Source organism: Diplocloster agilis (assembly GCF_019042275.1).
Classification (GTDB): Bacteria; Bacillota; Clostridia; order Lachnospirales; family Lachnospiraceae; genus Diplocloster; species Diplocloster agilis.
Genome location: NZ_JAHQCW010000019.1, coordinates 57,672 through 104,281, shown reverse-complemented (window position 1 = coordinate 104,281; position 46,610 = coordinate 57,672). Strand labels below are relative to the sequence as shown.

Below are 46,610 nucleotides of genomic sequence, written 5' to 3'. Positions count from 1 at the left end.
ACCAGGAACACGTGATGTGTTCCCGGTTCAGAGGCTCTTGCCCGTCGGACGTGAAGTCCGCCGTGCATCCTGAACCCGGCTTTTCGATTCCACTAAGCGTATGCACAGCCGCCCTATGCGCTCCCGGGGAGACGCCAAAGAACCCGGCCGCCGAAAGCATCCCCGCAGACCCGGACACCGGCAATCTCCCCGTCCTGAAACAGCGGGCATACCCAAACCCGAGGAAGAACCTGTTCTGGCTTCCTGGGAATATTATTCAATCCATTAGTTTGTGTCCCGAGGAATGAATTATAAATTTACATATACTCTTTTATGGATCCGTATAGTTAAGATCAAGCATAATCTATATAATTATTTCGCCTCGTTCTCCTCGTATTGCCGGATGTGTTCTTTTTCAAGGGCCATCATCCGCTCTACTTTTGGAGCGGAGCCGCCCCCCTGGAAATCGCAGTTCAGCCAGATATCCGTCAAATATTTCGCCAGTTCCTCTCCGATGACACGCTGGCCCATGCAGAGGATCTGCGCGTTGTTGCTTTTGCGGGCTCTCTCTGCTGAAAAAGGATCGTGGCATACCGCCGCCCGGATTCCCGGGACTTTGTTGGCGCATATGGCCATGCCGATTCCGGTTCCGCAGAGGAGGATTCCCCTCTCATATCGGCCGGCTGCAACCGCGTCGGCTACCGTATAGGCGATATCCGGGTAGAGAACATTTTGTCCCGGATCTGCTCCGAAATCTTCCGCTTCTATCCCCCGGGCCAGCAGATGTTGGATCAGAACGGTCTTTAATTGATATGCTGCTTCATCACAGCCAATGGCTAGTTTCATGTCTTCCCCTCCTTAGGAAATAAGATCCAGTATTCCATCCGCCATTGACGTAAGCAACAGGCAGCAGGAGACCGCGCCTGCGTCGGGCACGCCTCTGGAGCGCTCTCCCAGCCGGCTGGAGCGTCCGTATCTGGCTATCATCCCTACTGTGGAATCCCGTCCTTGTTCTGCCGCCTCTTTCATAAGCAGAAGCGCTTCCCGGAACGGCCGTTTTTCTGCGACGGAGGACCGGAGGCTTTCCACTGCCGGATACAGGGTATCCACCAAGGTCTTATCCCCTGCTCTGGCATCAATGATGTCAAACAGTTCTTCCATTCCATGGGAGAGCATCCGGCAGAATACCTCCAGGTTAATCTTTATATCACCTGCAGACATATTCGCTGTATTCCCATTTTCAGTCCCGGATATATCCTCCATTACAGTGCCTCCTACATCTTCTGTCCCACTGCCGGCGGTGTTTACTGTTTCTGTCATGGAGCTTAACAATGTTCCGTAAATGGGTCCCATGGAGCCTCCGATCTCGTTAAATAGTATTCCTCCGAGATATTCAAGCCCTTCTGTAAAGAAATAATTCTGATGCTGGTACCGCTGTTGGAATAATGTGAATCCTTTATTCATGTTCATACCGTGATCGCCATCCCCGATCAGGCCGTCCACTTCGCCCAGATAATCTTTGTTCTCCTGAATGGCCCTCACCATTTTGTCCAGAATCACTTTCCCGTCACGGTTGTAAAATTTATCCATGTCCTCACTCCCGTCCTATCTGTGTCAATCCCATACTGTATGCCGGATAATCGATCAATTCCTTTAATTCCGGGTCAAGCTTTGTCACGGTTAAAGTAGCGCCCATCATGTCCAGGGAGGTAAAATAATTGCCCACATACGCCCTGTGTATCCGGTAATCCGCTGCCTTTAACCGCGACTCGATCTCAGCATACAGCACGTATAGTTCCATAACCGGTGTGGCCCCAAGCCCGGAAACCAGTACCGCCAATTCGTCTCCCGGTTCAAAAGGTCCGTCCGGAAGGACGACATCCAGCATGCGCTGCGCCATCCGGTCCGCGCTCTCCAACGGGCACACTTCGATACCGGGCTCTCCGTGATGTCCGATGCCTACCTCCATCGTTCCTTCCCGGATCTCAAAATTAGGATGGCCCACAGCCGGAAGCGTACAGGGGGTCAGTCCGATCCCTATGCTTCTGGTCTGGTCGATGGCCTTTTGTGCCGCGTTTACCACCTCGTCAAGGCTGCCGCCCATTGCCGCCTTCGCGCCTCCGGCTTTCCACATCAGCACTTCTCCGGCCACGCCTCTTCGTTTCTCCCGCTGATCCAAAGGGGCGGAAGCCGCGTCGTCATTGGCCACCACGGTTTTTACCTCAATCCCCTCCCTGCGTGCCATCTTCACGGCCATTTTCACGTTCATGTTGTCTCCGGAATAATTTCCATACAGGCAGGCAACCCCCTTGCCCTGATCCGCTGCCCGGAATGCGTCCAGGAACGCTGCCGCCGTGGGAGAGGTACAGATCTCCCCCACCGCTGCGGCATCACACAGGTTCCGGCCTACATAACCGATAAACGCGGGCTTATGGCCCGATCCTCCTCCGGTCACTACGCCCACCTTGCCCGGCTGTATATTTCTGGCTTTGACTACCCGGGGATTCGGAGTTTTTTCTACCAGGTCACTGTGCGCTTTTAGGAACCCTCTCAGCATATCGTCCACGATTTCATCGGGATTTTTCATGATTCTCTGCATCCGCTCACACCGCCCTTTCTTCCTCACCCAAAAGTTCCACATCCACATTCATCATCCGGCAGATCATCTTCAGTTCTTCCACATGGTCCCCATAGACTGCATGGCAATGGTTCGCATCGAATTTTTCCAGGAAAATACTATGGTCAAAGGGCAGTTTTGCGAATACATGCGGCCATTCTTTTGTGGTTTCCGCCATTTTTTCCTCCGGCAGCTCCACAAAATCCGCCGTCATTAGGGACATCCGGTAGCGCCCCTGTGTCCGGTTCAGCCGGGCCAGTGTCGCTTTCCCCGCTTTGGTCATACAATTAACATGGCAGCCGCCGCCCGCATAGATGGGGAGGCAGGGATATAATGTGACCTGGCTCAGGTTCTCGGCCGGGTCATCCGAAGCCCCGGCATACCAGGTAGACTGGGAACCGCAGTTGCAGAACACCATCACGTCATGTTCTTTGTCATAGTGCCGGACGTCCATGAAGATTACCGGGGAACCGGTGAGCATCTTCAGGATCTGCATGGTGAGGGCGGCATCGGAATCCGCCTCGCAGGCGTAGACCACCGGCTCCTTTTCTCCGTCCCAGTCATAGGGATCATTCATAAACGCCGCGCTTATACACTCTGTACAGTAATGTCGGCTCATTTCATAATGGCATTTCACACCGATAAAATCATACGCTTCCTTCTCAACGATCCGCTTTAAAGCTTCATAGTGCCGGATCTGTGTTTTAAGCTTCTCCGGCGTCAGCCTGTCGCCATCATATTCGATGGATTTTACTTGCCTGCTCAGCCAATCGAACGCCTTCTCCACCTGCTCTTCCGGTACTTCCTGTGCCAGGCGCAGGATCTCCGACTGATCCAGGTGATCCACGTCCACGCCGAACTGTCTCTGCCAGTCCTGCATGCTTACGGTGGCGCTGTACATCCCCAGGCTTCTGCCCCCGATCAGTCCGTATTTCTGCCCATTTAAGCGGGTGACCACCTTCGCGCATCTGGCAAATGTCAGAAATTTCTTAAGAACCTCCGGCTCCTGCACATCTCCCGCCACCCGGAAATGATCTATTCCCAGGTGATGCAGGGCGCCGCCGCTGGCCAGCATGGCTACCATTCCCGGCCAGTCCGGGTTTAGATTCGCCGCCAGCAGATATGGTCCTCTGCCATTTCTGGCCGCAATCACGGAAAAATTCGGGAAGCTGAAAACTCCGTAGGAAAAGATGGTTCCATCCACTCCCTGCTGCGCAAGCTGTTCTGCTTCCTCTTTGGCTGTACTAACCGAATTGACCAGCCTCTTTGCCCGAATCACTTCCACCTCGCCGGTTTCTTCAAGCGCGTCTGCGATGGCATCCATCTGGGCCTTTACGATCTCCTTTAGCTCTTCATGTACCTCGGGCTCTCCATCAGAGAATCCAAGGATACCGATTCTGGGTTTTGTATTCAAACTTGCATCTCCCTTCTGCTCTTTTCATTGTTCCTCTCTCGTTCCTTCTCTTTAGATGGTCTCTCTTTTGATCGTTTTTTTAGTTCAATTCTCTGTAAATTGTTCCTCTTTCGTTCATTCCTTTTTGTACGTTCCCATTAGTTCCTTCTTCTTTTGTTTCTTCTACTTTCGTTCCTTCCTCTTTCGTTCCTTCCCCTCATTTAAAAAAACTATACACGGATATCTGTAACAAATATCCGTTGTTTTTCCCGGACACCACACTCCTTTTCTTTTTCACTATAATTTGGTTTCAGTTTTTGTTTTTTATTTCATATATGAAACATATAACTCCATATATGATATTATACTCCGGTTTTTTCGTACGGTCAATATTTCATATATAATATTTTATATTTCATATATGATATACCAAGTAAGTTTATCATGGATTAATCGGGATTCCGTTGGGAAGCTCACACATACATTCAAATACTCAACCACCTATAAGTTCAACTTGCCACATTTGGTGGTTATGATATAATGTCGATAGACATTCTATATGCGCCGGCGTGCTCCGGCGCATTCTCCTCTGCGTACAGTGTGCAGCTTTCCCGCCGGAGGAATGATTGTGGGCAATTCTGATAACTGAACTTATAAAATATTGAGGAAATATTTAAGGAGACCACCAAATGACTGATACAAATATTTATCCGCCGGCCGTAGACAGAGCCGTACAGATTCTGGATTATATGGCGCAGAATCACGAACCACAGACAATCAAAAATCTTTCCTCGACACTTGGCATACCGAACGCCTCTCTTTTCCGTATCGTAAAGTGTCTGACAGATCATAATTACCTGCGCCTGGAATCCGAGCAGCCGGACCGTTATGTACTGGGCTACAAGCTTTACTGCCTGGCTCAGACCGCTTATGACAGTTCACCTTTGGGGCGGATCGCTTCTTTGCACATGAAAAAACTGGCCGACTTAACGCAGCAAGCCGTCCAGCTATGTGTCTTACAGAATGGAACCATTATCACTATTGAGCAGGCGCTTCCAACCAACACGCCCATTACCATCATTGCAAAATTGGGCGAAAAAATACCGCTGAATTTAAGCGCCAGCGGTAAAATCCTATTTTCCCTGTTGCCAGAGGCAAAGCAGCTGTCACTGATCCCGGTTGTGGAGAAATCTCTCAAAAAGAATACGGCAAAGAGTATCGGTGAGATCGAACCATTGATGGAAGAAATCAAAGCCACCCGCAAAAGGGGCTATGGCACAGATATTGAATGTTACGCCGCCGGAATCGGCTGTATCGCTGTCCCGCTGTTTGATTATACCAGTCAACCGGTTGCAGCATTAAACCTGACGGGGCCCATCGACCGCTATACCGACTCCGGGAGTGCGGATACATTACTTTCCCAGCTGGTTTTTTCCTGCCAAAAAATCTCGGCGGCCCTGGGATATCCGTTAACAGGAGATCATTACTATCAAACTCTGCAAGAAAGATAAAATTTGTTTCACTCTTTCGATTCAGCCGGAAAATCAATCCTTTTCACCTGATACCGATCCTCTGTGATCTCAAGGACCGCCATAGTCACAGGAAGATCGAATCTTCGCCTGCCGCAGCTTCCGGGGTTGAGCCAGAGAACGCCGTCTTTTCTTTCTTCCAGATACCTGTGGGAATGTCCGAAGATGACCGCATGCGGCAGCTCTTCTCCAAGCTTTGCATCCTTTTTGTTGTGAACCAGATAAAACCGCATCCATCCCAAAGAAAACCGAAGCTCTTGGGGCAGATCTCCTGCCCATTCTTTGTCATTATTTCCGCGCACCGCATAGACCGGAGCGATCCTATTAAGCTGCTCCAATATTGCCGGTTTGCTCAGATCTCCGGCGTGTATGATACAGTCGCATTCCTTCAGGATCTCCGTGACATCCGGCCTTAATACGTTATGTGTATCCGACATTACTGCCGCCTTTATCATTTTCTCATCCCCTGCTTACTTCATAACCACGTTTGCGATGCTGACAAATCCTGAGATGGTGACGATAAGCACCAGAATCGGAGTGATAAAGCGGATACAGAAGATCCACAGCTTCTTCAGGCGGAACCGCACTCCCTCCTGCTCGATCTCATCCACCAGATACTGCGGTTTCCATTTCCATCCGATGTAATAGCACATCAGAATTCCACCAACCGGCAGCAGGATATTGTCTGTCAGCATACCCACAAAATCAAAGAAATTATAGTTCAATATTTTAAAATCCGAGAGAACTCCATAGGACAGTGAGCTTGGAATACCCAGCAGGAACAGCAGGACAGCCACGATCAGGACAGCGCGTCCTCTCTTCCATTTCCATTTGTCTATTAAAAATGATACGGTAACCTCCAGCAATGCCACCGCGCTGGTCACCGCCGCAAAAAAGACCAGCAGGAAAAACAGCAGGGCAAAGATGGAGCCGCCTTTGATGGCGCCAAACACCTTCGGCAGTGTGCCGAAGATCAGGCTCGGCCCCTGGCCGGGCTCCAGCTGGAAGGAAAATACAGCCGGGAAAATCGCGACTCCGGCCAGTACCGCCATACAGGTATCCAGCAGCGCCACACTAATGCAGCTCTTTGGAATACTCTCTTTTTTGCTCAGATAACTTCCGTAAGTGATCGTAATGCCCATGCAAAGGCTTAGCGAATAGAACACCTGTCCCAGCGCCGCGTTGACGGAACCGATACTGAATTTTGAATCCCTGACGGAAAACATAAACGCCAGTCCTTTGGAAGCTCCCGGCAAAGTGACGCTTCTCACCACGATAATCAAAAGAATCACGAATAAGGCAGGCATCATAAATTTACTGGCTTTTTCGATTCCCCGGACCCCGAAAAAGCAGATCAGCGCCGTCATCAGCATAAACAGAAAATGCCAGAATACCGGCTCTCCTGCGTTTCCGATAAAGGCTTCAAAATCTGCCGGCGCCTGTAACGTGGTGGCGTAGCTGAAAAAATATTTTAAGATCCAGCCGCCGATCACGCTGTAATAAGACAGAATGATAAAAGCCGCCAGTACTCCGAACACCCCGACGACCTTCGCGTGAGGGTGGACATCCCCATAGGCCTGAACCGGATCATGCCTGGTCTTTCTTCCCAATGACATCTCCGTGATCATAACCGGGAGTCCCAGCACGCATATAAAAAACAGGTATGCCGCCAAAAACGAGAATCCCCCGTTTTTTCCCATGAGATATGGGAATTTCCATAGATTTCCCAGTCCGATGGCCGCCCCTGTCGTTGCCAGAATAAAGCCCAGTTTGCTGGCCCACCGATTTTTGTTGCCTGTTCCGTTTTGTTTTTCCCCCGTTGCCCTGCTCATGTGTAACCTCCTGCGTGTTTTTCATATGTAGTATGTATTTGCCTGAATACAGACGGATGTTCTGATGGTACCACAGTTCCTATAGTATAACACACAATCTCTTCACGCAAAACCACTAATCTGGACATAATACGGACATAATTAGGACATGTCCCAATTTCATGCGGACATGTCCCTAATTGATCTCATTCATAATCCGGACGCGGTTATCGAAACAGGCGATTTGGACATGTCCCTAATTGTAAAAAAAGGTGTTTTGGACATGTCCCTAAATGCAATAATTTAGACGGCAGCTTTACTGAGCTCTGAATTCCTTAAAAAATGCCTCAAAAAGCTGATATTCCGGTATGATATGATCTTCTGTGTAAGTCAGCCAGATATTCGTTGTCTTGATTTTTCTTGCATTCTGCTCCATGTAAAAATGCCTGACGGCAAGCCCGGTTTCCCGATCCGAAGCCTGATCCGGGGGCGCGAGGTAATCCGGCATAGCAATCGGTTTGATATCCACGATATCCTTATAAAAAATACTGTCTTTGTATAGAAAATCAAACCGCCAGTGAATCCGCTTATTGGTAAATATCAAGCCGTACTCGATCAGATCCCCTCTCTGGGCGCCCTTCCGGTTCAAATAGAGGATCGGGACCTCATCTGTCTGTAGCTGGAGCTTTAATTTTTGTGACCAACTGCTCAATTGCTTATAATGGATTTCATAATATTTCCACAGAAGGCCGGGATTGTTGTTCCACCGGTTTACTTTCCGTTCCACCTCTGCCGGAAGCCAGCTCAACATATCATTTACCGTATAGGACAGACCACTGGACGGTATCACCCGGCCGGCCGCTTTGTTGGCGGTGTATGACATGCGGGTGTCTTCCGTGCTTCCCGCGTTTAATCCGGCTGCCTGAGCCGGCATATCTTTTCTCAGCTGCTCTGCCTTTTCCCGGGCGGCCGTATTACCATTGGCCGCAGCCCGGTCGAACCATCGCAGGGCTTCCCGGGTATCTTTTACCACTGGGTCAAGCCCCATCTCATAATAGGTGCCCATCCGATACTGGGCCTGCGGACTGCCCATTTCCGCAGCCTGCCGGAAATACTGCAGCTTCTGCTTACGGTCCGCTTCATTTTTTGCTTTCTCATACAGCGCTTCCGCTGTAGTTAATGACTTTCCGTTCACCGAAGCCGGAAGCCCCATTGTCTTTCTCAGCTGCTCTACCTTTTCCAGGGCAATCACATTTCCTCTGTCGGCAGCCAGCTGATACCACTGTAAGGCTTCTCCATAATCCTGTGCCACGGAATCCAGCCCCAGCTGATAGTAATTCCCCATCCGGTACATCGCATGAGATTCGCCTTTTTCGGCCGCCTCACGGAAAAGTCTGAGCTTACGCTTCCGGTCGGGCTCTTTCAACGCTAATTGATACAGTTCCCGCCCGGACATCTCCGTGATGATCTCCTCCCGGCTTTTCTTAGGTTTCTCTAATAGATCCCTTTGGGCTGCCGTTATATTTCCATTCTGCCCGCTTTTCACACCCGGCCCGTCTTTCACACCCGATATGTTTTGCACACCCGGTATGTTTTGCCGATTCGGTATGCTCTGAGCGATTACCCGCAGCGGCTCATATGCCATTCCCACCGCCACCGTCTCCTGGGGTTTGCCGTTGACGAAGATCCTGGCGGGGTTGGCACGGATCTTGGGGAGATCCAGGCTGCCAAACTCCGGTCTTTTTCCCTCCAACATTTCTGTTATAAAATACCACTGGCTGTGCCCCCCGGTCAGGATCACCAGGTCGATGGCCTGGCCCCCCGGGAACTCCGGCACTATGGATTGCGTATGGGCGAGGCTTCCATTGACCAGAACCGCGAAGTTTTTCAGATACTCCGTACAGGCCCGCTCGAATTCCTCCCTGTCAATGGCCGGTGAAAAATCCGGCAGAGACGGATAGGGATTCTTCACGGTCTGGAAGTAGGGGATACTTTTTCCCCTCTTCAGTGTCCGGGATACCGTAGTCTCTTTCCAGGTCTTTATATTGTCGATATATTTATCGGAAAAACTGTCGATGAAATATTCCGGAACGATATCCCGGTGTTCCCTCAGATACCGCTCAATGTAACCGGTCAATATGTGGTCCACATCTTTTCCGCCGAAATAGATATCCGTGTCCTGATCCGGCCAGGTGGATATGATCCGGGTTTCATCCTTTTCATACCGGCAGACGGCGATGTCCGTAGTCCCGGCTCCCATGTCCAGAAATAACAGGTAGGAACAGCCGCCTCCCAGCAGGCCCAGCGTTCTCATCTCTTTTTCTTCCTGCACCATGACTGCCCGTACCGCGGCTTCCGGCTCTGTGATACCCTTTACATTCTTAAATCCTGCCCGGGCTGCCGCCTCTATCATAAACTGCCGGTTTTCTTCCTTGTATTTCGCAGGATAACTGACGTAGGTGATTTCCTCATCGGCATTATCGCCCAGCTGATTCTTCTGCTGCTGATAGACCTCGTACAGATATTGGAAAAAACGGCCGGTCAGCCATTTGGCCCGCATCCGTATATCCGGCCGGGCGCTTTCCAGCTCCACTTTAAAGTTCCGGCAGATCGTCATGCCCGGCTGCTCCGCCGCCGCGTAGTATCCGAATTCGCACTCGTCATCCGGTAACTGAAGCTCCTGCGTAATCTCAACATCATCCGGCAGCTGGACCAGAGTCGGCACGCTGTCCCTTCCGTCGAACAATACATTGTTGACAAACAGCCGGTCACCCACCGGCACCCGGTCCTCACCATATCTTTTTACCCTTATGACGGATGTGCTGGTTCCAAAATCAATCCCTATGATTCTCTTCGTCGCCATATAATCACCAACTTTACTATTTTCCCTGCTCCCTTTCCTGCTCCCGGGAGCTTTTTCGGCCTAAATCACTTTATCCGGTTATGCAGTTGTACATCTGCCAATAATCGGATTCCTATTCCGTATTCTCTGGCATACTGTTCCGCGTATGAACCGCTCCGGCAGCAGATCGTCATCATGCTCCCTCTGTCAAAAGCGGATGGATGGATATTCTGCACGCCATCTTCTATTACTACTAACTTCAGTTTCGGACAATGTTTAAATGCAGCCTCATTCACGAATTTGACACTGCCCGGTATAACAACCGAAGTCAGGGAAGTGCATTTGTGAAAAGACTGATACCAGATTTTCTCCACGCCATCCTTTAGAATAACGGTCTCCAGAGCAGAACACCCCTGGAAAGCCAGGCCCGGTATAACCTTAACACTCCCTGGTATTACGATTGATTTCAATGACTCACAAAATCTAAATGCAGAACCTCCAATCTTCATTAAACCATCCGGCAGATTGATACTTTTCAATTTAAAACAGCCTAAAAAACTACTCTCTTCAATTTGCCGCAGGCCTTCCGGCAGCTGAACGTTCTCGATTTTCCACGCCGTTTTTGAAAATAATTCCCGCAATAACACCTCACTAAAGGCATCTTTCGCGATCTTGGTATAGCCTTCGGGCACGATAATATCTTTCTTTCCGGTAAATTGCCTTTTTACTTCTTCCCGGGTTAATATCTTTTCGGGTAGATCACAGGCCGGAACCGGGGCTTTCACAGCTTCCACACGTTCCGGAAGATTGTCTTCCTGCGCTATGCCGGTCACATTTTGGTTTAACAGGTCATAAGCCATCCCGACAGCCACCATCTCCTGGGGCTTCCCGCTCAGCCTCACCCTGTCAGGGTCGGCCTGGATTTTCGGCAGCGTCACGCTGCCATAGGCCTGGTTTTTTCCCGTCAGAATCTCCGGGATAAAGTACCATTGGCTGTGTCCGCCCGTCAGAAGCACCAGATCGATCCCCTCCTGACCCGGGAAATCAGGATCTGCCTTTTTCGTGTGCGCAAGACAGCCGTTCACTAATTCGGGAAAGCTTCTCAGATATTCCCCGCAGGTCTTCTCAAATTCTTCCCGATCGATCGCCGGCGAGAAATCCGGCAGATTCGGATAAGGATTCTTTACCGCGGTAAAATACGGCACGCTTTTCTTACGTTTCAGCGTTCTGGAAACTGTCACCTCTTTCCAGGCTTTGACCGAGTCGATGTATTTTTCCCCGAAATGCTCGATAAAGCCGGCCGGGACCACTTGGCTGTTGCTGCGCAGATAAGCTTCCACGTATCCGCTCAGAACCTGATCGATATCTTTTCCGCCAAAATAGATATCGGTCCGTTCATCCGGCCAGGTGGCAATAATCTGCGCGCTGCCGTTTTCATATTTACACACTGCCAGGTCCGTCGTCCCCGCTCCCATATCCAGAAACAGCAGATACACGGCCCGGTCCGTACACAGCAGGCCTTTTTCCCGCAGCTCCGTTTCGCCCTGCACCAGGAAGGCCTTAACCGCAGCCTCCGGTTCCGTGATACCCCGGACATTGGAAAAGCCTGCGTCTTTTGCTGCCCCGATCATAAATTGCCTGTTTTCATCCGAATATTTTGCCGGATAACTGACATAGACCAGTTCTTCATCGGTTCCCTCTCCCAGATGAATGGCCTGGGCCTGGTACTGCCGGTAGATATACTCCAGGAACCGGCGCGTCAGCCAGCGCGCCCTCATACGGGTTTCCGGGTCTTTGCTCTCCAGGTCCGTCTTAAAGTCCCGCCAGGTCTTCATCCCCGGCTGCTCCTCAGCCGCGGCCCGGCCGAACTCACAGTCCTCTTCCTGAAGCTCAAGCTCCGGCGTGATCTGCACATCCTCGGGAATCTGTACCAAAGTCGGCACGCTGTCATTGCCGTCAAAGAGTACGTTCGATACGAACAGCCGGTCACCGACCGGCCCGCCGTCTTCCCCGTACCGTTTCACCCTGACCACCGAATTGCTGGTTCCAAAATCTATTCCTATCACACGTTTTGCGCTCATCCTATCCTCCACACAGTCACTTTACTGATCGCCCAGTAACCTTCCGATCACCCCTTCATAATACGGCTTGCTGATCTGCAATTCCTCGCCGCTGTTGAGCAGGAGGCTTTTCCTGCTTTTATCCACCCGCTCCACATAGGACAGATTTACCAGATAGCTCTGGTGTACTCTCAGAAAGACCGATGCCGGAACCTGCCGGCTGATCTCGTCCAGCCGCCCACGGAATGTATAGCTGCGGCCCTGGCTGGTATAGAGGGTTACATTTTTATAATTGCTCTCGAAATACCGGATGTTCCGGTACCGGACCAGTATGGTGCTGCTTTTGGCGTTTCGGATAAACAGGTTTTTATCCTGGAGGATCATGGTACACAGCGCCAGTACCTTGCCGATAAATAAGGCATGATCCGTCAAGTCCGCGTGAAAGGCGATCGGCCGGGCCATAAGATAGGGCTCCAGATCCAGTTTTTCCTGAGCATAATACATCACATAGCAGCGGCTCTTCTGGTACAACTCTTTTGCCAGCGTTCCGGCGATCCGCCCCAGGCCCAGATTGATCAATACCAGCTGCAGTGTGTCGGACGCCTCAAAGAGCCGGCCGGTCTTTCGCAGATCCGTGATCCAGTCCACCTGCATATCCACATCATACCTCACCGCCGTATCTGTCAGCAGTTTTCTGATACATCCGATATTTTTCCGGTCCGTATCGATTACTGCCAGCTGCACAACAGGCTTCATCCGCCTCACTCCTCCAACAGTTTTCTGTAATATTCCGTGTAAAATGGTTCTATGATCTGAAACAGCTCCTCCTGCATCAGTCCGATCTGCTCCGCTGATATCTCTGCTTGGTCCGACCGCTGCTTAAGCAGCGCTCCGACACGGTCCAGGTACCGCTCCACCGCCTCGCGGTAAGCCGCCGCATGTTCTCCCGTTCCCCGGCTGAAGACACCCGGATATGCCGAAAAATCGACCTCCTGATACCTGCTGTTGTATTTCATATCTTCCACCCGCACCAGGCGGCCGGACGGATAAGTCACCACAGCCTGGAATCTGGGTATACTCATGTGTATCTGACTGCCTTCCACCTTCGTGCGGTAGTAGGGAAATATCGCCAGAAGTTCCTGGCCCTTTTGATTCAGTACCGGGAATCCCATCTGGAAATTCATGGGGATCATACTCCGCACCGCTTGTTTTTCCTGTACTTGTTTTATATATTCTTTCATTCCGGGATCTCCTCCTCTCATTTATCAGACCGATAGGCGCTTACCATAAAGCCGCCGCTTGTGTTCCATGCCGTTTGGAATTCCTCCAGGTCATAGGTGATCCCCCGGCCGCCCGGAAGCCCCGGATCGTTCAGGATAACCTTCACATTCGACGGGTCCGTTCTATCGATGCCGATCACTTCCACCGCATGATTCGCAGTAAGGGACGGATAAAAGATACTTTCCATGGAATCAGGAGTCAGAAGGGATATATTATTCACACCCGCAATGACCTTGCCGCCTTCTTCCAGGGTTCTTTCGATATCCTCTATACTTCCGTGCTCGTTTTGCGCTACCTCCAGGCCCAGATATTCCAGAATATTTCCGGTATCCTCAAGGGTAGTGCCCGTTTCCGGATCAAACCACCCTTTCGAGACGGCGAATTCCACCAGATCCTGTTCATTCAGTTCGGTATCCAAAAGCTCCTCCGCCACGAATTCCTGGCAGACCACCGCACAAGACATATCTCCTTCCTGCATATGCCAGTGCTCCATATCCTCCAGCGGCTCCCCTGAGATCAGCTCATTTTCCAGGCTGTCCATCTCCGCCGGCATCCCGAAACTGCCGATGGTATCCCGGTAAATCCCCTCCTCCAGCCTCTCCGTCCGGCGTATATGGGTTTCATCCAAATTTTCCAGGCCCTGGCTGTTTTCCAGAGAATGTTCAAATTCCGAAATGTCTTCCAGCCGGTCCTGGATTTCCAGTTCTTCAAAATCTCCCATTTCTTCTATTCCCATTTGGAACCTCCTTGCTTTATTCTTTACTGCTGTCCGTATCGTTACTGTCCTGCTGCGGGAAGCGTAGAATTCCTTTTTCCAAAATCAGGGCCCCATCACTCCAGCAAGGCCGGTAGATCTTATAGAGCTGTCCGGGAACAACAGCCGTATCATCCAGAGTTACATAAGAAAATACCGTCCGTTTGTCCGCCTGCAGGCTTTGGGCCTCCTCCCGCTTGATTCCGCTTTCGAAGATACCCTGAATAATCAGTTTCGCATTTTGTATCTGTTCTTTCGCTTCACCTGATTCCATACCGGAGAACCTGCCGGAAAACAGCCTGGAAAACGCAGAGTCTTCCTCGAAATTTTCCACTCTCAGGCACCATTCCCCAAATGTGCCGGAGGCGTTCCTGGTATTTCCCCGGCTGATCTGGTACATCAGTTCATATAGGCCTGTGAATTCAGTCTTATGATGGCTGATTCCTTCGGCCAGTACGCGGATGATCTCTTCGTCCTCCGGTGTTAGGTTCTGGTCCGGCGTTAGGTTCTGGTCTGACGTCAAATCCTGAGCTGGTATTCGGTTCTGGTCCGGCGTCAAATCCTGTTCTGATGTAAAGTCCTGCTCCGGTATCCGGCCGTTCTTCTTTTTCTTTATGAAATAGTAAATGATCAGCAGAACCATAACCACGAAAACAGCTATCACAAAATACATCCATGGTTTCACATGATTTCCCCCTTTCCCTACTTGCTGCTTCTCACCCCTTAGGTTTATTCATCTTCACCCAAACCGCCGCATCGTCGTTATCGCCGTAGACAATGGCGTTCCCGATCTCCAGCGCCGGAATCATGGATTTTTGATCCTCCCGCAGCGCCAGGGAGGCGGCCATCACCTCACAGTCATCCGGCGCGGTCAGGCGGTGCACAAATTTATAATTGGTATTCTTAATCACATCCGGAATCAGCCGTGTAGGAACCTGGTCGACAATGGTGATGCCTTCCCCGTAGCCCCGGATCTCAGAGAGCATATTACTGAACAGGTCCGCGACCACCTGCTGGGGGTTACCGGAATCGTTGGTCACTGCGGAAGGATTCATCAGTAGGTTATGGGCCTCCTCGATCATGGTCAGGTGCAGCAGCTCATTTTGCTGTGCCCTCTTCCGGTAGTCCGCTTGGTAGGAGTAAGCCGATATCCGGTATTCGTAGAGGCTTAACATCAGCAGCGCCATGATAAGCGCCTTATCCCGGCTCCCGGCGATCCGGCTCAGATTGATGACGGTTGGCTGGCCGAACAGCGCATCATAGTCGGTGGATTTCGTCACATTCAGCAGGCGGCCCCGGTTTCCGCGGGTCAGATATTTTAACCGGGTGATCAAGGATTTTCGGATCGTCTTATAATTTCTTGGATCGTATCCTTCCACCAGATCGTCCACCATGGGAATCAGGTCTTCCATTTTCGGATATAAGAATGGCTTCACCGCCTCGCCGGAGTGGAAATCCTCCTGGAAGAAATCCTCCGCCTTTGCATAGACTAACTCGTCGATCAGCACCGGCAGGACGTCCTCGATGCTTGGGATGCTGGCCACCAGAAGGGAGACCAGATTCTCACATCGGGCCATCAGGTCAACCTTGGCCCCTTTGACCGCCGCCGGTTCGAAAGGATTCACCGCCAGTTCTTCCAGAGGCTGCCCGTTAAAAGAGGACGCGCCCGGCATATAAATGTGAAAAGGGATTCCCTTCTTTTCTTTTAATTCCATAGCCCACCGCACATAATCGTCCTTAGCCGGTTCGATAATCAGAACCGGAATCCCCCGGGATACGACTTCGTTCAGAATCGCCTTGCAGGTGGTGGATTTCCCGGAACCGGTGCCCCCGGTAACCAGGGCATGACGGACCAGGGAATTGGGATCGATCCGGTATTCGTTGTTCTGCACCACTCCCATATCCACCACTTTACCTATGGAAATGGAATCCTCATTGAGCACCGGAGGATTGTTGGCAAACCGGACGGCCGTCTTGACAAACCGCAGGCCCGGAACATCTCTGCGGGGAAGGGAGGTGGTCAGCCCCAGTTCCTTTGTGTTCATGGGCGTACTTAAGTATTGATACCGGCGTCCGAACACATGCCAGATATGATCCTGTTCGTATTTCTTTTTATATTCATTGTCGATCATCTTATCGATATTTTCATTTTCCAGGGAAATGAGCTGGAAGCCTTTGACGATTTCCGCGGCATTGCTGTCTTCCCGCAGGACGTGAAGGCGGATTGGCTCCAGATAAGTCTCGTCGCCGGAATAGATGGAGCGCAGCATACCGGTCACGGTGGCGATATCCATCTTGGTCCTTCCAAGCACATAAGTGCCCACATTCCAGTAGCCCAGGTTCCGGCCTTCTTTCAGGCGGGCGATATGTTTTTCCATAATTTCTTCGGCATACTGGGCAAATTTGTCCAGATATTCTGTTGTCACCGAACGGGAAAAATTAATGGATACGGATTTGGTCTTGTTCATACCGACTGCTCCGCCCACTGCCCCACCGATCCCGCGGCCCAGATTACTTCCCAGGTAAGGAGCGCCAAGCCAGCTGCCGATCAAAGCCCCGGCCACGGTGCCCAGGCCGGACAGGATTCCGCCAACCGCTCCGCCCATTCCTACATCCTTCTGGCTGCTGGTGCCTTGATTTTCCGTTACGCTTCGGGACACATATTTGTGAATCTCACTGCCCAGCTCCCGCATCCGGTTAATGATGCTGCTGATCTCATTGTCAGGGATCGGGTCTGCGATCACCAGAAGGGAGTAATCCCGCTCCCGGCCATTGATCTTACGCACCCCAAAAGCCAGCTGATCCAGCGTCTGCAGTACACTTCTGCTCTCGTCACTGATAAAGGAAGGGATTCCGGTCACCGCGCCGATGGCATGATAATGGTTCAGCACATCGTAGATCTTCTCATGACGGTCGTCCTTCGTCTGGTCATGTCTTACCCATTCCATTGCCACGCCCGGCATGTTGGCCGCCGTCGCTTCCATCATCTGATCCAGCGCGTCCTTGGAACCCACGCCCTGGGTGGCGGTCGTGACCCCCAGGTACAGGCTGGTCCGGCCGCCGGTCCTCTGGAGTAAAAATACCGTCCGGTATCCCCAGATATGCAGTGTGGACAGCACGCCCTGCCACCGGTTGATCAGGTCATAGTCTTCTATGTTGTCCGGATGCACCGGAAGCCGGATGATCTGAAGCCATTCCACCTCACCGTGGCGCTCCGTCTCATCAGGCACGAAATAATCAAACTGGCTGACCCCGTTCAGATAACTTCGCTCCATCGTGCCTTCCAACAGGCGTTTGAACACCTCATCCGGTATTTTAATCTCATTCGGCGTTTCGATCTCCGCCATATCAAGGCCCCGGAACAGATCCCGGAAACCCACGTCTCGGATTCTGTCAGACATAAGCGCTTCCCCCTTTTTCTTATCCGTTCGTCTCTTAATCTTCGGCCCGGCTCAGTTCCCGCTCCAGCTCGGCTATTTTAGATTTGCAATAATCCATCTCGGCTTTTCTTTTACTAATATTTGGCTCCACACCGATCCATCCTTTGGACGCATCCTCTTTCAGCTGCTCATAACTGGACAGGGCGTTGCTGTATTCGGATCTGACATCCCTTAAGTTACGCTCTATGGATTCCTTACTGCGGGCGCCGAAGCTGATCTCCCTGGTCCCGCCAAGTTCGCTTTCCTCTGCTTGCGCATCTCCCAGCTCGGCCAGATCCCCATCCACTTCTATTGTTTCTGTTTTCGCCAATCCCTCACTGTTTTCTAATTCTTCTAATTCCTCGTCTTCATAATCTTCAAGATCTTCGTATCCCATGTGAACCCTCCATTTCTGCTGCCCGGTTTTTCATACTTCCGCATGAGCGGTTATGGCCCGGCGCTCGTTGTTTTCTCTTCGTGTTTTTATCTTAGCATTTAAAATCAAGTTCAAATAGCAGGCGGCCTTTTTTGTACTTCAAACGGCAGAATCTTCCGGCCGGAGTTGTCCCTGTAGTATTTCTTCTATTATACTCTGTCATGTTTTTAATTACCACCGTCAACTGTTCATTTTTGGGTTTCCGGCCTGTATTATGGAGTGGTGTGCAGGGCACGGGTTATTCAGTTTTATTTGTGGAATCCGGTTCTAATTTTATTGGGGATTTTTATTAGGGATTTTTATTAGAGATAAAGCATATTAGAAAAATAGCGCGTTGACAGAGCGCGTGCGCTAATCTACACTTTAAAATAAGAACGATTCGGTAAATTAGGAAGTTAAAGGAGATATCAAATGATACTATTAATTGCGGGAGCTTCGCATACCGGGAAGACTGTGCTGGCACAAAAACTAATGGAGAAATACAGATATCCCTATTTCTCCATTGATTTATTAAAAATGGGGTTGATAAGAAGCGGAAAAACGAAACTGACCCCGGAAGATGGTGCCAAACTGACAGATTATCTCTGGCCAATTGTCAGTGAAATCATAAAGACCGCTCTTGAGAATCATCAGAATCTTATTGTGGAGGGGATCTATATTCCTTTTGACTGGCAAGAGGATTTTGGCAGCAAATACTTGAATGAAATCAGGTTTTATTGCCTTGTAATGACAGAATCCTATATTGAAAACCATTTTGCTGATATAAAAAAATATGCGAATGTCATCGAAAAGCGGCTGGACGATACCTGTTGTACGAAAGATTCTGTACTTAGGGAAAATTCCTTCTATTTGGAGATGTGTAAAAAGTACAATTGTAATTGTATTCTGATTGATGACCGGTATCATGTAGATATTCAGTTGTAATGCTGTGCGATTGGTCTGTCTGCTTTGGCCTGATCATCTGGCCCAGAGTTAATCTTTACCAGGATCAGCCGTGGCAAAGATTCGGATGCGGCAAGCTGTGTAAGAAATCCCCCATAGGCAGAGGCCCAATACGACCAATATCGTTTTGTTCACGCGCCAAATCGGATCATCGCCTCCTGCATAGCGGATGAAAAGATAGAAGTACGATACCGGTTTGTACCTTATCATACTGACTGCCATAAGGGAGAACAGCCAGACGATCCCCGTCACCATAACAGCCATATGGGGAGTGCTGGTGCATATGGATACCGCCACACACAGGCTGGACAGAAAAAAAGCGGTCGTCATGTATGTGAGCAGCAGATCCATCACATCCATCCCCGGTTTGAGCGCCGAGACACCTTCTATACCGGCAATGGAAAATATAAGAATACCGGCCAGCAGCAGGATATACCTGCGCACGATCCATGTAAACAGGGATTCTGCCTGCGCCGCGATGGTTTCAAACATCGGGTCGGTTCTGACCCTGCACCATTCCCCCACGATAATCGCGGTATAAAAGGGAAAGATGATTTCAAACCCTACATAGCCCCAATGGATATTATCCCCGCCGCCGGAACAGACGGCCAGAAAGACACCGGTAAGCAGTCCTGTGATCCACACCGGATTTATCCCGACAATTTTGCATTCATGTTTTATCATTCATCCGCCCTCCAAAATGATCGTTTCGCGGCTACCAGGGTAACCGCCAAAATACCGGTTCCCAGCAGAAAAGCAAGGTTTAACCATGCACTCCCGGGATAGATCTGCGGCCACTTCGGATGCCGCCAGATGTATTTTGTCAGATCTCCCTGCGTAAATATATAAAACGGCATTTTTTCTGCCGAATTTACCGAAAACGCGTTTACCATAAACAGGATGGAATACAAAAGGTAGAAAAATCGGATATCCAGTATTTCAGGAAGCATAACACAGCTGGCCGTTACAAAAAAGGACGCGGGCAAAATCAGATATAACGCGACGGAATAACCGACATGCAGAAAGCTTCCGATCCCTTCCGTTCCCCGGCGGCACAGAAGATATCCACAGATGGAAATCCCCAGCAGGGAAAACATCATGGTGAGTGTATAACACAGATTTCCCAGCAGTTTCCCCCCAACATAATCCTTCTTATGCACCGGGGCCGCCATCAATAAATCTTTTACTCCTGTTTTCCGGTCGCCAACCAGACGGCCGGCCATCAAAAACATCAGGCCAAACAGAAGAATCAGGCCGTCAAATGCGAAGACCCGCCTCACATAGTAGTGGATTTCCCCCAGGAATTCCACCCGGGCCATATTGGCCGCTGTTGGGAGGCAGTCCAGAAATGCCGTAACCGTGGAGAATAGAAGGACTCCCCATCCGGCAGGACGGCTGATTTGCATTTTATATTCGTATTTGGCAACCGCGGCCAGTTTACTCATAGTTTTTCCCTCCCATACAATACACATAGGCATCTTCCAGCGTTTCCGCCACCGGCGGAACCGGGAACTCGCCCCGCTCATCCAGAATCCGGGCCAGAATGCCGGAGTGTTCATAAGTGACGGACAGTACGACGGCTTTTTTCTGCAGCGCCGCCAGGTCCTTCTCTTTTTCTATTTCCACGATCTTGACCTTACCGGCTGCTTTGGATAAAAGCTCTTCGGCGCTCCCGCTGAAAAACAGCGCCCCCTTACGCAGTACGGCAAGCTTTTCACAGAGCTGATACACATCCTCGACGATGTGGGTGGACAACAGAACACATTTATCGTCTTTCGCAAATCGGGAAAGAACACTGCGGAAGCGGACACGTTCCTCCGGGTCCAGACCGGCCGTCGGCTCATCCACAATTAAAATCCGCGGATCCCCCGCCAGCGCCTGGGCGATTCCTACCCGGCGTTTCATTCCGCCGGATAATTGCCCGATCCTTCGGCCCGCATATTGCCCCATATCCACCTGTTCTAATACATCCATCACTTTCTTACGGTCTTTCACCCCTTTTAAGGCAGCCATATAACAGACGAAATCGAATACGGTCAGAGTCGGGTACATGGAAAGCTCCTGGGGCAAATATCCGATCAGACGGCGTGCCTCCTCACCCTGTGTATTTATGTCGTAGCCCCCGATCCGTACCGACCCGGACGTCGGCCGCATAATCGTTGCTAGGATTTTCATCAGTGTTGTTTTTCCGGAGCCGTTATGGCCCAGCAGCCCGAATACACCGCTTTCCACTTGGAAGCTGATATCCGTTAAAGCAGTCACTTGATTCTTGTATTGCTTTGTCAAGTTATTTATTTCGATCTGATTCATCTTTTCTCCTTTCATCTACATATGTAGTTTATTTGGGTAGGATAACCGGTATTGATGCTGATATTTATACTGATATTTATACTGGTATTTATACTGGTATTTATACTGATATTCATATGCGCTGCTATGAAGGCCTGTTTTTGAATCGGTGACAGGGCTTTACCATCAGAATCGTTGTGCATCAGGATCACTGTATTCCGCAGGGCCCATCAGGGCCGGATATGGATAAAAATATGTCCGGCTGGCAGACATGGACAGCAGAACCGCAGCGGCGACTAGCCCTCCTAAAATGGCCAGAGTGATGATCCTCCATATGTGTTTTGGATAAGCCAATATCGCAGCAAACCGCTGCTTCGCCATCAGAAATCCCAGCGCTGCTATTCTTCCACCAGTGTTTTTTCCGGTACCGGACGACATCTCCAGCAGATGAAGCATCGTTCTTGTATAATCACCGGGAGCCAGTTCTGTGCAGCTTTTCAGTACCTTTCTGTCACAATCCATTTCGCATATCAGTTCAAAATCATTTTTGGATATCCATACAAAAGGATTGCACCAGTGGAGGACCGACGCCAGGTCGTAGAACCGTTGGAGCAAATGATGTTTTCTCTTAATATGCAGAATTTCGTGCCGTAGGATAATCGCCAATTCCGGATCGGTGAGTTCCGGTAAGATCCTTTTGTTCAAAAGTATGTACGGGCGCAGGATCGTCACAACACAGACCGGGTCTTTGAATTCTCCGAACAGGACACGCGGAATTTTCTGAAGCCGCTCACCAGTGCAGATTTCGGTTAATATCTTTAAAACACGCGCATCCCCGCAGATTGTACATTTTCTCATAGCCCGGGCGGCAAACAGGGTACGCGCCAGATAGCAGAGAGCAAACAAAAACGCACCGGTAATCCAAATAATGGCCGCGATCCGGAAGCCGTAACGCCATGTCTGTCTCTCGCCGGGAATCAGACGCACCTGGGGAACAATAACCGGAACCAAATAGAACAGCAAACCGGCTGCGCCAAACCACAGCGGCTGTACAAGATGCAGAACCTTTTTGGAAAATAAGGCGGCAAAGGAAACGATACTTCCGATAAACGATAAATACAGGATGACACTGAATATATTTCCAAGTATCTGCATTACTTTTCCTCCTGCTCTTCAATCAATGCTTTCAGAGCATCCAGTTCTTCCCTGGACAGGCTTTTGCTTTTCACAAAACCGGACACCATACTGGATAGAGAGCCATCGTATACACGGCGCAGAAAGTTCTGGCTTTCCGCAAGCTGGCATTCGCTTTCCGAGATGGCCGGATAGTAGAGATATCCTTTTCCCTGCCGTTTCGTAGACAATGCGCCTTTTTTTACCAGGCGGGCAATATAAGTCTGGATCGTGGTTTTGCTCCAGTCCGTGTGTTTTAGTTTTTCCAGAATTTCCTGAAGGGTCTGGGGCGGGTCGTTCCAGATGATTTTCATTACCTGCCATTCTGATTCGGAGATGGATATTCGATTTGACATTGGGATCTCCTTTCTTTAATTGACTGTTTGTAGTTCTATTATAGTCATAAAACTACATACTGTCAATCATTTTGATGAGGGAAGTTTTGCAAATTATTTTAAAAAAAGACATGTTAAAAAGGCTGCATATTTTCTATTATTTTGATGCAGATTATGGATAAAAATAAATATGGAAGATGCCTGTTATTGCCTGATATTCTAATTTTGGTGTGGATTTTTCGGGTTTCTTATTATATGATATTAAAGGTTGTTACCTGTATGTGCAAAAAGCATGCACTCTTGGAGGAACGGTTGAACTTAAAAATGTTCACCCATACCTGTATGTGCAAAAAGCATGCACTCTTGGAGGAACGGTTGAACTTAAAGATGTTCACCCATACCTGTATGTGCAAAAAGCATGCACTCTTGGAGGAAATTATGAAACACAATGGAATTGCGTTTAAAAATGGATTAAAGGACGGTATTCCCATCGGACTGGGTTATCTGGCTGTCTCTTTTACGTTTGGAATCATGGCCGCAGGGGCCGGACTGTCTCCCTGGCAGTCGGTGCTGATGTCCTTTACAAATCTGACTTCGGCAGGACAGTTTGCCGCTCTTGGTATTATACAGGCAGGATCTTCGTATATGGAAATGGCGGTCACACAATTTATCATCAATCTCCGCTACTGCCTGATGTCCTGTTCCCTTTCCCAGAAATTAGAGGAGCAGACACCATTTCACCACCGGCTGTTTGTGGGGTATGGAGTCACCGATGAGATCTTCGGCGTATCCGTGTGTAAGCCGGGCAAGCTGAATCCTTTTTACAGTTACGGCCTGATCAGCGTGGCAGTACCGGGCTGGACTTTGGGAACTCTGCTGGGCGCGGTATCAGGCAGCCTGCTTCCGGGCCGGGTGCTCAGCGCGCTGAACGTCGCGCTTTACGGTATGTTCCTGGCAGTCATTATTCCTCCGGCCAGAAAAAGCAAGGTATTAGCCGGTGTCATACTGGTATCCATGGCCTGCAGCCTGCTTATCACTTTCATTCCGGTGCTGAATACGATTTCTTCCGGCTTTAAAATCATCCTGTTAACGATCCTGATCGCCGGTGCGGCGGCTTATTTCTTCCCGGTCAGGGACTCCGAGGAGGTGCCCAATGAGTAAAAACGCATTTATATACATAATTGTAATGGCGGCAGTGACCTATCTGATCCGGGTGCTTCCGCTGACGTTGATCCGAAAAGAGATTAAAAATCCCTTTATCCGGTCCTTCCTGTTTTATGTGCCTTATGTTACCCTGTCGGTCATGACCTTCCCTGCTATCTTAAGCGCTACCGCCAGTGTATGGTCAGCGGCGGCCGCGCTCGTAGTTGCAGTGTTCCTGGCCTACCGCGGAAAAAGTCTGTTCCAGGTCTCTCTGGCTGCCTGCGCGGTTGTGTTTCTGACAGAACTTGTTTTACCGCTGGCATAGCTCATTATCGAATCAGGACATGTCCCAAACTGAAATGGACATGTCCCAAACTGGAATGGACATGTCCCAAATCGTTCAATATTCTTATATAAGATGCTGGAGCCGGGCAGTTTCTTTCACCAGTTCTTTCTCATTCTCCGTTAAGGGAAGGAACGGTCTTCTGCAATCCCCGCAGTCAAATCCCTGCAGCTTCAGTATTTCCTTGATCCCTTTAAACACCCCAACCTTACACAGAACCTCTACCACCGCATTCACCTCGCCCTGAACCTTCAGCGCTTCTTCCAGTTTCTTCTCCGCGAATAGCTGATTCAGCCTTTGAAATTTCCCGGCCATAATGTTAAAGGTACTTCCGATCCCGGCCTGCACCCCGACGGCCAGTGCGCTCAGATACAGTTCGTCGTGCCCAATGAACACGCTTTTATCCGGATGCTCCTCAATAATCTGCTGAAGCTGAAACAGATCATAGCTGGTATGCTTTATCCCGATTATTTTCTCATTGGAGAGCAGCCTTTCCAGGTCACTCTTGGAAAAATGAATCCCCGACATAGCGGGAATATTATAGATCAGTACGGGAACGTCCACCGCGTCCGCCAGATCTTCGTAATACCGGATGTATTCTTCCATGTTAAAGCTGAAATAAAAGGGCGGCACGGAGGAGATAGCCGCCACTCCGGTCTTCTGCGCATGTTTCGCCAGCTCGATACCGTGTTCCGTGGCAAATACCCCGATATTGGCGATCACTTCCGCCTTTCCGTCCGCAGCCTCGACCACCGCTTCCAGCATCTGTTTACGCTCCTGCATGGACAGCAGATAGGATTCCCCCGTGCTGCCTCCTATATAAAAACCATCCACGCCGCAGTCCAGCAAATGTTCCACCAGCTTCTGCGCTTTCTTATCATCTACCTTCCCATTCCGGTCGTACGGAGTCACCAGAGCAGGATATAATCCTTTGAATTTTTTCATCGTTTCCTCCAAACAAGCGGTTTTTCCGCTTTCTTCATCCATCTTCTACGCTTTAGAAGCCCGTCAGTCTTCCGCCTTCTGCTCATAAGCATGGAATTTTTTCATCGCATACCGGAAAATAATGGATTTCTCCTGGGTCACTTCTTCTAACACGCTGGAAATACATTCCCGGCTGTTTCCACTCATTTTCTTGCCGCCTCCAAAAGGCAGTTCCTGCGCCCGGAAGCCGCCGGAGCCATTGACCGCTACCATACCGGACCTCAGCGCGCCCGCCACGGTCATCGCATCCTGAAAATTCTCGGTAATCACTCCCGCACTTAAGCCATAGTGGGAACGCTCCGCGATATCGATGGCTTCTTCCAGCGTGTCGAACCCGATAATCGGATAGACCGGCCCGAACACCTCCATATCTTTTGCAATGTCCATATCAGGAGTTACATTCATCAGCACGGTAGGTTCATAAAACGCTCCCTTCCGATGTCCTCCGTAGACCAGCCTCGCTCCCTGTTCTACGGTAAGGGCGACCTGTTTTTCCACTTCTTTGGCTGCTTCTTCGCTGATCAGAACGCCAAAATCCGTGTTTATATCCAGAAGATCCCCGGTTTTCACAGTCTTCAGCCGTTCTTCGATCAGACGGGTAACGAATTCTTCTTTGATCGAGTTATGTACGATAAACCGTTTGGCCCCGGAACAGCACTGGCCTGCGTTTCTGGTCTTATCTCCGGCCTCGTTCACCGCCAGATCCATATCACAGTCTTTGCAGATAATCAGAGGATCATTGCCGCCCAGCTCGAATTTGTAGGAGGTCAGATGTTCCGCCGCCTGCTTCGCAATTTCGATCCCCGCCCGGACACCTCCGGTCACATTCACCTGCGCCAGCGCGGGATTTTTGCAGATCCAGTTTCCTACCTTGCTGCCCTGTCCTGTGATACATTGTACCGCTTCCGGAGTCACCCCGGCTTCCACCAGCAGTCCCATGAGCTTTAGCACAGTCAACGGATTGGACGTGGCCGGTTTGACTACGATCGCATTCCCCGCCATAAGCGCCGGGCCTGCTTTAAATGCCCACAGCGCCGCCGGAAAGTTAAACGGGACTATGCAGGCAATAACACCCAAAGGCTCGTGTACCGTAATCTGCAGATCATCGTCATATCCCCCTTCGATCCCCATCGGCATTGTCTTCCCATAATGGTGCTTTACGATTTCGATCGAGCTTTCAAAGGTCATAGAAACCGAATCGATCTCTCCATAGGAATCAAAAATGGGTTTCCCGGTTTCCAGTGTCAATAATCTGGCCAGTCCGTCCCGCTCTCTCTTTAACAGCTCCAGATATGCCCTCAATATTTCTGCCCGGTCCCTAATTTTCAGCCGGTTCCATTTTTTCTGCCCTTTTACCGCGCTTTCGATAGCCCGGTCTACATCCTCTCTGGCAGCCGCCGGCACCTGATCCAGAACTTCTCCCGTATAGGGATTCAGGACCGGAATTGTCTCATGGCTGGAAGAATCCACCCATTCACCATCTATCAACATCTTCATTTTCCTAACCCTCCAGTCGTATTCATTCGCGTTTTATATGTTTTTTTCGTGCATGATCCGCGCTTTATTCGCGTTTCATTTCTCCTAGTCCGAATAATCCTTACAGGCCGCGCCCGCTCTCATGACTGCCTTATATTTTTCATATCCCTCATCCCACAGGTCCATGTCGGCCGGTTCATACGTCTCGACAGGAAAAGAATCCGCCGCAGCTTCCCTGAGCTGGCCAAAGGAGCCGATCTCTCCATTCTCCATGGCCTGCACCAGGATATTACCCACGCAGGCGCATTCCACGGGCCCTGCATACACAGGCCGTTTCAGGGCATTGGCCGCAAACTGATTCAGCATCTTATTCCGGCAGCCGCCTCCCACGATCCGCAGTGCCTCCAGCCGGTAACCAAGAATATGCTCCAGCGTTTCAAAGGTTTTCCGATACTGCATGGCCAGGCTTTCATAGACACATCTGGACAGTTCTCCCACGCTCACCGGAACCGGCTGATTCGTCTTTCTGCAGTATTCCTGGACTCTTTGAATCATATGTCCCGCCTGGTAAAACACGGGATCCTCCACAGCGATAAAAGAGCGGAACGCTTCTATCCGGGAAGCCTGACCGACCACTTCATCCCAGGAAAGCGCCTGGCCTTCCTGTTCCCACTCCTTCATGAACTGCTGCACAATCCACATGCCCATGATATTCTTCAACAGCCGGATACCGCCGTCCACAGTTCCCTCGTTGGAAAAATTTGCTTCATATACTTCCCTTGTAAGGACCGGCTGCTTCGTCTCCACACCCAGCAGGGACCAGGTCCCGCTTGAACAGAATGCTTCCCGCTGCCGCAAAGGGACCGCCGCCACCGCGGATGCCGTATCATGGGTGCCCACCGGAACATATCTAAGCTCCCTCGCATCGCACTCCTTAAGTATCTGCGGAAGAAGGGGAAAGCTCGTCTGCGCCGGCATCAGGATATCCGAGAAAATATGATCCGGCAGCTTAAGCTTCCTTAACAGCTCCCGGTCCCAGTCTCTTTGCAGCGGATGATACATCATGGAAGTAGTGGCCATCGTGTATTCGTGGTGTTTCTCACCGGTGAGGAAATAGGCCAGAAGGTCCGGCAGCATCAGCAGATGCTTCGCCTCCCGGATAGCCGGGTCCTGGCAATGCACCCGCTCATAGATCTGAAACAGCGTATTTCCGTAGATCGTCTGTATGCCCGTGCGCTCAAATAAATATTCCGGTGAAGCTTCCCGGTTCACCATTTCCACATAGGTTCCATCCGCCCCCCGCATACACCGGCAGTTTCCCAGCAGCTGGCCGTTCTCATCCAGAAGGCCGTAATCGGTACCCCAGGTATCGATACCGATGCTGTATAATCCGGCAGTCCCCTCCGCATGACCGGCCTTTGTGACCGCAAGCAGAATCTCATGAAACAGGCGGAACGCATCCCAGTAATAATTTCCTCCGACCGGTACGAAATAATTTTGGAACCGGTGTACTTCTCTAAGCGTAAGTCTTTTTCCGTCAAAGCTTCCCACAATTCCCCGGCCGGTACTGGCTCCGAAATCCATTGCCAAATAGTTTTTACCTGTCATTTTTCCTCCCGCTGTTTCCCGCTATTCGCCGGCCTTCATGGCTTTTTCGAATTCTTCCACCTGTTTTAAACCATAGATGTTTGTATCATAATAATCCGACGTCAGCCAGACCCGTACCATCTGAACCCCATCCTCCGGCTTCACCAGCCACGCTCCGGTGCACAGTACATTGGCGTTGTTATCGGCTCTCGACATCTTGGCCGCGAATACGTCATAGCAGATCGCAGAACGGATGCCGCTGAATTTATTTGCGGACACATTCATTCCCTGCCCTGTCCCGCAGACCAGGATTCCCCGGTCATACTCGCCCGCCTGCACCGCTTTGCATACCGGTTCCGCCGCATCCAGATAATACCCTTGGGCGTCCTGGAAACTGCCCACATCCCGTACCTCATAGCCATCCTCCTGCAGCGCTTTTACAATCTCCTTTTTCAACGGATATCCGCTGCCGTCACAGCCGATAATCACTCTTAATTTTTCACTCATAACAACACATCCTCTCATTATCCGCGGGTTTTCATTGCCGGCCGCCCACGTTTCTTAGGTTAACAGTTCGCCTCGATGAACGCAGCCCGCTCCATCCCTTCCGTGTCCCTGCCCGTATACTGTACCAGCAGCCAGGTCTCGATCATCCTCGCGCAATGCTCTGCCGATTCCTGCATCCAGGCTCCGGTACACAGCACATTGGTCCCGTTATCCGCGCTGGCCAGCCCGGCCGGAAACACATCATATGCCAGCCCTGCCCGAATACCTTTAAATTTGTTGGCGGCAATACAGATCCCGATTCCTGTCCCGCACATAAGGATTCCCCGCTTAAATTCATTGTTCTGAATCCGTGTGCACACTTCCCTGGCCGCATCGGAAAAATCTCCGCTGTCCGGTCCTGAGGTTCCCGCATCCTCCACCTCATAACCTTTTTTTCTTAATATCTCCAGGACTTCCTGCATGAGATCATATGCCGCTATATCAGATCCCATAATAATTTTTATTCCACGACGCATATCCTTACCTCCTTCTTTCCTTTCCGCTTAACCACCGGCTCATTCCTGCTGGTCCTGTTCCTTTTTCATCTCATCTGTCATGACCTTCATTTCTTTTCCGCTAATGTACGCCATATGAATCGACATGGCCGTGCTCTCCGCCACTTCCAGCTTATCAAACGCCATCAGGGGGGATATCCCCATAACCAGGATTCCCAGATTATCAAGGATACAGAACGGATCTTCTTCCCCTGTCACATCGGCCGCTGTCTGCGGCTCTTTCACCAGCTTGTCAAATGGAATTCTGGTACAGCTGCGCAGTACCCCGTATGATTCCGGGATCACAGCCACCTCATACTCTCGTTCTGTAACCGCATATCCAGCCGCATATACCGGGGCCGCCATAATGATGGATTGGATCTTCGGATGCCTCTCATAGATCCTCCGGTGTAAGTCCGCAAACAAGTCCGGCTCTTGGCCCTGCTCACAGGTATTTCCCCCCATCAGCACGAAGTCCTGTTCCGACAGCTGCGCATTATCTTTGCCAGCCGGTGAGATCAGGAATTCATCCTCCTTCACTCTGGCAGATATCGTGCCAAAGCTGCCGTTAAACAGCCGTTTCTCATATCCCCGCTTTACAAGCCACGCTAACTCTCTTCGAAGCTCCAGTTCTCGGCTGCTGATCACGTCTCGATCAAAGAAGCCGGACAGCTTCGGGCCTTTCCGGTATAATTCTTCGATCTGCGAAACGCTAAGCCCCTTCGCCGGACCAAGTATCCCGGATAGGAGCTGTATTCTGGCATGAAAATCCAACTGTTCAAACCTCCGGAACGCATCAAACAGGTCCACGCCGCTTCCCAGAAAAACCCCATGATTTTTCAAAACAGCAGCCGTAACTCCCTGGTCAAAGGTTTTGACCACATGTTCCACCAAAGCAAGCGTCCCCGGCATCCCGTATTCCGACAGACCGGGAATTCCAACCGCGTGGTAACTCTGGGCCAGCATCCTGGTATCCGGCACCTCATGTTGAACACTCATGGCCACCAGAGCCGGCGGATGGGCATGAAGGACTGCCTTTAAGTCTTTGCGCCTCTGCAGAATCTGCCAGTGAATCCGGTATTCGGAGGTGGGACGATGCCGTCCTTCTATGCTTCCGTCCGGTAATATTTTTACAATGTCGTTCCTGGTCAGCGCACTTTTATCAATATTCGTGGGCGAGACCCAGACTACGCCGTCATCATCCCGTATGGACAGGTTTCCTCCCGTCAAGGTGGTCATATCTTTATCATAGATCCGTTTCAATATGGTGCAGATCTGGTCTGCCGGATGCAAATATCTGCTGTCTGTCATATCTATACTTTAAGGAGGACTGCGTCTTGTCCCAGTGATTTATACAGGGAACCCGCACCGGATAAGCGCAGCCATCTCCTTACTCCTTTCTTAAAATGCTCTGATTTATTAACGTCTTCCTTCTGAGAACAGATATTTCATCGCCCGGACGGATTCACCGGCCTGCCGGTCCAGTTCCTCCTCATCCGCCCAGCCGGTCATGTCCCGCCAGATCCTGCAGCCATCCGCCAGTTCATCCCCCGCGCGCACCAGGCACTCCATAGTCAGAATTCCGGTATACCCGATCTGCCGCAAAGCGTCCCGGAACTCATAGAGCGGCAGGTGTCCGGTTCCCAGAAGCCCTCTATGGTTTTCTTCCAGATGGAAATGCCCCAAGCGGCTTCCGGCTGTCAGGATCGCATTGGTAAAACTGGATTCCTCCACATTCATATGATAGGAATCTAAGGTCATTTTTGCGTTGGGCAGCCCGATTTCATCCAAAAGCTTTCTGGCCTGGGCCGCCGTATTGACAATATGTCCCTCATACCGGTTCACGATCTCTACATGGATCTCCATCCCGTATTCCTCCGCCGCGGAAGCGATTTTTTTCAGAGAGTCCCTCGCGTATTCCCATTCTCTTTTCTGGTGCGCCGCATAGGGCGGGGTAAATGGGGCATTGAGCATGTTTCCGCCAACAGCCCGGATTCCAAGCTTCTCCATTCGTTCAAAAGCTGTCTCATAGAAGGCGATCCCTCTTTTTCTGTGTGCTTCCTCCCCGGAAGTAAGCGAGCATCCCGCAGGCGGGTCCAGCCCCAGCGCCAGAGTGATATCTGCATCCCTGGCCGCAGCCGCCAATTCCGCCACATCCTTTTCTGAGATCCGGAAGAAAAGGGCGTCGCCCAGTTCCAACGCATCGAATCCTGCGTCTTTTGCTTTCTTCACATAGGGCAGATAAGAAACGCAGGAGAAATCCTTCTGCCAGTAAATATAGTGGATACCAAACTTCACTGCTTCTATCTCCTGTTCCTCGTATAGGCCTGTCAAGGCTCCAGCACATAGCGAAGTACAATGGATTTGCTCTGCGTCACCTCTTCCATAACTGCCGACAGGCTTTCTCTGCTGTTTCCGCTCATACGCTTTCCTCCGCCGAAGGGAAGTTCGGCCGCCCGGAAGTTTCCGGAACCATTGATCGCCACATGTCCGGTCTTCAGCGCTTTGGCCGCTTTCATGCAGGTACCGATATCCCTGGAAAACAGGCCGCCTCCCAAACCATAGTTTGAATTGTTGGCGATCTCGATGGCCTCCTCTGCCGTATCGAATCCGATCACCGGCCAGACCGGTCCGAACACTTCCATATCCCGGGCGATGTCCATATCCGGAGTCACGCCGTCCAGTATGGTCGGCTCAAAAAACGCCCCGTTTCTCTTTCCGCCGTACACGATCCGGGCGCCCTGGGAAACGGTGAGCCGGACCTGTTTTTCCACCTCCTGCGCCGCTCTCTCGCTGATCATGGGTCCCATGGTCACCCTGGGATCCATGGGATCTCCCTGTACTTCTTTCGACAGATACTCTTCTATCAGGCGGCGGATAAATTCTTCCTTAAGGGAGTTATGTATGATAAACCGTTTGGACCCGGTACAGCACTGCCGGTTATTCCTGCACTGATCGGCTGCCTCCTTCACCGCCAGCGCCAGATCGCCGTCCCCGAACAGGATAAATGGATCGTTCCCGCCCAGTTCAAACTGATAAGGGGTCAGATGTTCCGCCGCGTTCCGGGCGATCTGGATACCGGTCTGCGTGCTTCCGGTGAAGTTAACCGATGCAATTCTTCCATCTTCCGTCAGCCAGTTTCCCACCTTGCTGCCGCTTCCGGTCAGGCACTGTACGACGGCCGCCGGAACCCCGGCCTCCACCAGCATTTCGTGCAGCTTCAGGATAGTCATTGGATTATAAGAAGGAGCCTTTACCACTACCGCATTGCCGGCGGCCAGCGCAGCCCCCACTTTAAAGGACCAGATCGCAGGCGGGAAATTAAAGGGGATGATACAGGCGATGACACCCAATGGCTCGTGAATCGTAAATTGGATATCATGGTCATAACCAGGCTCTGTCCCGAACGGCATGGTTTTTCCATAAAAATGTTTGGCCACCTCGCAGGAACCTTCGATTACATATGCCACGGAATCGGCTTCCCATACCGCTTCCGCCATATAAGGCTTTCCGGATTCCTTCGCCAGCATCTCCCCCAGCTCAAGCCGTCTTTCCATTACCAGTTCCGCAAAACGTTTCAGCCGCTTCGTACGTTCCCGCAAAGTCATGGCTTCCCAGGCTTTCTGCCCTTCTGCCGCCGTATCCACAGCCCTTTTTACGTCCTCCCTAGTGGCCGCCGGCACGGTATCAATGACCTGGCCCGTAGCAGGGTTTACCACATTCAGAACCCCGCCGTCACTTGCGTCCGTGAATTCATTTCCAACCAACATTTTCATGATCGTTCCTCCTCGCCTTTCCCATTTGCATCGTCAATATCCGGATTATTTCTTTGTCTTGACTCATTTCGTAGTCATCGTTTTGGACATGTCCCCTTTTATTCAAACTGATCCTATTCCTACGCTGTCCTTGGCTATGTAATACACCGTGCCGAATTCCTCGTCATGCTCCCGGATAAAATCCATATTCAGTTTCAGTCCCAATCCCGGCAGATCCGGAATGGTCATGAAGCCCTTCTCCGGTTCCGGAGGATTCCGGTAGATATTCCGGGTGATCTCTTCAAACAGCAGTAATCTTTCCAAGAACAGAGCATTGGAAAATGCGCTGACCAGATGGATATGGATATTCTCCATCGCATGGGGCGCGAACTTTAAATTCCAGGCCTGTGTGAGGGCCGCTATCTTTAACATCTCCGTGAAACCGCCGGCCCTTGTGCCGTCCAGCTGAACGATATCCGCCGCGTTGTTCATGATCAGATCCCTGGCCCCGTATTTGGTATATTCATGTTCTCCTGTCGCCAGCGGCAAGTCCGTGGACTGCTTATACCGCTTTAAGCCCGGAATATCGTCGGCGCATACCGGCTCTTCCAGGAACATGATGTCGTATTCCTTGACCATATTGGCGAACCTGGCTCCTGTGGCCGCGTCCCAGCAGTTGTTGGCGTCCAGCATGATCCCGATCCCGGGTCCTACAGCCTCCCGTACCTTGCGTACCCGTTCCACATCCCGCGCCGGTTTCGTTCCTCCGTCGTAGCCGACCTTGAATTTTACCATCTGATAGCCTCTGGCCACGATCCCCTTCATCTCTTCCACCAGCTCTTCATCGGTGTACGAGGTCCATCCGCCGCTTCCATAGACCGGCACCTTCGTCTGGCTGCCTCCGAACAACCGGTATAGAGGCAGATCCAAAAGCTTGCCTTTTAGATCCCAGAGCGCTATGTCCACTGCGCTGAGCGCGCAGAACATCAGGCCTTTTCGGCCTACCCCCCGCAGATATTGGGACAGATCCTGCCAGATCACCTCTGTCTCAAACGGGTCCCTCCCGATCAGTCTGGGCGCTATATTTTTTTCAATCAGTACCTTGGTAGCTTCCCCGCCGACTTCATGATAAGTTACGCCAAACCCTTCCACGCCGTCCTCTGTCGTCAGCCTTACGATTGTATAGCCGATCATCTCCACCTTTCTGGTCGCGTCGGAAAATCCGCCCGTCACAGGCATCGAAACCAGATGTACTTTGATGTCTTTTATAATATGTCTCATTTTGTCATCCCTTCTTTTCTCTGGAAATTACGTCCATGGCGATCGCCAGCATCAATACAAGCCCCTTCACAATATACTGGCTGCTCTGCCCCATGTTTAGCAGGCTCATGCCATTGTCCAGGCTTGCCATCAGCATCGTGCCGATCACCGCGCCGATCACATTGCCGCGTCCGCCCAATATACTGGTCCCTCCAACCACACAGCCGGTAATCGCCGTAAATTCAAAGGAGGTGCCCGCTGTTGCAGTAGCCTGACCCACGCGTCCCAGATAGATAACGCTGGCCACGCCCACGATCAGCGTATGTAACATATAGATCTTCATCACGACCCGTTCGGTGTTGATACCCGACAGTTTTGCCGCCTCCACGTTGCCGCCGATGGCAAATACATATCGTCCGAACATGGTATTATTTACCACAAAATGGAAGATGGCCGTAAATATCACCAGCAGGATAATGGCATAGGGAAAACCGCGGTAAAAAATAAAAATCGAAGATATAATGAAAGTAAGCGCCAGCACCGAAACCATGGTGGCAATCTTCCGCTTCCAATTCGGAGCGGTCAAGCCCCTGGCAATCTTTTTCTTTTCGCTGCTGACGGTCAGAAATACGTACAGCGCACACCCGGCCAATGTGATGATCAGGCTTAATATGTGAATACCGCCTTCCTTTCCGAAATTCGGAAGATAGGCGCTGCCAAACCGGGCGAAGCTGTCCCTGACCGGTCCGATGGCAGCCCCGTTCCCGATCAGGAGGATTACCCCTTTCAGGATCAGCTGAGTCGCCAGAGTTACGATGAATGCCGGCAGCTTCTTATACGCGATCCAATAGGCATGCCAGGCCCCGATGAACAGGCAGCTGGCGATCACCGCCAAAAAGGTAGGGATCGTGCCCCAGCCTTTCGTGACCTGGAGAACAGCCGCAATGGTACCGATACAGCCCAGGGCGGTCCCGGCCGACAAGTCGGCATTACAGGATACGATAACCAGAGTCATCGTGATGGCTATGATAGAGCAGGTGACCCCCTGCATCATTAGATTGGACAGGTTTCTGGTAGATAAAAATGTCCCTCCGGTCAGAATCCCAAAAAGCACAAACACGATGATCACTTCTATAAACAGGCTGTATTTGTATATGCTGGTGAATTCGAACTTTTTCTTTGTTTTCGCTTGTTCCATGTTCTCAATCCTTCCCTCCTGCGGCACAATAAAGAATTTCCTCCTGCGTAATCTTTACTTCCGACGTATCGAATTCGCCTGTAATCCTGCCCTCGCACATTACATAGATCCGATTGCTCATATGAATAACCTCCGGCAGTTCGGAAGAAATCATGATAATACAGATGCCCTGATCTGCCAGCTGATGCATCAGCTGGTATATTTCGTATTTGGAGCCTACGTCGATCCCTCTGGTCGGCTCATCTAAGATTAAAACACCTGGTTCCGTCAGCAGCGCTTTGACTATGACAACCTTCTGCTGGTTGCCGCCGCTTAAGTTCTTCGCCAGCTGCAGGATCGACGGCGTTTTTACATTCAAATCCCGTATTCCTTTTGTTACTTTTTCCGTTTCCTGATCCAGGTTGATCACTCCGCCTTTGGAGATCTTATTCAGACTGGACAGGGTGATATTGGTCCGCAGATCGGAGGAGAGTATCAGGCCGTACCGTTTCCGGTCCTCCGACAGATACATCACGCCGGTGTCTATGGCTTCCCTTGGATTCTTAAACCGCTCTCTCTTTTGGCCGTTTAAATACAATTCCCCTTCCGTGGGCTTTTCGCTTAAAGCCCCGAAAAGGCTCATGGCAAATTCTGTCCTCCCGGCCCCCATCAGGCCGGCGATTCCCACGATTTCCCCTTTGCGCACATGCAGGTTGATATGATCCAGGATATAGCGCTCCGGGTCTTTTTTAGTCGGAACCGTCCAGTTTTTTACTTCCAGTACCACATCTTTAGGCGTATGCTTCGCATCCGGATAGACCTCCGTCATATTTCTGCCCACCATATAGGAGATCAGGGCGCTTTCCGTAACCTCCTGAATCGGTTTCGTCACAATGGTTTTCCCATCCCGCAAAACCGTCACCGTATCGGAGATATCCAATACCTCATTCAGCTTGTGGGAAATATAAATGCAGGTAATTCCTGACTGTTTCAGCTGCCGGAGAAGTTCCAGCAGATTCTTGCTGTCGGTTTCCGTCAGGGATGAAGTGGGTTCATCCAGGATCAGAATATCGACGTTTTTATTCAGAGCTTTTGCGATTTCGATCAGCTGCTGCTTTCCCGTTCCCAGCGTCTCTATCACAGTACCGGGATTTTCCTTCAGTTTCACCTTCTGCAGCAGCTCCATACACTTTTCATTTTCTCCATCCCAGTCGATCGCGCCATGCTTTGTGATCTCATTGCCGAGAAAGATATTTTCGCAGATCGTCATGGTACTGACCAGGCCCAGTTCCTGATAGATGATGGAAATACCGGCCTTCTCACTGTCTTTGATACAGGAATAGCTTTTGAGTTCCCCGTTCACGTACATCTCGCCCTCGTATTCACCGGCCGGGTAGACGCCGCTTAACACTTTCATCAGTGTGGATTTTCCCGCGCCGTTTTCCCCGACCAGAGAATGGATCTCCCCGCGTTTTACGCAGAATGTCACATCGTCTAAAGCCTTTACGCCCGGAAACTCCTTTGTAATATTCTGCATCCGCAAAATATAATCTTCCATAGACTGCCTCCTTTATCCTGACCCGGATAAATTGAAGGGATTACCGGAGCCGGCCGGTCCGGGCCGGCTCCGCCAATCTCCTGAATTCACCGTTTCTATTCTGCGTATACTTCTTCTTTCGTATAATAGCCGGTATCGATCAGTTCACTGTCTATATTATCTTTGGTAATAACCGCGGAATTAACGATTACATGAGGCATATCATTTACTCCAAAGTTAATGGTGGACTCTGTGGTGACAGCTTCCCCCTTCGCCAGTTTCACGGCCGTCTCAATCGCTGCTCTCGACAAGGCAACACTGTCTTTGTACAGAGTGGAGGTCTGGGTTCCCTTCGCGATCCTCTGTACGGCAGTCAGTTCACAATCCATACCGGTAACTGCCACTTTGCCATCCATGCCAACCTCTTCCAGAGCCTGGATCGTTCCCGATGCGATCCCGTCATTCATGCATACAAATGCCGCGATATCGTTATTTTGTTCCGCAAGCGCGTTCTGCGCATAGCCCAGTGCTGCTTCCGCACCCCAGTTCTGGCAGTACTGCTCCATCACGATCTCGACATCCAGCTGATCCAGTATGGATTTTTCTCCGTCGATGATCTTTTCTATACCGGAAGACTTATCTCCATGCAGCAGCACCACATTTCCTTTTATATCCAGATTCTTGAGTTCCTGTGCGATCAGAGTCCCGTTTGTAAAATCGTCATAGCCTACGAACGCATCCCCGTATGTATTTTCCAGCTGTTGGTCATATACCAGAATTTTGATTCCGTCCTCTTTTGCCGTATTTAAAATATTGGTCAAAGCTCCGGCATCCACGGCGGTTACCATAATTACGTCCACTCCCTGTGTGATCAGGTTTTCAATCTGGGAAACCTGGGTCTGTGCATCACCGTTTGCCACCTGGTAGATGAGCTCCACATTCAAGTCTTTCGCCGCTGCTTCACAGCCGTCCAGCTCTCTTTGCCAGCGCTCTTCCTGCACAGTTTTCAGGGAATAACCTACTTTAATCGAATCCGACTGGGATTCTTCCCCTGCCTTCGCATCCGCATTGTCATTTTCCGCCGCATCCGGCGTGCTTTCGGTCTTAGGCGCATCTTTTGCACTGTCCCCGTCCGTGGGGGCCGCTGCTTCCTGTCCGCATCCGCCCAGCGCGCCGAGCATGGTGACTGTGAGTAATACCGCAACTAACTTCTTCCAACTTTGTTTCATGATTCAAAAACCTCCTTTGTTAAAAATACAAGATATAGTTAATATGCTCCCGTCAGATTCTTCCTTCCGCCATTCGGTACACTTTTGGCAGTTTATTTCGTGAATTGTCTGACTTATATATTAATTATATTTATTATTATAAATTTGTCAATATATTTTTATATTTTACCACGAATTAATTAATATATTTTTATATATACTTTATAGTCTATGTATAAATAGGCTGTTTTTCATACATTATTTAAATTATTTGTTCGCTTTTATTCAGCATTTCTTACTTTAAAGGATATATTTTCCTTTTTTTCGTAATTAATAGTTTAATTTTAATATTATCAAATTATTGTTCATCCATTTGTCCATTATTTGTATTATTATTATTCAAATTATTCAATATTTGTATGACAAATTCACTTTTTTCACTTGATTTTTTTGTTTTGTGATGTTATGATTAAAAAAACTCTGGTATTAATTGCCGGATTCTTACATTTATAAAAAGGAACGATGTGAATTCAAATGCCTAAGCAAACTGATTTAAACGAAAAACTTTGCGAATTAATTTTAAAATCCGTGGAAACCGGCGAGAAATTGCCGACAGAAAAAGAAATGATGGATACGCTGGGCGTCAGCCGCGCAGTCCTGCGGGACGCGTTGAGTGTCTACGAAACCAGCGGGGTGATTGTCTCCAGACAGGGAAGCGGACGCTACGCGCAGATGCCCAACATCGGATCACAGATTATCAATATCTGGTCCATTTTTATACGCTCGAATCCATCCCTTTTGCTGGAATTATTGGAAATCCGTTCGATCTTAGAGACTTATTCGCTTCCAAAGGTCATTAATAAAATAACCATTGAACAGCTGCAGGCGCTGAATGTGCAGGTCAATGAGATGAAAAGAAAGGTAACGCTAGGTCAGACTTTTGAGAAAAATGACCGGGAGTTTCACCGTATTCTGTTTTCCAGCACGGAGAACAGCCTGTTGGAACAGCTGCTATCCGCATTCTGGGATCTGTATGACGCCGCTAAGGTCAGCAGCTTCAGGGAGGATCTGTATATACTCGCCAATCAGCATCAGGATATCCTGGATGCGATTATGCGCAAGGATCTGGAGCTCTCCACCCAGTTGATGAGGGCCCAGTTTGAGGACGCGGAGTATCAGATTATTACTTCGCTTATGAAATGATGGAGATTTAAAAATACTATGGTTTAAAAAGGATTATTGACATTGGTGCCGTGTAGCGCCATTTAATTGCGACGGTATAAACGTGTATATAATATGTAAAAGCTCTGGTTTGCATCAGAGCTTTTTTATAATACTTATTTATCGTTATCGTCATACCTACCAAATAAATAGCAAAAGCTCCTGTATGACAGCGTCCTTTTATTTCAGCAACGCTTTCATAATCCCATAGTAACATTCCGAAGCCTTCACCAACTGCTCCACCTCCACATACTCATCAATGGTATGCGCAAGGCTCTCAACAGAGGGTCCAAGCCCTATGGTTGGTATCCCGGCCTCTCCCGCATAATGGCTGCCATTCGTGCAGAAATTATATCGGGTGATATCCGGCTCATAGCCCATGGACTTTAACTGCCTAACGACATCCTGGATAAACGGCTCCTGTTCCTCCTGAAGCCATCCCGGGAAAAACCGTTCTCCGGCAATGTGTTCCCCGGTATAACATATCTCTTCTCCTACAGCAAAGGAGACTCCGGCCGAAAATTCTGCATCCTCACGTTCCAATTTCTCCAAAACCTCCCGGATCGGTGCCAGCACGCTTTCTTTCGACTCTCCCACCAGAAGCCTTCTGTCATAGGTCGCCCGGCAATACTCAGGCACGACAGACGCTCCCGGGTAGGGACTGGATTTGATATCCGTCAGTTCCAGAATTCCTTTGCCTAATACCGGATGCTCCGGCGGGATGATTTGGCGGATAGCCTGGATCAGTTTGCTCATCTGATATATGGCGTTGATTCCTTTTTCAGGATTGGCGGAATGGGCCGGCTTTCCAAAGGTTTCCAGGACGATCTCCGCCCTTCCTCTCTGTCCGATTTTTACATTCAGGTCAGACGCCTCCCCGATTACCACATAGTCCGGTTTTACCATATTGCTGATGCTTCGGGCGGCAACTCCTTCAAAGCATTCTTCGTGAACCACCCCGGCCACATAGATCTCACCGGGAAAGTCCCTTTTGGTATCCTCAGCGAAAAAACGGGCCGCTGCCATAAAACCGGCGATCGCACCTTTCATATCCGTAGCCCCCCGGCCATACAGACGCCCGCCTTCCACTACCGGTTCAAACGGGTCATGTGACCATTTTCCACTGTCCTGCACAGGTACCGTATCCATATGCCCGTCAAACAGCAGCTTTTTACCGGGGCGCGCTCCTCTGATACTGCCGATCATATTGCCGTAACGGTCCACTGTGATCCCGTCGAAACCGGCCTTCTCCATGTACATCCTAAGTTCATCGGCTACTGCCATTTCTTCCCCGGAATAGCTTCTGTGCGAGATAAGCTTTTTGCACAAACGGATTATCTCGTCGTTTCTACTGGCCTGAAACATTTTCATTCCTCCATAGAACCTACGCGGCCCTGTCATAATGCCGGCTCGCTATTAATCTGGTTTTCTACTATTATACAAAATGGAGGTATCCTTTACAACCGAAATGGACAAACCAAAATGGACATGTCCCAGACTGAAATGGACATGTCCCAAACCGAAATGGACATGTCCCAAACTGAAATGGACATGTCCCTAATGCTCTCATGCTATAATTTATCAGGAAACCAATCGGAAATCGATATTCCGGGGCGGTATTTTCTCTCTTTTTATCCTTCTCAGACATTCTTCGTATTCCTGGCTGGTATAATCCGCCCCTAGTTCCAGCCGCGCCTGGTACTGGAACCAGACCTCGCACATCTGGTTCTCCCCCTCCCGAATCACAGAAAACGGATAGGCAAATGCCCATTCCAGGAACTCATATTCTCCCAGTGCCAGCGCCGCTGGACACACGGTTATAATGATTCTCTGGTTCCCGGAAAGTTCCTTGGGGATATCACGGAAGTAGTTCCACATCTGTTCATACTCCCCGCATTCACTTAACAAGGCCAGGTATTCCTGGGCGTAAGCGGGATCTTTCATGCCATCTTCACAGCGTACAGCCTTTGAAAGTATCTGCACAGCCTCGCCCGTTTGACCTGCAGCCTTCCGATGCCAGGCCAGATTCCGGTATGCCATTGCACTCTCTTTGATCTGTAAGGATCGTTCCCATAGTTGCACCGCTTCCGCCTCTCTGCCGTTTTCATACAGTAAAACACCCAGCCGGATCAGGACCTCGGGATGATCCGGCTCCCTTCTGGCCGCCTCCCTCAAGTACGGTTCCCAAGCGGTATCTGTCATCCAGGAACGTAGGCTATTCTCCGCCTGTGTCTTTGGCATCACTCCATCTTCTAATAATTGGTACCATTTCCGTTCTTCCTCCCCCATGGCTTCCGCCGGGAAATATAGCCATTCGGGTACCGGCCGTTCTATGTTTTTCTTCCGCCGTTCCTGTTCCAGATAGCCCCAGCCGCTTCCACAGGCCAGAAGCTGACGGACCGGGAGCATGCTCTCCTGCACAAATTGTTCATGCATGGATAGCAGGCGCTCCTCCGGGATCGTCCGGCAGACTTGCGCATAGACGCAGTCCCGGGCCGTCTCCCAATCGGTTCCGCAGACATCTCCTACTTCTGCAGTGCTGCTCCCGAAAGCCTGTGTGAATATGATCTCACTGTTACCAGGCATCTGAAGACCGTGCAGCTGGGTCGGGCACAGTCCGGCCTGAATCTCCACGTAGTTTCCCTGCCCCGGCTCTGACAGGAAATCCAGCCAATGCCGTCCGCCTCTGTGTTTTCCCCAACAGAACATTTTGCGTATCCTTAAGGGCTGCGTGGATCTCTCCAGGAACATCCAGCCATCGTCATAGGCCGCAGCTTCCCACGGACAGGGCTCCTCCTTCCCGTTCTGGAAAAAGTATTCGTTCGTATATTCGGAATTCAACGGATAAGATACATCCGTTTCCGGCATCGTCGGCAGGCAGGGCATCTGCCCGTGGCCGAATCCATGGGGTGTATTCTCCTTCTCCAGGGACGCCGGTTTTACATAGATTACCTCTTTGGTTCCGGAGAATATCCGCACCCGCTTCTCTTCCCGGATCGCCGTATTGGTCCACCAATACATCGGCACCGCATGCCTGTGATCATTCATAATCCGGACGCATGCATAGATCACATGGGAACCGGCGGGCAAATGAAAATCTATCTGCCAAAAGATACCCCTGGTGCGCTCGTAGTCATACATTCTCAGAAAATCCATCCCCCACAGGTCCTTAACCCTTGCAAAATAAACGGGCGAACAGGTTGTGTAGGTGTGTCCGGTCTGCGCGATATTCCACTCGATTCCTCCGGAGAACCAGGCGTTCCGGATCGCCAGATTGGCCGGCTGAAATACCGGATTTTTAAATAACAGTTCTTTTCCGGTACTCTTGTCGTATAGTGAATAAAGCCTTCCTCCCAGATCCGGCAAAAATTCCGCCCGCAGAATTTCATTTTCCAGAACTACTGTTGGGTATTCCTGCATCTTCCGTTTTGTGTCGTAGCGGTCCTGCATACAGTAGGGCAGGACACGAAACCCCGTATCTATGCCCAGCTTCTCCAATTCCTCCGGTCTTAAGGTTCCGTCATTTTCTACTTTCTGATCTTTCTGTGCGGACCGGAACATCGGCAACGGATTTTCTTGTGGCAGCCGTGTTCCGCTTATTTTAATCTTTGATGTATATGCCTTCATATTACCTCCGATGCCGCAGTTCCTACGGCTTAATTTATTGTTTCATTCCACGGAGCGGTTTGCCGTATTGTTTCAAAAAGAGAGGAGCACCTCTTTCTTCCACTCGGCATGGATCCCTCCTAATCGCACTAATTCTTCTTCCCTTCTTTCCGGGAAACGTTCCAGATATACCGGCTGTTCTTTCGCAAACGGCAGAATCTGCAGGGTCAGCTTCTGCTCTTTTAGCTCCTCATAAAATCTTTTCAGTCCGATCCGCCAGGGTATCCCTTTGCAATAATCATCCGCGATCAGCCGCTCTCCCAGATATAGATGTGCGGCATCTCCCAGATAGTCCACCGTAAGAATCAGATCCTCTCCCTCGCTGATTTTTGGCAGTTGCAGTTTAATATCCCATTGGCGGACATCCCAGCCTCCGGTTTTTTCCGTTCTGAGGTATTCATAATTCACGGATAGCTTTTCATCTGCCGGCTCTTCTTTCCAGACCACAGCCGCGCACATTCTTTCCTCTGTTTCATAAGCGTATCCGTAAAATTCTCCCCTCTTTCCTATAGGAACCAGTTTTTTTGTATTTTCCGGTTTCTCATTCCCCTGTATGCCTGTCTTTTCCACCACTTCCTTACCCGGTCTTTCCATATTCGCGGCCCCCTCATTCCCCAGTATCCAGATGCATCCGTCCGGCTTTGCCGTACGGATATGTATTTTCTGATCCTGAAAGAAAAGCTCCTCTTTACAGATTACAATCCTCTTTCTTGCGTCCCGATTTATTCCGCTGTCATTTGATGCACGATCCTGCCCCGGCCGACTTTCCTTCTGTTCCCCGTATACAGATTCGCAGGGAATCCCATCGTCTCCATAGCCTTCTGTCAAGGACCTGCATTCTTCAGTTTCTTTCCAGCAGTTATCCGCTTCCTCCTGGCTTAACGTAATAATGCCGATGGTTCTGCCGTCCGCCGTCTTTACGTCCGCCATACACTCCATCCCCGCCTGCCGCACCCTGAGCAGGGTCCCCTCCTCAGTCCTTATCTTCTCCATCCGTTCCGGGTCAAAAGCAGCATCCAGTTGGTCCTGAAAATAATATTCGCTGACCATGCCCCTGGGATTATAAAACAGATAGAATTCCCTGCCTTTCCTCTCATACCTGCACAGCGGCTGCGCGGTCGCGTAGAGCAGCTTACTTCCTCCTAACTCCAACGCAAATGGGAAAAAGAAATAACTGTCTGCCGGAATGGTTATGCCTGCACTGTCTGTGATACGCAATGGGATCTGAATGGTTTCGCCTGTTCTTTGTATGCAGACTATCGTATTTTTTCTTTCCGGCATCCGCTCCAGCCGGACATAATTGTTGACAAATAAAAATCCTCCCTCTTCGCCGTCACGGACACAATACCGAAGTTTTCCTTCATTCCCGGAATCTCCATGCTGCTCTGCAATCAGGGTACCTTCCGCTGTTTCCGCTGCTTCCGTTGCTTCAGCGGCATCTGCCGCATCTGCGCTGTCTGCCGGAAAATACGGCTGAGCCACCGCCAAAATCTCACCGAAGTCCCCGAGAAACAGATTGAATCTCTTCAGAACTTTATACACATCCCGTATCTCCCCAAAATCACTGACCGGCGCCTGGAAATCATTGCTGAGTGTGGGGAAATTATTCAGATATCCCGTATCTTTCGTCTCGTTATAAGTGGTTTTACCGGCCTTCGGGTTGGTCCCCCCCTTGAACATGAAGTAGCCTACCAGATTATTCCCGCTGCCGATACCGGTCAGCGTCATCGCGCCCGCATCATCCGGATGAATCACAGGTCTTCTGTGGTAGGTCACGGGAATCCCCGTTCCCGTCTCGCAGGTTGCGAAGGGATAGCGGGAAAAATCTGCCGCCCCCTCATATCCTTGCGTATCCGACAATGCCAAAACATCGACACCGATATCCGCGTCGTTCCGGTCCTCCCGGAACTGATAATGGATGCTGGGCGCAAGAGGCTCCATGTGCTGCTCCCACGGGCCTTCCGGATAACCGCCGAACATGGGGATAAATTCATCCTGCGGGAACCTGGTTCCCCCGTGATGCCCCCATCCCGTCACCGTCCAGACAGGCGCCTCCATGCCGCATTCCCGGGCCATCTTCTTTAACGTCCCCAGGTGTTCCGGCTCCCGGATCAGTTCATTGTCCACCTGTATCCCGATAATCGGGCCGCCGTCCCGGAAGAACAGGCCGTCCAGCTGCCCGGCCAGCTCCGTATACAGCCTTTTTGTATAGAACAGATAAGTTTCGTCATTGCAGCGGGTATGACTGCATTTCTCATAGATCCAGTCCGGATGCCCTCCGTTTCTGCACTCCCCGTGAACCCATGGGCCAAGCCTCAGGAAGAACCCAAGCCCCAGTTTGCCGCACAGCTCCACGAACTTGCGGATATCCCGGCTTCCCGTAAAACAAAATTTCCCTTCCTCCTCTTCATGGTGAATCCAGAAGACATAGCTGGATATCACCTGAATTCCGGCCGCTTTACATTTCAGGAGATCTTCCTCCCAGTATTCCACCGGATTTCTGGAATAGTGAAATTCCCCCATTACCGGTATCCAGGGCCGTTGGTTATAAGTCAGATACTGGCTGTTCGCCTCTATCCCGTTCCCTTTTGGATCAGCGCCGCCCATACGCAGATGGCCGCGTCTGACCGTTTTTTTGACCGCTGTGTCGATATGATATTCCATATTTACCTCCAGTGGCGCATATGCTGCGCCATAATATATTCGCAAAAGATCTCTGGCCTGTCTTAAGCGCGCCTAGCCTTTCACCGCGCCAACAGTCATGCCGTCTACGATCTGCTTCTGGAACAGGATAAAAACGATCAGAATCGGCACCACCGCGATGACAATATCCGCGCAAACCAGGTTCCAGCTCCGGCTGTACTGTCCGAAATAATTGTATACCGTCATCGGCATGGCCCACATATCCGAAGACCGGGTGAAATACAGCTGATAATAAAAGTCATTCCAGATCCCGGTGGCGATAATCAAAACGCTGGTAACCGTCACCGGCTTGAGCAACGGCAGGATCACCCGGAAAAACAGGGATACCGCACCGCCGCCGTCGATGAGCGTGGCCTCATCCAGAGAAGAAGGAATCGTCTCCATGAATCCATAATACATAAACACACAGAACGGGATATTGAACGCAATATACAGCAGAATCAGATTGAGGTAGGTGCCATACAGATGCAGCTGCTTGGTGGTCATGATCGTCGGAATGATGGACATGGGCAGCACCAGTCCGGCCATAAACAGGTAATAAAATTTATTGCAGCCCCCGGTGCGTCTTCTGCTTAGGACAAACGCCGCCATCGCCGACACCATCATCACTCCCACGGAAGAAAATCCGCTGTATACGATCCCGTTTCGCA

General features: G+C 50.4%; 40 protein-coding genes (1 of these 40 only partly in view). 5 read left to right on the top strand and 35 right to left on the bottom strand.

The genetic code is table 11. The features are described 5' to 3' along the window. Positions 1 to 351: 351 nt before the first annotated feature. Genes rpiB through KTH89_RS12500 form a run of 4 tightly spaced genes read right to left on the bottom strand, consistent with a single transcriptional unit; the run spans position 352 to position 4,010 of the window. The gene (rpiB, locus tag KTH89_RS12515) at positions 352 to 825 is read right to left on the bottom strand and encodes a ribose 5-phosphate isomerase B (protein ID WP_158348625.1); all 474 of its coding nucleotides are present in this window, start codon (positions 823 to 825) and stop codon (positions 352 to 354) included. Between the two features lie 12 nt (positions 826 to 837). Then, positions 838 to 1,569 carry a DAK2 domain-containing protein gene (locus KTH89_RS12510; protein WP_158348624.1) on the bottom strand — a complete coding sequence of 244 codons (732 nt, stop codon included), beginning with the start codon at positions 1,567 to 1,569 and terminating at the stop codon, positions 838 to 840. 4 nt (positions 1,570 to 1,573) lie between these two features. Then, positions 1,574 to 2,578, bottom strand: a complete 1,005-nt coding sequence (locus KTH89_RS12505; protein ID WP_158348623.1) for a dihydroxyacetone kinase subunit DhaK — start codon at positions 2,576 to 2,578, stop codon at positions 1,574 to 1,576. Positions 2,579 to 2,582: 4 nt separating this feature from the next. Then, entirely contained in the window at positions 2,583 to 4,010 is a 1,428-nt protein-coding gene (locus KTH89_RS12500) for an L-fucose/L-arabinose isomerase family protein (protein ID WP_158348622.1), read from the bottom strand. Between the two features lie 668 nt (positions 4,011 to 4,678). On the opposite strand from KTH89_RS12500, the gene KTH89_RS12495 reads away from it, so the two are divergent. Continuing rightward, on the top strand, positions 4,679 to 5,500 hold the full coding sequence (locus KTH89_RS12495; RefSeq protein WP_158348621.1) for an IclR family transcriptional regulator: 822 nt from the start codon (positions 4,679 to 4,681) through the stop codon (positions 5,498 to 5,500). An 8-nt stretch (positions 5,501 to 5,508) separates the two neighbouring features. Here the strand turns inward: KTH89_RS12495 and KTH89_RS12490 are convergent, their stop codons facing one another. The 10 genes from KTH89_RS12490 to KTH89_RS12445 all read right to left on the bottom strand — a co-directional run bounded on the left by KTH89_RS12490 (position 5,509) and on the right by KTH89_RS12445 (position 18,082). Further along, positions 5,509 to 5,973: a metallophosphoesterase family protein gene (locus tag KTH89_RS12490; protein ID WP_158348620.1), complete on the bottom strand. Its 465-nt coding sequence runs from the start codon at positions 5,971 to 5,973 to the stop codon at positions 5,509 to 5,511. Positions 5,974 to 5,988: 15 nt separating this feature from the next. After that, complete coding sequence (locus KTH89_RS12485) at positions 5,989 to 7,350, bottom strand: sodium-dependent transporter (RefSeq protein ID WP_158348619.1); 1,362 nt, start codon at positions 7,348 to 7,350, stop codon at positions 5,989 to 5,991. A 295-nt stretch (positions 7,351 to 7,645) separates the two neighbouring features. Then, positions 7,646 to 10,192 carry an Hsp70 family protein gene (locus KTH89_RS12480; protein ID WP_158348618.1) on the bottom strand — a complete coding sequence of 849 codons (2,547 nt, stop codon included), beginning with the start codon at positions 10,190 to 10,192 and terminating at the stop codon, positions 7,646 to 7,648. 65 nt (positions 10,193 to 10,257) lie between these two features. Next, positions 10,258 to 12,252 carry a leucine-rich repeat protein gene (locus tag KTH89_RS12475; protein ID WP_158348617.1) on the bottom strand — a complete coding sequence of 665 codons (1,995 nt, stop codon included), beginning with the start codon at positions 12,250 to 12,252 and terminating at the stop codon, positions 10,258 to 10,260. A 21-nt stretch (positions 12,253 to 12,273) separates the two neighbouring features. Beyond that, positions 12,274 to 12,987 (bottom strand): LytR/AlgR family response regulator transcription factor, encoded by a 714-nt coding sequence (locus tag KTH89_RS12470; RefSeq protein ID WP_158348616.1) that lies wholly within the window; start codon positions 12,985 to 12,987, stop codon positions 12,274 to 12,276. Positions 12,988 to 12,992: 5 nt separating this feature from the next. Next, complete coding sequence (locus KTH89_RS12465) at positions 12,993 to 13,472, bottom strand: hypothetical protein (RefSeq protein ID WP_238721939.1); 480 nt, start codon at positions 13,470 to 13,472, stop codon at positions 12,993 to 12,995. 17 nt (positions 13,473 to 13,489) lie between these two features. Further along, entirely contained in the window at positions 13,490 to 14,248 is a 759-nt protein-coding gene (locus KTH89_RS12460) for a cysteine peptidase family C39 domain-containing protein (protein WP_238721938.1), read from the bottom strand. Positions 14,249 to 14,264: 16 nt separating this feature from the next. Then, a complete protein-coding gene (locus tag KTH89_RS12455) occupies positions 14,265 to 14,951 on the bottom strand; it encodes a FeoB-associated Cys-rich membrane protein (RefSeq protein WP_238721937.1) in 687 nt (228 codons plus the stop codon). A 31-nt stretch (positions 14,952 to 14,982) separates the two neighbouring features. Further along, entirely contained in the window at positions 14,983 to 17,667 is a 2,685-nt protein-coding gene (locus KTH89_RS12450; protein ID WP_238721936.1) for an ATP-binding protein, read from the bottom strand. A gap of 34 nt (positions 17,668 to 17,701) precedes the next feature. Beyond that, entirely contained in the window at positions 17,702 to 18,082 is a 381-nt protein-coding gene (locus tag KTH89_RS12445; RefSeq protein ID WP_158348611.1) for a hypothetical protein, read from the bottom strand. A 450-nt stretch (positions 18,083 to 18,532) separates the two neighbouring features. Here KTH89_RS12445 and KTH89_RS12440 point away from each other — a divergent pair, with 450 nt between their 5' ends. Beyond that, positions 18,533 to 19,045, top strand: a complete 513-nt coding sequence (locus tag KTH89_RS12440) for an adenylate kinase family protein (protein ID WP_238721935.1) — start codon at positions 18,533 to 18,535, stop codon at positions 19,043 to 19,045. Positions 19,046 to 19,093: 48 nt separating this feature from the next. On the opposite strand, the gene KTH89_RS12435 is transcribed toward KTH89_RS12440, so the two are convergent. The 5 genes from KTH89_RS12435 to KTH89_RS12415 all read right to left on the bottom strand — a co-directional run bounded on the left by KTH89_RS12435 (position 19,094) and on the right by KTH89_RS12415 (position 22,881). After that, a complete protein-coding gene (locus KTH89_RS12435; protein WP_238721934.1) occupies positions 19,094 to 19,747 on the bottom strand; it encodes a hypothetical protein in 654 nt (217 codons plus the stop codon). Beyond that, the gene (locus KTH89_RS12430; RefSeq protein WP_238721933.1) at positions 19,744 to 20,508 is read right to left on the bottom strand and encodes an ABC transporter permease; all 765 of its coding nucleotides are present in this window, start codon (positions 20,506 to 20,508) and stop codon (positions 19,744 to 19,746) included. The genes KTH89_RS12435 and KTH89_RS12430 overlap by 4 nt, the downstream gene beginning before the upstream one ends. Continuing rightward, positions 20,501 to 21,373 carry an ABC transporter ATP-binding protein gene (locus KTH89_RS12425; protein ID WP_238721932.1) on the bottom strand — a complete coding sequence of 291 codons (873 nt, stop codon included), beginning with the start codon at positions 21,371 to 21,373 and terminating at the stop codon, positions 20,501 to 20,503. Before KTH89_RS12425 ends, KTH89_RS12430 begins: the two co-directional genes overlap by 8 nt. Before the next feature lie 165 nt (positions 21,374 to 21,538). Then, complete coding sequence (locus KTH89_RS12420) at positions 21,539 to 22,507, bottom strand: M56 family metallopeptidase (RefSeq protein WP_238721931.1); 969 nt, start codon at positions 22,505 to 22,507, stop codon at positions 21,539 to 21,541. Next, positions 22,507 to 22,881 carry a BlaI/MecI/CopY family transcriptional regulator gene (locus KTH89_RS12415; protein ID WP_238721930.1) on the bottom strand — a complete coding sequence of 125 codons (375 nt, stop codon included), beginning with the start codon at positions 22,879 to 22,881 and terminating at the stop codon, positions 22,507 to 22,509. The genes KTH89_RS12420 and KTH89_RS12415 overlap by 1 nt, the downstream gene beginning before the upstream one ends. 417 nt (positions 22,882 to 23,298) lie before the next feature. On the opposite strand from KTH89_RS12415, the gene KTH89_RS12410 reads away from it, so the two are divergent. After that, a complete protein-coding gene (locus KTH89_RS12410) occupies positions 23,299 to 24,021 on the top strand; it encodes an AzlC family ABC transporter permease (protein ID WP_158342454.1) in 723 nt (240 codons plus the stop codon). Beyond that, on the top strand, positions 24,014 to 24,328 hold the full coding sequence (locus tag KTH89_RS12405) for an AzlD domain-containing protein (protein ID WP_238721929.1): 315 nt from the start codon (positions 24,014 to 24,016) through the stop codon (positions 24,326 to 24,328). The genes KTH89_RS12410 and KTH89_RS12405 overlap by 8 nt, the downstream gene beginning before the upstream one ends. 84 nt (positions 24,329 to 24,412) lie before the next feature. Here the strand turns inward: KTH89_RS12405 and KTH89_RS12400 are convergent, their stop codons facing one another. The 12 genes from KTH89_RS12400 to KTH89_RS12345 form a co-directional block, all read right to left on the bottom strand. After that, a complete protein-coding gene (locus KTH89_RS12400; protein WP_238721928.1) occupies positions 24,413 to 25,291 on the bottom strand; it encodes an N-acetylneuraminate lyase in 879 nt (292 codons plus the stop codon). A 63-nt stretch (positions 25,292 to 25,354) separates the two neighbouring features. Continuing rightward, positions 25,355 to 26,827 (bottom strand): aldehyde dehydrogenase family protein, encoded by a 1,473-nt coding sequence (locus KTH89_RS12395; RefSeq protein ID WP_238721927.1) that lies wholly within the window; start codon positions 26,825 to 26,827, stop codon positions 25,355 to 25,357. 84 nt (positions 26,828 to 26,911) lie between these two features. Beyond that, a complete protein-coding gene (locus tag KTH89_RS12390) occupies positions 26,912 to 28,414 on the bottom strand; it encodes a rhamnulokinase (RefSeq protein ID WP_238721926.1) in 1,503 nt (500 codons plus the stop codon). A gap of 21 nt (positions 28,415 to 28,435) precedes the next feature. Continuing rightward, entirely contained in the window at positions 28,436 to 28,900 is a 465-nt protein-coding gene (locus KTH89_RS12385) for an RpiB/LacA/LacB family sugar-phosphate isomerase (RefSeq protein ID WP_238721925.1), read from the bottom strand. A gap of 59 nt (positions 28,901 to 28,959) precedes the next feature. Further along, positions 28,960 to 29,415, bottom strand: a complete 456-nt coding sequence (locus tag KTH89_RS12380; protein WP_158342460.1) for an RpiB/LacA/LacB family sugar-phosphate isomerase — start codon at positions 29,413 to 29,415, stop codon at positions 28,960 to 28,962. A gap of 39 nt (positions 29,416 to 29,454) precedes the next feature. Next, on the bottom strand, positions 29,455 to 30,744 hold the full coding sequence (locus tag KTH89_RS12375) for a class II aldolase/adducin family protein (RefSeq protein ID WP_238721924.1): 1,290 nt from the start codon (positions 30,742 to 30,744) through the stop codon (positions 29,455 to 29,457). Between the two features lie 108 nt (positions 30,745 to 30,852). Then, positions 30,853 to 31,731 carry a sugar phosphate isomerase/epimerase family protein gene (locus tag KTH89_RS12370; RefSeq protein ID WP_238721923.1) on the bottom strand — a complete coding sequence of 293 codons (879 nt, stop codon included), beginning with the start codon at positions 31,729 to 31,731 and terminating at the stop codon, positions 30,853 to 30,855. A 32-nt stretch (positions 31,732 to 31,763) separates the two neighbouring features. Beyond that, positions 31,764 to 33,209 carry an aldehyde dehydrogenase family protein gene (locus KTH89_RS12365; RefSeq protein ID WP_238721922.1) on the bottom strand — a complete coding sequence of 482 codons (1,446 nt, stop codon included), beginning with the start codon at positions 33,207 to 33,209 and terminating at the stop codon, positions 31,764 to 31,766. 102 nt (positions 33,210 to 33,311) lie between these two features. After that, positions 33,312 to 34,469, bottom strand: coding sequence for a mandelate racemase/muconate lactonizing enzyme family protein (locus tag KTH89_RS12360; RefSeq protein ID WP_238721921.1), 1,158 nt, complete (start codon positions 34,467 to 34,469; stop codon positions 33,312 to 33,314). 4 nt (positions 34,470 to 34,473) lie between these two features. Beyond that, entirely contained in the window at positions 34,474 to 35,646 is a 1,173-nt protein-coding gene (locus tag KTH89_RS12355) for a sugar ABC transporter permease (RefSeq protein ID WP_158342465.1), read from the bottom strand. 4 nt (positions 35,647 to 35,650) lie between these two features. Next, positions 35,651 to 37,183: a sugar ABC transporter ATP-binding protein gene (locus KTH89_RS12350; RefSeq protein ID WP_238721920.1), complete on the bottom strand. Its 1,533-nt coding sequence runs from the start codon at positions 37,181 to 37,183 to the stop codon at positions 35,651 to 35,653. 95 nt (positions 37,184 to 37,278) lie between these two features. After that, a complete protein-coding gene (locus tag KTH89_RS12345; RefSeq protein ID WP_238721919.1) occupies positions 37,279 to 38,391 on the bottom strand; it encodes a substrate-binding domain-containing protein in 1,113 nt (370 codons plus the stop codon). 513 nt (positions 38,392 to 38,904) lie between these two features. Here KTH89_RS12345 and KTH89_RS12340 point away from each other — a divergent pair. Continuing rightward, positions 38,905 to 39,573, top strand: a complete 669-nt coding sequence (locus KTH89_RS12340) for a FadR/GntR family transcriptional regulator (protein ID WP_158342468.1) — start codon at positions 38,905 to 38,907, stop codon at positions 39,571 to 39,573. A gap of 198 nt (positions 39,574 to 39,771) precedes the next feature. Here the strand turns inward: KTH89_RS12340 and KTH89_RS12335 are convergent, their stop codons facing one another. The 4 genes from KTH89_RS12335 to KTH89_RS12320 all read right to left on the bottom strand — a co-directional run. Then, the gene (locus tag KTH89_RS12335; RefSeq protein WP_408639964.1) at positions 39,772 to 40,962 is read right to left on the bottom strand and encodes a YgeY family selenium metabolism-linked hydrolase; all 1,191 of its coding nucleotides are present in this window, start codon (positions 40,960 to 40,962) and stop codon (positions 39,772 to 39,774) included. A gap of 210 nt (positions 40,963 to 41,172) precedes the next feature. Further along, positions 41,173 to 43,218, bottom strand: a complete 2,046-nt coding sequence (locus KTH89_RS12330) for a DUF5107 domain-containing protein (RefSeq protein ID WP_238721917.1) — start codon at positions 43,216 to 43,218, stop codon at positions 41,173 to 41,175. A 72-nt stretch (positions 43,219 to 43,290) separates the two neighbouring features. Further along, a complete protein-coding gene (locus KTH89_RS12325) occupies positions 43,291 to 45,921 on the bottom strand; it encodes a beta-galactosidase (protein ID WP_238721916.1) in 2,631 nt (876 codons plus the stop codon). A 72-nt stretch (positions 45,922 to 45,993) separates the two neighbouring features. Next, on the bottom strand, positions 45,994 to 46,610 hold the 3' portion of the coding sequence (locus KTH89_RS12320; RefSeq protein WP_238721915.1) for a carbohydrate ABC transporter permease. 202 nt of this gene lie beyond the right edge of the window; the window shows 617 of its 819 coding nt (coding positions 203–819); the start codon falls outside the window, past its right edge; its stop codon occupies positions 45,994 to 45,996.

What these genes read in the sequence shown, in the direction of transcription:
- KTH89_RS12470 (WP_158348616.1), bottom strand. Translation starts at nt 12,987, where the DNA reads ATGAAGCCTGTTGTGCAGCTGGCAGTAATCGATACGGACCGGAAAAAT.
- KTH89_RS12450 (WP_238721936.1), bottom strand. Translation starts at nt 17,667, where the DNA reads ATGTCTGACAGAATCCGAGACGTGGGTTTCCGGGATCTGTTCCGGGGC.
- KTH89_RS12480 (WP_158348618.1), bottom strand. Translation starts at nt 10,192, where the DNA reads ATGGCGACGAAGAGAATCATAGGGATTGATTTTGGAACCAGCACATCC.
- KTH89_RS12460 (WP_238721938.1), bottom strand. Translation starts at nt 14,248, where the DNA reads ATGGGAATAGAAGAAATGGGAGATTTTGAAGAACTGGAAATCCAGGAC.
- KTH89_RS12415 (WP_238721930.1), bottom strand. Translation starts at nt 22,881, where the DNA reads ATGTCAAATCGAATATCCATCTCCGAATCAGAATGGCAGGTAATGAAA.
- KTH89_RS12375 (WP_238721924.1), bottom strand. Translation starts at nt 30,744, where the DNA reads ATGACAGACAGCAGATATTTGCATCCGGCAGACCAGATCTGCACCATA.
- KTH89_RS12360 (WP_238721921.1), bottom strand. Translation starts at nt 34,469, where the DNA reads ATGAGACATATTATAAAAGACATCAAAGTACATCTGGTTTCGATGCCT.
- KTH89_RS12380 (WP_158342460.1), bottom strand. Translation starts at nt 29,415, where the DNA reads ATGCGTCGTGGAATAAAAATTATTATGGGATCTGATATAGCGGCATAT.
- KTH89_RS12405 (WP_238721929.1), top strand. Translation starts at nt 24,014, where the DNA reads ATGAGTAAAAACGCATTTATATACATAATTGTAATGGCGGCAGTGACC.
- KTH89_RS12325 (WP_238721916.1), bottom strand. Translation starts at nt 45,921, where the DNA reads ATGGAATATCATATCGACACAGCGGTCAAAAAAACGGTCAGACGCGGC.
- KTH89_RS12440 (WP_238721935.1), top strand. Translation starts at nt 18,533, where the DNA reads ATGATACTATTAATTGCGGGAGCTTCGCATACCGGGAAGACTGTGCTG.
- KTH89_RS12490 (WP_158348620.1), bottom strand. Translation starts at nt 5,973, where the DNA reads ATGATAAAGGCGGCAGTAATGTCGGATACACATAACGTATTAAGGCCG.
- KTH89_RS12505 (WP_158348623.1), bottom strand. Translation starts at nt 2,578, where the DNA reads ATGCAGAGAATCATGAAAAATCCCGATGAAATCGTGGACGATATGCTG.
- KTH89_RS12510 (WP_158348624.1), bottom strand. Translation starts at nt 1,569, where the DNA reads ATGGATAAATTTTACAACCGTGACGGGAAAGTGATTCTGGACAAAATG.
- KTH89_RS12385 (WP_238721925.1), bottom strand. Translation starts at nt 28,900, where the DNA reads ATGAGTGAAAAATTAAGAGTGATTATCGGCTGTGACGGCAGCGGATAT.
- KTH89_RS12355 (WP_158342465.1), bottom strand. Translation starts at nt 35,646, where the DNA reads ATGGAACAAGCGAAAACAAAGAAAAAGTTCGAATTCACCAGCATATAC.
- KTH89_RS12400 (WP_238721928.1), bottom strand. Translation starts at nt 25,291, where the DNA reads ATGAAAAAATTCAAAGGATTATATCCTGCTCTGGTGACTCCGTACGAC.
- KTH89_RS12345 (WP_238721919.1), bottom strand. Translation starts at nt 38,391, where the DNA reads ATGAAACAAAGTTGGAAGAAGTTAGTTGCGGTATTACTCACAGTCACC.
- KTH89_RS12495 (WP_158348621.1), top strand. Translation starts at nt 4,679, where the DNA reads ATGACTGATACAAATATTTATCCGCCGGCCGTAGACAGAGCCGTACAG.
- KTH89_RS12365 (WP_238721922.1), bottom strand. Translation starts at nt 33,209, where the DNA reads ATGAAAATGTTGGTTGGAAATGAATTCACGGACGCAAGTGACGGCGGG.
- KTH89_RS12390 (WP_238721926.1), bottom strand. Translation starts at nt 28,414, where the DNA reads ATGACAGGTAAAAACTATTTGGCAATGGATTTCGGAGCCAGTACCGGC.
- KTH89_RS12350 (WP_238721920.1), bottom strand. Translation starts at nt 37,183, where the DNA reads ATGGAAGATTATATTTTGCGGATGCAGAATATTACAAAGGAGTTTCCG.
- KTH89_RS12335 (WP_408639964.1), bottom strand. Translation starts at nt 40,962, where the DNA reads ATGAAAATGTTTCAGGCCAGTAGAAACGACGAGATAATCCGTTTGTGC.
- KTH89_RS12485 (WP_158348619.1), bottom strand. Translation starts at nt 7,350, where the DNA reads ATGAGCAGGGCAACGGGGGAAAAACAAAACGGAACAGGCAACAAAAAT.
- KTH89_RS12410 (WP_158342454.1), top strand. Translation starts at nt 23,299, where the DNA reads ATGAAACACAATGGAATTGCGTTTAAAAATGGATTAAAGGACGGTATT.
- KTH89_RS12475 (WP_158348617.1), bottom strand. Translation starts at nt 12,252, where the DNA reads ATGAGCGCAAAACGTGTGATAGGAATAGATTTTGGAACCAGCAATTCG.
- KTH89_RS12430 (WP_238721933.1), bottom strand. Translation starts at nt 20,508, where the DNA reads ATGAGTAAACTGGCCGCGGTTGCCAAATACGAATATAAAATGCAAATC.
- KTH89_RS12340 (WP_158342468.1), top strand. Translation starts at nt 38,905, where the DNA reads ATGCCTAAGCAAACTGATTTAAACGAAAAACTTTGCGAATTAATTTTA.
- KTH89_RS12445 (WP_158348611.1), bottom strand. Translation starts at nt 18,082, where the DNA reads ATGGGATACGAAGATCTTGAAGATTATGAAGACGAGGAATTAGAAGAA.
- rpiB (WP_158348625.1), bottom strand. Translation starts at nt 825, where the DNA reads ATGAAACTAGCCATTGGCTGTGATGAAGCAGCATATCAATTAAAGACC.
- KTH89_RS12435 (WP_238721934.1), bottom strand. Translation starts at nt 19,747, where the DNA reads ATGATAAAACATGAATGCAAAATTGTCGGGATAAATCCGGTGTGGATC.
- KTH89_RS12330 (WP_238721917.1), bottom strand. Translation starts at nt 43,218, where the DNA reads ATGAAGGCATATACATCAAAGATTAAAATAAGCGGAACACGGCTGCCA.
- KTH89_RS12465 (WP_238721939.1), bottom strand. Translation starts at nt 13,472, where the DNA reads ATGAAAGAATATATAAAACAAGTACAGGAAAAACAAGCGGTGCGGAGT.
- KTH89_RS12395 (WP_238721927.1), bottom strand. Translation starts at nt 26,827, where the DNA reads ATGAAGATGTTGATAGATGGTGAATGGGTGGATTCTTCCAGCCATGAG.
- KTH89_RS12420 (WP_238721931.1), bottom strand. Translation starts at nt 22,507, where the DNA reads ATGCAGATACTTGGAAATATATTCAGTGTCATCCTGTATTTATCGTTT.
- KTH89_RS12425 (WP_238721932.1), bottom strand. Translation starts at nt 21,373, where the DNA reads ATGAATCAGATCGAAATAAATAACTTGACAAAGCAATACAAGAATCAA.